Origin of the sequence: Actinomadura sp. 7K507, assembly GCF_004348425.1 — a bacterium.
Taxonomy (GTDB): domain Bacteria; phylum Actinomycetota; class Actinomycetes; order Streptosporangiales; family Streptosporangiaceae; genus Spirillospora.
In genome coordinates, this window is sequence record NZ_SMKK01000032.1 from 1 (window position 1) to 49,067 (window position 49,067).

Annotated in this window: 39 protein-coding genes and 1 pseudogene; 13 read left to right on the plus strand and 27 right to left on the minus strand. The window is 71.7% G+C overall.

Annotated features, from left to right (window positions below):
* The 3 genes and pseudogenes from E1285_RS45465 to E1285_RS10065 all read left to right on the plus strand — a co-directional run.
* Nucleotides 1–879 (plus strand): annotated as a pseudogene (locus tag E1285_RS45465) (hypothetical protein); the annotation flags it as partial.
* A 108-nt stretch (nt 880–987) separates the two neighbouring features.
* Nucleotides 988–2,661, plus strand: coding sequence for a Coagulation factor 5/8 type domain-containing protein (locus E1285_RS10060; RefSeq protein ID WP_132150443.1), 1,674 nt, complete (start codon nt 988–990; stop codon nt 2,659–2,661).
* A gap of 48 nt (nt 2,662–2,709) precedes the next feature.
* Nucleotides 2,710–4,059 (plus strand): hypothetical protein, encoded by a 1,350-nt coding sequence (locus E1285_RS10065; RefSeq protein WP_132150445.1) that lies wholly within the window; start codon nt 2,710–2,712, stop codon nt 4,057–4,059.
* 42 nt (nt 4,060–4,101) lie between these two features.
* Here E1285_RS10065 and E1285_RS10070 read toward each other — a convergent pair whose 3' ends face one another.
* From E1285_RS10070 to E1285_RS10095, 6 genes are all read right to left on the minus strand, one after another.
* Nucleotides 4,102–4,641 (minus strand): hypothetical protein, encoded by a 540-nt coding sequence (locus E1285_RS10070; protein ID WP_132150447.1) that lies wholly within the window; start codon nt 4,639–4,641, stop codon nt 4,102–4,104.
* Between the two features lie 66 nt (nt 4,642–4,707).
* Nucleotides 4,708–6,525 carry a serine/threonine-protein kinase gene (locus E1285_RS10075; RefSeq protein WP_132150449.1) on the minus strand — a complete coding sequence of 606 codons (1,818 nt, stop codon included), beginning with the start codon at nt 6,523–6,525 and terminating at the stop codon, nt 4,708–4,710.
* Nucleotides 6,526–8,505 (minus strand): serine/threonine-protein kinase, encoded by a 1,980-nt coding sequence (locus E1285_RS10080; RefSeq protein WP_132150451.1) that lies wholly within the window; start codon nt 8,503–8,505, stop codon nt 6,526–6,528.
* A gap of 58 nt (nt 8,506–8,563) precedes the next feature.
* A complete protein-coding gene (locus E1285_RS10085; protein ID WP_132150453.1) occupies nt 8,564–9,355 on the minus strand; it encodes an SDR family NAD(P)-dependent oxidoreductase in 792 nt (263 codons plus the stop codon).
* A gap of 60 nt (nt 9,356–9,415) precedes the next feature.
* A complete protein-coding gene (locus tag E1285_RS10090; protein ID WP_132150455.1) occupies nt 9,416–9,916 on the minus strand; it encodes a DoxX family membrane protein in 501 nt (166 codons plus the stop codon).
* Between the two features lie 140 nt (nt 9,917–10,056).
* Nucleotides 10,057–10,686, minus strand: coding sequence for an HNH endonuclease family protein (locus tag E1285_RS10095; RefSeq protein WP_132150457.1), 630 nt, complete (start codon nt 10,684–10,686; stop codon nt 10,057–10,059).
* 348 nt (nt 10,687–11,034) lie between these two features.
* On the opposite strand from E1285_RS10095, the gene E1285_RS10100 reads away from it, so the two are divergent.
* Entirely contained in the window at nt 11,035–14,493 is a 3,459-nt protein-coding gene (locus E1285_RS10100) for a hypothetical protein (protein ID WP_132150459.1), read from the plus strand.
* A 20-nt stretch (nt 14,494–14,513) separates the two neighbouring features.
* On the opposite strand, the gene E1285_RS10105 is transcribed toward E1285_RS10100, so the two are convergent.
* Nucleotides 14,514–16,076 carry an OmpA family protein gene (locus E1285_RS10105; protein WP_165966538.1) on the minus strand — a complete coding sequence of 521 codons (1,563 nt, stop codon included), beginning with the start codon at nt 16,074–16,076 and terminating at the stop codon, nt 14,514–14,516.
* Nucleotides 16,077–16,208: 132 nt separating this feature from the next.
* On the opposite strand from E1285_RS10105, the gene E1285_RS46510 reads away from it, so the two are divergent.
* Both E1285_RS46510 and E1285_RS10115 read left to right on the plus strand, forming a co-directional pair.
* Nucleotides 16,209–16,463 carry a transposase gene (locus E1285_RS46510; RefSeq protein WP_207946515.1) on the plus strand — a complete coding sequence of 85 codons (255 nt, stop codon included), beginning with the start codon at nt 16,209–16,211 and terminating at the stop codon, nt 16,461–16,463.
* A gap of 391 nt (nt 16,464–16,854) precedes the next feature.
* Nucleotides 16,855–17,301 (plus strand): phosphotransferase, encoded by a 447-nt coding sequence (locus E1285_RS10115; protein ID WP_132150463.1) that lies wholly within the window; start codon nt 16,855–16,857, stop codon nt 17,299–17,301.
* A 29-nt stretch (nt 17,302–17,330) separates the two neighbouring features.
* Here the strand turns inward: E1285_RS10115 and E1285_RS10120 are convergent, their stop codons facing one another.
* Nucleotides 17,331–17,519, minus strand: a complete 189-nt coding sequence (locus tag E1285_RS10120; RefSeq protein ID WP_132150465.1) for a DUF397 domain-containing protein — start codon at nt 17,517–17,519, stop codon at nt 17,331–17,333.
* Nucleotides 17,516–18,328: a helix-turn-helix transcriptional regulator gene (locus E1285_RS10125; RefSeq protein ID WP_132150467.1), complete on the minus strand. Its 813-nt coding sequence runs from the start codon at nt 18,326–18,328 to the stop codon at nt 17,516–17,518. Before E1285_RS10125 ends, E1285_RS10120 begins: the two co-directional genes overlap by 4 nt.
* Nucleotides 18,329–18,426: 98 nt before the next feature.
* Here E1285_RS10125 and E1285_RS10130 point away from each other — a divergent pair, with 98 nt between their 5' ends.
* Nucleotides 18,427–18,843: an ATP-binding protein gene (locus tag E1285_RS10130; RefSeq protein WP_132150469.1), complete on the plus strand. Its 417-nt coding sequence runs from the start codon at nt 18,427–18,429 to the stop codon at nt 18,841–18,843.
* A 44-nt stretch (nt 18,844–18,887) separates the two neighbouring features.
* Here E1285_RS10130 and E1285_RS10135 read toward each other — a convergent pair whose 3' ends face one another.
* From E1285_RS10135 to E1285_RS10200, 14 genes are all read right to left on the minus strand, one after another.
* Nucleotides 18,888–19,676 (minus strand): MaoC/PaaZ C-terminal domain-containing protein, encoded by a 789-nt coding sequence (locus tag E1285_RS10135; RefSeq protein ID WP_132150471.1) that lies wholly within the window; start codon nt 19,674–19,676, stop codon nt 18,888–18,890.
* Complete coding sequence (locus E1285_RS10140) at nt 19,673–20,848, minus strand: lipid-transfer protein (protein ID WP_132150473.1); 1,176 nt, start codon at nt 20,846–20,848, stop codon at nt 19,673–19,675. The genes E1285_RS10135 and E1285_RS10140 overlap by 4 nt, the downstream gene beginning before the upstream one ends.
* A complete protein-coding gene (locus E1285_RS10145) occupies nt 20,845–21,258 on the minus strand; it encodes a MaoC family dehydratase (RefSeq protein WP_132150475.1) in 414 nt (137 codons plus the stop codon). Before E1285_RS10145 ends, E1285_RS10140 begins: the two co-directional genes overlap by 4 nt.
* The gene (locus tag E1285_RS10150; RefSeq protein WP_132150477.1) at nt 21,255–22,334 is read right to left on the minus strand and encodes an acyl-CoA dehydrogenase family protein; all 1,080 of its coding nucleotides are present in this window, start codon (nt 22,332–22,334) and stop codon (nt 21,255–21,257) included. Before E1285_RS10150 ends, E1285_RS10145 begins: the two co-directional genes overlap by 4 nt.
* A complete protein-coding gene (locus tag E1285_RS10155; RefSeq protein WP_132150479.1) occupies nt 22,334–23,323 on the minus strand; it encodes a MaoC family dehydratase N-terminal domain-containing protein in 990 nt (329 codons plus the stop codon). Before E1285_RS10155 ends, E1285_RS10150 begins: the two co-directional genes overlap by 1 nt.
* The gene (locus tag E1285_RS10160; protein WP_132150481.1) at nt 23,320–24,483 is read right to left on the minus strand and encodes an acyl-CoA dehydrogenase family protein; all 1,164 of its coding nucleotides are present in this window, start codon (nt 24,481–24,483) and stop codon (nt 23,320–23,322) included. Before E1285_RS10160 ends, E1285_RS10155 begins: the two co-directional genes overlap by 4 nt.
* Nucleotides 24,484–24,514: 31 nt before the next feature.
* Complete coding sequence (locus E1285_RS10165; RefSeq protein WP_243722695.1) at nt 24,515–26,200, minus strand: AMP-binding protein; 1,686 nt, start codon at nt 26,198–26,200, stop codon at nt 24,515–24,517.
* Nucleotides 26,201–26,252: 52 nt separating this feature from the next.
* Nucleotides 26,253–27,452 (minus strand): NADH:flavin oxidoreductase, encoded by a 1,200-nt coding sequence (locus E1285_RS10170; RefSeq protein ID WP_132150483.1) that lies wholly within the window; start codon nt 27,450–27,452, stop codon nt 26,253–26,255.
* Between the two features lie 97 nt (nt 27,453–27,549).
* Nucleotides 27,550–27,903, minus strand: coding sequence for a hypothetical protein (locus E1285_RS10175; protein ID WP_132150485.1), 354 nt, complete (start codon nt 27,901–27,903; stop codon nt 27,550–27,552).
* Nucleotides 27,904–27,909: 6 nt separating this feature from the next.
* Complete coding sequence (locus tag E1285_RS10180) at nt 27,910–28,683, minus strand: ABC transporter ATP-binding protein (protein ID WP_132150487.1); 774 nt, start codon at nt 28,681–28,683, stop codon at nt 27,910–27,912.
* Entirely contained in the window at nt 28,676–29,440 is a 765-nt protein-coding gene (locus E1285_RS10185) for an ABC transporter ATP-binding protein (protein WP_243722696.1), read from the minus strand. Before E1285_RS10185 ends, E1285_RS10180 begins: the two co-directional genes overlap by 8 nt.
* A complete protein-coding gene (locus tag E1285_RS10190) occupies nt 29,433–31,691 on the minus strand; it encodes an ABC transporter permease (RefSeq protein ID WP_132150489.1) in 2,259 nt (752 codons plus the stop codon). Before E1285_RS10190 ends, E1285_RS10185 begins: the two co-directional genes overlap by 8 nt.
* 39 nt (nt 31,692–31,730) lie before the next feature.
* On the minus strand, nt 31,731–33,149 hold the full coding sequence (locus E1285_RS10195; RefSeq protein ID WP_132150491.1) for an ABC transporter substrate-binding protein: 1,419 nt from the start codon (nt 33,147–33,149) through the stop codon (nt 31,731–31,733).
* Between the two features lie 218 nt (nt 33,150–33,367).
* Nucleotides 33,368–34,129 carry an SDR family oxidoreductase gene (locus E1285_RS10200; RefSeq protein ID WP_132150493.1) on the minus strand — a complete coding sequence of 254 codons (762 nt, stop codon included), beginning with the start codon at nt 34,127–34,129 and terminating at the stop codon, nt 33,368–33,370.
* Between the two features lie 264 nt (nt 34,130–34,393).
* Here E1285_RS10200 and E1285_RS10205 point away from each other — a divergent pair, with 264 nt between their 5' ends.
* The gene (locus E1285_RS10205) at nt 34,394–35,995 is read left to right on the plus strand and encodes a class I adenylate-forming enzyme family protein (RefSeq protein ID WP_132150495.1); all 1,602 of its coding nucleotides are present in this window, start codon (nt 34,394–34,396) and stop codon (nt 35,993–35,995) included.
* A gap of 20 nt (nt 35,996–36,015) precedes the next feature.
* On the opposite strand, the gene E1285_RS10210 is transcribed toward E1285_RS10205, so the two are convergent.
* The 3 genes from E1285_RS10210 to E1285_RS10220 all read right to left on the minus strand — a co-directional run bounded on the left by E1285_RS10210 (nt 36,016) and on the right by E1285_RS10220 (nt 39,106).
* On the minus strand, nt 36,016–37,413 hold the full coding sequence (locus E1285_RS10210; RefSeq protein WP_132150497.1) for a hypothetical protein: 1,398 nt from the start codon (nt 37,411–37,413) through the stop codon (nt 36,016–36,018).
* Between the two features lie 156 nt (nt 37,414–37,569).
* Nucleotides 37,570–38,379 (minus strand): NAD(P)H-binding protein, encoded by an 810-nt coding sequence (locus tag E1285_RS10215; RefSeq protein WP_132150499.1) that lies wholly within the window; start codon nt 38,377–38,379, stop codon nt 37,570–37,572.
* A gap of 145 nt (nt 38,380–38,524) precedes the next feature.
* Nucleotides 38,525–39,106: a TetR/AcrR family transcriptional regulator gene (locus E1285_RS10220; RefSeq protein ID WP_132150501.1), complete on the minus strand. Its 582-nt coding sequence runs from the start codon at nt 39,104–39,106 to the stop codon at nt 38,525–38,527.
* Between the two features lie 93 nt (nt 39,107–39,199).
* Between E1285_RS10220 and E1285_RS10225 the strand changes: the two genes are divergently transcribed.
* On the plus strand, nt 39,200–40,060 hold the full coding sequence (locus E1285_RS10225; RefSeq protein WP_132150503.1) for an NAD(P)-binding domain-containing protein: 861 nt from the start codon (nt 39,200–39,202) through the stop codon (nt 40,058–40,060).
* A gap of 92 nt (nt 40,061–40,152) precedes the next feature.
* On the opposite strand, the gene E1285_RS48125 is transcribed toward E1285_RS10225, so the two are convergent.
* Nucleotides 40,153–43,887, minus strand: coding sequence for a PKD domain-containing protein (locus E1285_RS48125; protein ID WP_132150505.1), 3,735 nt, complete (start codon nt 43,885–43,887; stop codon nt 40,153–40,155).
* Nucleotides 43,888–44,328: 441 nt separating this feature from the next.
* Here E1285_RS48125 and E1285_RS10235 point away from each other — a divergent pair, with 441 nt between their 5' ends.
* From E1285_RS10235 to E1285_RS10255, 4 genes are all read left to right on the plus strand, one after another.
* Complete coding sequence (locus E1285_RS10235) at nt 44,329–45,741, plus strand: hypothetical protein (RefSeq protein WP_243722698.1); 1,413 nt, start codon at nt 44,329–44,331, stop codon at nt 45,739–45,741.
* Nucleotides 45,738–47,042: a hypothetical protein gene (locus E1285_RS10245; protein WP_243722700.1), complete on the plus strand. Its 1,305-nt coding sequence runs from the start codon at nt 45,738–45,740 to the stop codon at nt 47,040–47,042. Before E1285_RS10235 ends, E1285_RS10245 begins: the two co-directional genes overlap by 4 nt.
* A complete protein-coding gene (locus E1285_RS10250; RefSeq protein ID WP_132150507.1) occupies nt 47,039–47,932 on the plus strand; it encodes a sulfotransferase domain-containing protein in 894 nt (297 codons plus the stop codon). Before E1285_RS10245 ends, E1285_RS10250 begins: the two co-directional genes overlap by 4 nt.
* Before the next feature lie 24 nt (nt 47,933–47,956).
* Nucleotides 47,957–49,067: hypothetical protein (locus E1285_RS10255; protein WP_132150509.1), on the plus strand; the 1,111-nt coding region annotated here is incomplete at its 3' end.

Here is a 49,067-nt window from a genome sequence, read left to right on the forward strand (position 1 = left end):
GTCCAGCAGGGAGCCGCCGCCGAGCCGGGCCGGGCCGCGGCGCAGCACGGCCGGGGGTTCGTCCGCCGCGCGGGGAAGACGAAGGCGGCCGCCGGTGCGGCCGCCGTGGTCGCCGTCGCCGCGGTCACCGCCGGTGGAATCGCCGTGGCGGAGCGGAGATCGGGCACCCCGACGGAGGTCGGCCCCAGTGCCGGTGCGTCCGGCGGCAGCCCGGCCCCGACGACCGTGGGCGGCCGGGTCACCGGCCAGTTGCGGGTCGGCTTCCGCAATCCAGCGCCGTTCCGCGCCGACAGGGGACCGAGCGTGGCGTACGACCTCACCGTCGAGCCGGCACGGATCAGGCGGGGGACGAAGCTCTCCATCACCGCGAAGATGTCCGCCCTGAACCCGCCCATCAAGCACGCCATCCGCCTGGGCCGCCGATCCGGTCCGGCAGTACGAATCGGCTTCTACCGAATCCCTCCCGCGGCCGCCGGAACCCTGCCTACGGGGATGGGCACGCCCTTCCCCAGCCAGTGGAACGAAACCGGTGAGACGCAGCATGGGAAGTTGCCCGGCGGCTGGCGGTCCACCAAGTCCGCGAGCGTTGTCACGTCCACCATCCCGGCAGACGCGCCCCTGCGGCCCGGCCGGTACCTGGTGTCCCCGGTCTCGCCGCCGGCCGTCGGCGAGGTGCGGATCGAGGACGAGCCGGTCTCCCCCGAGTCGGTGGGCGCCTACACGCAGGGGTCGCTGCCGACGGTCACCGTCCTCCCCGGCACGTCGCCGCGGCCGACACCGCCACCGACGGGCGCCACCTCCCCGCCCCCGCCCTCCAGCAGGCCGGCCGAATGCCCGACGTTCACCCAGGACGACGGGGACAGGATCGTCCGCTGCTGACCGTGTCCAGTTCCCCTGGAACCAATAACGTGAGGGTTGTTCGTTTTCTGTCGAGAACGGGCATATAGCAGGCGCCCCGCTGGACCACCCCCTCGCGCGAGGTGCCGGATGCCCTTCAGCCGCTCCCTCCGACATGCGGCATCGGTGCCGCTCACCCTCGTCCTGCTCGCCTCCTTCCTCTCTCCCGCCGCGCAGGCGACCACCACCGCGCAGCCGATGAGCACCGCGCAGCCGACGGCCGTCCGCACCGCCGCGGCCCCGTTCACCGGGACGACTCCCGCAGGCGAGGTGCGGGGTTACCTCGACGCCCACACCCACCTGATGGCGTACGAGGCGTTCGGCGGGAGCCTGATGTGCGGCAAGCCGTTCGATCCGCGCGGCATCCAGGAGGCGCTGCGGGACTGTCCGGACCACGCGGGGAACGGCGCCTTCGCCTGGTGGGAGAACTTCACCAGGCACGGCACGCCGTTCGGCAACCACGACCCCGCCGGCTGGCCGACGTTCAAGGACTGGCCCGCGTGGGACTCACGCACCCACCAGCAGGCCCACTACACGTGGCTGGAACGCTCTTGGCGCGCCGGGCAGCGGATCCTCGTCAACCACCTGGTCGCCAACCGGCAGCTCTGCGAGATCTACCCGCTGAAGCGCAACGCGTGCGACGAGATGGACGTCGTCCGGCTCCAGGCGCAGCGGATGCGGGAGATGGAGGAAGGGATCGACCGGCGCAGCGGCGGGCCCGGCAAGGGCTGGTTCCGCATCGTGCGCGACTCGGCGGAGGCCCGCGAGGTGATCGAGGACGGGAAGCTCGCCGTCGTCCTCGGCGTCGAAGCCTCCGAACCGTTCGGCTGCCGCAGGATCGGCGACGGGTCGCAGTGCACCCGCCAGGACATCGACCGGGGCCTGGACGAGATGAAGCGTCTAGGCGTGTCCTCCATGTTCGTGTGCCACAAGTTCGACAACGCCCTGTGCGGGGTGCGCTTCGACGGCGGCACCACGGGCGCGTTCATCAACGCGGGGAACTTCCTCGGCACCGGCCGGTTCTGGCAGGTCGAGAAGTGCACGGGCCCGGCACGGGACAACACGCTCCTGCCGGCGGGCGGGATCGGCGACTCGCTCAAGGACCTGCTTCGGCTGCTCGGCCAGGCGGGCGTCACGCTGCCGCTGTATCCGAGCCCTCCGCACTGCAACGTCCGGGGGCTCACCGACCTCGGCGAGCACATGGTGCGGGGCATGATGGAACGCAACATGATCGTCGAGGTCGACCACATGAGCGCCAAGGCCGCCGACGAGACCCTCGGCCTGCTGGAGGACGCGCGGTACTCCGGCGTCATCTCGTCCCACAGCTGGACGGACGAGACCTACCTGCCCCGCATCTACCGGCTCGGCGGCATGGTCACCGGCTACGGCCACGCGGGGAACGGCTTCATCGCGGAATGGAAGCGGAACAAGGAACTCCGCGACCCCGGCCGCGCCTTCGGCTACGGGTACGGCCTCGACGCCAACGGCATGGGCGCCCTGCCCCCGCCGCGCGAGAACAGCGACGCGAACCCGCTGCGCTACCCGTACACCTCGCCGTTCGACGCTTCGGTGAGGCTCGACCGCCAGCGCACCGGGACGCGCACCTGGGACCTCAACACCGAGGGCGTCGCGAACTACGGCCTCGTCCCCGACTGGCTCGCCGACATCGGCAACCTCGGCGGCCAGGAGATCATCGACGACCTGGCCCGCGGCGCCGAGACCTACCTCGGCATGTGGCACCGCACCGAAACCCACGGGACCTAGCGGAAAAGGCATAGCGCTACTTATCCGACGTTGGCGACACTTTTGGTCATGGATGCCGATCGGCAGGATCCTGGCCCGCTCGCGGCATGGGTGCAGGCCAGACGAGTCAGGCACCGGCTCGCCCGCGGCTTCACCGAGGACAGCGCGCTGTCCTCCCGCCCCAGGGCGTTCCGGGCGCTCGCCCGGACCCTCTGGACGGCGCCCGAGGGAAGCCGTGCGTCCTCGATCGCCCTGCGGGCCGCGCGGGAGGCCGCCGCCAATCCGTTCGCCCTGCGGGAGTTGCTGGCCGTCTTCTGCACCGCCACCGTGGGCGAGACCGGCAAGCCGCCCCTCGCCTCGCTCGCCCCTCTCCCCACGCCGTCCCCGGTCACCGCCTTCCTCCTCGACCCGGCCGAGGATCCCGCCCCCCGGATCGTCGCGTTCCTGGACGCCCCCGAGCCGGCCCTTCCGGGGCCGGTCAACGCGTCACACCAGGAACTTGCCTGCTGGCTCGTCCACACCGCGATGGCCGAGGAGGACACGCACCCCACCGGCTTCGGCCCGCTGTCGGACCTGCTGGCCCGGACAGGGCAACCCGACCTGCTGGACGCTCTCCGTTCGGCGTTCTCTTCCGCCGTCCACGACGGGCACCATTTCGCGACGCACTCGGACGCCACCCGCTCGCCCAGGCCCTACCGCCTGTGGAGGCACACGAGCCCGACCCTGCTCACCCGCGTGCTGCTGGCCAACCCGCACCTCCCCAGCCTTCCACCGCCACCCGACGAGGAGCCGCCCTGGCGAACGAAGGTGCCAGAAGTCCTGCTCGCGCTGCTGAAGGGCCGGCCCGACCTCGTCGGGCCTATCACCCGTATCTGGGGACCGCACGGCGTCGTGGCTTCGCTGCGCGAGGGCCTGTCCATCGGGGCCCCGCCCGAGTTCACCCGGGAATGCAGGCAGGCCCTGCGGCACCTGGACCACCCGGTGGGCCGCGACGACGTGTGCCGGAGCGCCCTGTACGGCGACGCGGAAATGCTCGCCGCCGCCGTCGAGGCCGGCTACCTCCCCTCCGGCCTGGACGAGGCGCAGAAGGCGGCGTTCTTCTTCGCCACCGAGCAATGGGAGCGCTACGACGACGCCGACCCGGACGGCTCCCTCCTGACCGCCTTCTGCGTCGTCAAGCGCCACAGGCGGACGAAGTGGCGAGACCCGCTCGACCAGGGCGTCCGCACTGCCGCGTACAACTCCGGCCGCCCCGACCCCCATCCCGCGCCTTCCTACACGCGCACTCCGCATTCCCGCCGTGGCCCCGCCGGTTCCTGGCCCACCAGCCCTTCCGACGTGGGCGGCCACGACGGCGGCGGGTACGACGGCGGGGGCGGGCACAGCGGCGGTTACAGCGGCGGCGGCTTCTCCTTCTGACCGCGGCTGACGATCAGCTCGCCCCCGCCCGGATCCGTGGAGTCACGGACGCCGATGTCCGGTCTCGGCGAGCGCCTCGCCGAGCAGGCGGACGGCCTTCGGACCGACTCCGTGCATCGCCAGCAGCTCGCCGTCCGTCAGCTCCGCGACCTGGGCGAGCGTCGTGATCCCGGCACCGGCGAGGGCCCGCGTGGCGGGCCGCCCGATGGCCCGGGGCAGGTCGCCGACCTCGCCCGGGAGGACGGTGTCCCCCGCCGTGGCCTGGGCGGCGAGCCGTTCCGGCGCACGGGCGAGCCAAGCGCGGCGCACCCAGTGGTTGAGCTGCTGCCCGTCGACGTCTCCGATCGGGACGCGCACGCCGGTCTCCGTCGCGCGGCGGGGCGGCCGTTCGGCGGTCGGGTGCGCCGCCAGCACCTCGTCCGCGTCCGAATCGAGCAGGTGCAGGTGCACCCGGCCTTCCCCGTCCAGCGCGGCGAAGCGTTCGCCGGACACCGTGAACGCGACCGCACCGGGGCCGATGCTCTCCTCCGCGGTCTCGAGCAGGGAGAGCGCCGTCTTGCGAAGCTGCCTCAGGGTCGTCATGGGTTCCGTTTCCGCGTTGAGCGATGACCCGGGCAGCCTAGCTCCGGGCTCCGACACCGCGGTGTGTCACGGGTAGCGCCAGAGGCGGGTGGCGCCGCTGGCGGTGCCGGTGGCCGCGGCGAGCATGCGGCCGTTGGGGGCGAACGCGACTGCGGCGACCTCGGCGGTGTGGCCGCCCAGCGTGGCGATGGGCTTTTTCGTCCGCGTGTCCCACAGGCGGACGGAGCTGTCCTTCGAACCGCTGGCGAGGACGCGTCCGTCCGGACTGAACGCCACGCACGTGACCTCCTCGCGGTGCCCCTCCAAGACCGTGGGCTCCTCGGATACGGCGGACACGTCCCAGAGCAGGACGTCCCGGGACGCGGCTCCGGCGACGAGTGAGCCGTCCGCGGAGAACTCCACACGGCTGCTCTGATGGCGGCCCGTCGATGTACCGATCAGGCGGCCGGACTCCAGGTCCCAGACCTCCAGCTTCCTCCCGCCCGCGCCGCAGCCCCCGAGGAGCCGCCCGTCCGGGCTGAACTTCAGGATGTCGGGGACGCTCGACACGGGGGTGATGTCGCGGACGGAACGGCCCGTGCGGGCGTCGAGGATCTTCACCGTCAGGTCGCGGCCCCGCACGGCCATCCTGCGCCCGTCGGGACTGAGGCCCTTCGCGGAGAACGACCCGGGAAACCGGCGGGTGACGCGGCCGGTCGCGGCGTCCCGCAGTTCGATGACCGCGCCGGTGTTGCCGGCGACGACCCGCCCGTCCCCGCTCAGCACCGGTCTGCCCATGTTCCTGAAGGCTTCGCCAACCTCGCTGGAGTCGCCCTGCCCGGTCGTGAGGTCCCAGCGCCAGACCTCCTCGAATCCGGCTCCCACGAGGGTCAGGCTGTCGGTGGTGAACGCGATCTGGAACATGGCCACCGGACCGCCGGGCAGCAGCTGTGACGCGGCGGGCGCGGTGAGCGGCGTGGGCGGGAAGGTCTTCGCCTTGCTCTCGGCGGAGGGCCACAGCAGTACGGTCGTCGAGGCGGCCACGGCGGCCACCGCGGCTCCGGCCGCCCCGGCGATGACCGCTCGGCGGGGGACGCGGCGCGGCGGTGCGGCGGCCAGGCGGGTGCCGATGTGCGGGAGCGGCGGGCGCGCGGCCGGTTCCTTGGCCAGGCAGGGGCCGATCGCGTTCTGGAGGTCGGTGTCCATGCCGCCCAGGTCGGGCGGGGCGGACGTGACGCGGTGCACGATCGCGGGGATGGAGTCGGCGTCGAACGGGCCGCGGCCGGTGGCGGCGAACGCCAGGACGCAGCCGAGGGCGAAGACGTCCGCGGCCGGGCCCGCCTCGTCCGCGCGGATCTGCTCGGGCGCCATGTAGGCGAAGGTCCCGACGGCGGCGCCGGTGGCGGTGAGGGTGGAGGCGTCGGCGGCGCGGGCGATGCCGAAGTCGATGACGCGGGGGCCGTCCGGCGACATGATCACGTTGCCGGGCTTCAGGTCGCGGTGCACCAGCCCGCACGCGTGGATCGCCGCCAGGCCCTCCACCAGGCCCCGGCCCAGTGAGCGGACCCCGGCCGGGTCGAGCGGCCCGTCCCGGACGACCAGTTCGCGCAGGGACGGGCCGGGGACGAACGCCGTCACCATCCACGGCTCTTCCGCGGAAGGGTCGGCGTCCACCACCTGCGCGGTGTAGAAGCCGCCGACCTTGCGGGCCGCCTCGACCTCCCGCGCGAACCGCGTCCGGAACCTGGGGTCGTCGGCGTACTCGGCGCGGATCAGTTTCACCGCGACCTGCCGTCCACCCGGTGTCGAGCCCAGGAACACCTGGCCCATCCCGCCCTCGCCGAGCCGGCCTTCCAGCCGGTATGAGCCCACCTGCCGGGGGTCACCCGGCCGCAGCGCCTCCATTTACGGCATCCTCCACAGTCGCACCGTCGTATCGCCGCCGCCGCTGCTGCCGGCCGCCACGGTCTTGCCGTCGCCGCTGACCGCCACCGTCGAGACGACGCCGTTGAGGCCGCTCAGGACGGCGGTGGTGCGGCGGGCGGCGGCGTCCCAGACCCGGATCTGCCGGTCCCGGCTGCCGCTGACGAGTCTCTTCCCGTCCGCGCTGAACGCGACCTGGGTGATCCTGTCGGTGTGGCCGGAGAGGGAGGCCGCGATCCTGCGGGACGCCATGTCCCAGAGCGTGACCTCCGCGTTCTCGCAGGCGGTGGCGACCGTCCTCCCGTCAGGGGCGAACGCGAACGACGACATGGAGCCCTCCGGGCTGCGGAGCACGGCGGTGCGGCGGCGGGTCGCCACGTTCCACATCCGCACCTCACCGCGATGCCCGGGGTCGGAACCACCGTCGTACGCCGCGGCGACGATCTTTCCGTCGGGGCTGAACCGCACGCAGTCGATGCCCGCCTTCGCGTTGGCGTCGAATCCCGCGACGACCCGGCCGGTCCGGACGTCCCAGAGCCTGACCTCGGGGTTGCCCCCGGCGAGGGTCCGCCCGTCCGGGCTGAACGCGACCGAGCTGACGTTGAACGCGTCGACCCGGAAATCGCGGAGCCTGCGGCCGGTCGCGACGTCCCACACCGTGGCGCTCGCGTTCATGTTCCCGGTCGCGAGCCGCCGCCCGTCCCGGCTGAACGCCACCCCGGCGGCCCCGGCCTCGATCGGCAGCGTCCGGTGCACGGCGCGGCGCCGCACGTCCCAGATGCGCACCGTGTCGTCGATGAGGGAGGCGCTGGCGGCGAACCGTCCGTCCGGGCTGAGCGCCACCTCCTCGACCCCCGCCTCATGGCCGCTGAGCGTGGCGTAAGGCTCCAGTGGCGCCTTCGGGGTGGGGACGGCGGCGTTCGCGGCGGGCGGTTCCTCGTCGTCCCCGCGCAGCGCGAGGAGGACGGGAACGCCGGTCATGGCGGTGGCGACGGCGCCGGCCGCGCCGATGACCAGTGCGCGGCGCGGCACCTGGCGGCCGGGCGTGCCGGGGGACGTCGCGGCGCCGGCGCCCTCCACCTGGGTCGCGACCATCGTCCCGCGCAGTTGCGTCGGCGCGTCCGGTGAGCTGGGCGGCGGGACCTCGGGAAGCGGGTTCCCGGCGGGGTCGGCGAGGTGCTCCAGGATCGTCGATGTCGTCGGCCTGGCCGCCGGGTCCTTGGCGAGGCACGCCGCGACGAGTGTGCGCAGGTCGCCGTCCACCCCGTCGAGCCCTGGTTCCTCCTGGAGGATGCGGTGCACGATCGCGGGGATCGTCGTCGCGTCGAACGGGCCCTTCCCCGTGGCCGCGAACGTCAGCACGCAGCCCAGCGCGAACACGTCGCACGGCGTCTCCACCCGGTCGCCGAGTACCTGCTCGGGCGACATGAACGCGTACGTGCCGATGACGGCGCCCTCCGACGTCATCGGCGCCGCGTCGGCCGCGCGTGCGATGCCGAAGTCGATGATGCGGGGACCGTCCGGCGACATGATCACGTTGCCGGGCTTCAGGTCGCGGTGCACCAGCCCGCAGGCGTGGATGGCGGCCAGGCCTTCGGCGAGCGCGGCGCCCAGCGCCCGCACCCGGTCCGGTGCGAGAGGGCCGCCGCGGACCACCTCGTCGCGCAGCGAGGCCCCGGGGACGAACGCGGTCGCCATCCAGGGCGTCGCGGCGGCCGGGTCGGCGTCGACGACCTGGGCCGTGTGGAAGCCCCCGACCCTGCGCGCGGCCTCCACCTCCCGCGCGAACCGTTCCCGGAAGCGGGCGTCGCCGGCGTGCTCGGGACGGATCAGCTTCACCGCGACCTGCCGCCCGCCGGGCGACTCGGCCAGGAACACCTGCCCCATGCCGCCCTGGCCGAGGCGTTCGTCGAGCCGGTACGGGCCGATCGTGCGGGGGTCGTCAGGGCGGAGGGGAGCCATGCATCACCTGTTCGTACGGCACGGTCAAGGGCGGAGGGACGTCCCTGTGTCCTTGCGCTCAGGCGACTTCGACGGCTTTCACCGCGTCGTCCCACAGCCTGCGGGCGAGGTCCGCGTCGCGGGCGACGGGCTTGAGCGGCCGTTGCCTCCGCCCGTTGAAGTAGCGGCCGGTGCCTTCGGCGGCCAGCAGGTCCGCCACGGGTTCGGCGGCCGCGTCGGCGGATTTCAGGGATCGCTTGACCGTCTTCAGGAGCAGACCCTGGAAGCCGCCGCGCTCCCCGAGACCGGTCCGCAGGACGCCGGGGTGCACGGCGTCGATGGTGATGCCGCTGTCCTTCCAGCGTTCGGCGAACAGCGGGACCATCATCAGGTTGGCGAGCTTGGTGTTGGCGTAGGTCTTCGTGGCGCTGAAGTCGCCGCCGGCCGGAGTCCGCTCCGGGTCGACCCGCCCCATGACGTACAGGCCGGCGCTGACCTGCACCACCCGCCGTATCCGGTCTTCGAGGAGGTGGTTCAGCAGGAACGGCGCGAGGTGGTTGGTGAAGAACGACTCCTCGAAGCCGTCCTCGTTGAGGACGCGCCGGCTGGGCCAGACCGCGGCGTTGTGGACGAGCACGTCGATCGCCGGGACCGCCGCGGCGATCTCCCCGGCGGCGGCCCGCGCGGTCCGCAGGTTCGACAGGTCGCCGGCGACGAGCTCCGCGCCGATCTCCCGCGCGACCGCGGCCCCCGCCTCCGGCTGCCTCGACGTGATCGTGACCTGGTGCCCGCGCCGGACGGCCTCCGCGGCCACCGCGCGTCCCACTCCGCGGTTACCGCCCGTCACGACCACGCTCAGCGACTCGTCCATGACCCGGGAGCGTAGCGAATACCGACGAATCTCTAGAAAAGGTCTATTGAACTTCCCGGCTCACACCCGCGCTCGCGGGGCCGTCCGCCCGGTGTCCGCGGGCTCCGCCCGGCGGGCCTCCCTCGCGTGGTGCGCGGCCACGGCGAGTGTGGCGGCCAGGAAGATCACCTGCATCCCGGTCCTAGGGACCAGCCGGTCGTCCCACGGGAGGTCCGTTCCATTGAGGGCCAGGTGCACGTTCGCCGGGAACATCCCGACCAGCATCAGGCTGAGCCCGCCCGCGGCCCATGGCGCGGTCCTGCCCCAGAGCAGCCCCGCCGCGCCGGCCAGTTCCAGCACGCCGGTCACGGTCACCAGGAGCGCCGGGGCGGGCAGCGCGGGCGGGACCATGTCGATCAGGTCCTGGCGCATGCCGACGAAGTGCGCGATCCCGGTCACCGTGAACATCAGGGCGAGCCCGCCGCGCAGCGCCACCGGCCACGACCGCAGCCGCCGGACGCCCGCCCGGCCCGCCGCGAGCCCGGCCAGCGTGCCTCCGACCAAGAAGATCAATGGTGCCATCTCGTCCCCCTCTGAACTAGTCACTGTCAAGATACGACGCGGCCGCTCATCTTGTCAATGACTAGATTCGAAGGTGAGTGAGAGGGGGACGGGGCCGGACTCGGACCGGGAGGCGCCCGGCCCCGCCTTCGGCACCCGCCTCAGCAGGTGCCGAGCATCGTGGAGAGGGCGCCCTTCTCGGCGTTGTCGACGGTGAGGTCGTAGTACCACTTCACCTGGATCCAGGCGCGGGCGTAGGTGCAGCGGAACGCGCTGCGCGGCGGCTGCCACTCAGCGGGGTCCTGGTCGCTCTTGGACTGGTTGACGTTGTCGGTGACGGCCCACAGCTCGGGTCCGCCGAGGTCGTTGGCGTAGGCCTCGCGGCGGGACGTCGACCAGGCCCAGGCGCCGGACCGCCACGCCTCGGCGAGCGGAACCATGTGGTCGATGTCCAGATCGGACGCGGCGGTCCAGGTGGCGCCGTCGAAGGGCGAGTACCAGGACCCGGACGTCGGGTAGCAGGAGTCGTCGGTGCCGACGTTCGTCCCGTCCCGCTTGAGAACGGTCTCACGCGTGTTGCACGCCCCGGAGATGGTGATCCAGTGCGGGAACAGGTCGCGGTCGTAGCTGTCGGCGTGCGACTCGGCGGCCACCGTCAGCTCGCCCAGCCGGGCCGTGGCGGTGGCGGCGTCCGGGATGTTGGGCGGGGTGGCGAACGCGGGAGCCGACGGGATGCCGATCAGCGCCGCGGACAGTACGGCGGGCAGCAGGAACAGGAGGGGACGTCGCATCGGGGGGAGCCCTTCCGCAGCCGTTTCCGGCCAGAGGCGGGGGTCCCCGGGCGGGAGCGGAAACGACGGCACTGCGACAGTGACATTTGCGACAAACGCCGTTAAATATCACGCATTGCCCAGCCGCGGCCCGGCGGTTGGTGGAAAGCTGCCGTCTCCGCCCGGCCCGAGCCCTCCGGCCTGCTACGACGTCACCGGCCGTACTGGCGTGGGTCCTTCCATAAGCAGGCAGACGCCGTAAAGTAGGGCGTCGGTGACATCTGGTGATCATTGGTTCCATGCATGCCGTGGCCGTGCGGCAAGGGGGCTTCGGGCCGCACGACACCCGGATAGAGAGGAAGCGCGGCCGTGCCCCGTCCCGAGCGTGCGCTTGACCCGGACGCCGGCCCCCTCCAGCGGTTCGCCCATGAGCTGCGCGAGCTGAGGCGCCAGGCGGGCGAGCCCGGCTACCGGCAACTGGCCGAGACGACCCGGTTCTCCGCCTCGGCGCTGGCCGCGGCGGCGCGGGGGGAACGTCTCCCCAGCCTCCAGGTCACACTCGCCTACGTCGAAGCCTGCGACGGCGACCGGGAGCGATGGCGGCGCGCCTGGCGGGACCTGCGCCGCGAACTCGCCGTGGAGGCGGAGGAGCCGGCTGCCGAGCCGCCGTACCTGGGGCTGTCCCGGTACGAGGCGGCGGACACCGAGAGGTTCTTCGGCCGCGGGGAGCTGGTGGACGAGATCCTGGCCTGCCTCGACAGGAACCGGTTCGTCGCCGTGTTCGGGCCGTCCGGGAGCGGGAAGTCGTCGCTGCTGCGGGCGGGGGTCGTCCCGCGCCTCGGCCCGGGGGCGGAGGTCGTCACGCCCGGCGTGCCCGAGGGGCCTCCGGAGGCCGAGGCACTGATCGTCGACCAGTTCGAGGAGATCTTCACGCTCCACCAGGACGCGTCGGAGCGCCATGCGTTCGTCGACGCCGTGCTCGGCCATCCGGGCCTGCTGATCATCGCGGTGCGGGCCGACTTCTACGGGCACTGCGCCGAGCACCCGGGGTTGACCGCGGCCCTGCGGGGCGCCAGCGTGCTGGTCGGCTCGATGCGCGGCGAGGACCTTCGCGAGGCGATCGTCAAACCCGCCGCGAACGCCGGGCTGATGGTCGAGCCCGCACTGGTGGCACGGGTGATCCAGGACGCCGGCACCGAGCCGGGCGCGCTTCCCCTGATCTCCCACGCCCTGCTGGAGACATGGAAGCGGCGCAAGGGCAAGAACCTGACGCTCGCCGGCTACGACGCCGCGGGCGGCGTCCACGGCGCGATCGCGGACACGGCCGAGAGCGTCTACCGGACGCTGCCGGAGCCGGAACGGCAGGCCGTCCGGCGATTACTGCTCCGGATGGTCAACGTCACCGAGACGGGACCCGGCCACGGCACGCGGCGGCCCGCCCACCGGTCGGAGGGGGACGGCGCCCTCATCGAGCGGCTGGCCCGGGCGCGGCTGGTCGCCATCGACGGGGACACCGTCGAGATCGCGCACGAGGCGCTGATCCGGACCTGGCCGCGGCTGCGCGACTGGATCTCCGCGGACCAGGAAGGACTGCGCCTGCACCGCAGGCTCGGCATGGCCGCCGCCGAGTGGGACGCGATGGATCGCGACGAGGGGGACCTCTATCAGGGGGCGCGGCTGGAGGCGGCGACCGAATGGGCGGACGCTCACCCGGACGACCTCACCGTGCGGGAGCGTGCCTTTCTGGACGCGTCCACCAGCGCGGAGCGGGCCGGGAAGGCCGCCGCCGAACGCCGCACACGCACCCTCCAGGGCCTGGTGGCGGCGCTGTCTGTGCTGCTGCTCGTCGCGGTGTGCACGGGGACGGTGGCGGTCACCGAACGGGTCGAGGCCGACGACCAGCGCCGGCTCGCCCGGTCCCGCCAGCTTGCCGCCGAGGCCATGGCCCGGCTGCCGACGGACGTCCCCGGCGCGGCCGAGCGCGCGGTGTGGGCCCACCGGCTGGCACCCACGCTCGACGCCCGCAGCGCGCTCCTGAGCATCGCGGGACGGCAGCCGTACCAGCACCGGCTGGCCGGGCACGCGGGCATGGTCAAGACGGTGGCGTTCAGTCCGGACGGCCGGGAGTTGGCGACCGGCGGGCAGGACGGCGCCGTGATCACGTGGGACCCCGGACGGGGCGTCCCGCGCGACCGGTTCGCGGTGTCCGGGGGCGCGGTCCGCACCCTCGAGTACAGCCCGGACGGCCGCCTGCTGGCGACAGCGGACCTCGGCGGCGTGATCACGCTGTGGCGGACGTCGGACCACACCCCGGTGCGGCGGATGAGCATGACGGGCGTCCTGGACGGCCTGGCCTTCAGCCCGGACGGCGACCGGCTCGCCGCCGCGGGCGCGGCCCGCACGGCCGCCGTCTGGGACGTCGCCACCGGCCGCGAGGTCGACGAGATCGACGGCCACGGCGGCACGATGACGGAGGTGGCCTTCGCACCGGACGGCCGCACGGTGGCGATCGCGGGCGACGACGGCCGCGTCGCGCTCTGGCGCCCGGGTGAGAGCCGGGCCCGGACGCTGAAGGCCGGTAACGCCATGCTCACCGCCGTCGCCTTCAGCCCGGACGGCCGGTCGCTGGCCGCCGCGGGCGACGACAACGAGGTCCACCTGCTGGACCTGGAGCGCGACGAGGAGCGGGCCCCGGCACGGCGGATGCAGCACACCGACACGGTCACGGCGCTGGCCTTCACCGACGGTGGGCGGACGCTCGTCTCCACGGGATACGACCGGGCCGTCAAGCTCTGGGAGACCGGCTCCCGGACGAACATCGTCACGCTCACCGGGCACACCGGCGGGATCTACGACATCGCCGTGAGCCCCGACGGGACCCGGATCGCCTCGGCCGCGCTCGATCAGACCACCCTCGTCTGGGACCTGCGGCAGACGCCGTACATCGGGCACACCGACTGGGCCAACGACGTCGCCGCCGGCCCCGACGGGAAGGGGTTCGTCTCCGTGGGCCAGGAGGGCCGGCTGCGCTGGTGGGACATGGCGTCACGTCGCCCGGCGGCCACCGTTTCCGCCCACCCGGGCGGTTCGAGCGTGGTGGACCACGGTCCCGGGCTGGTCGTCACGGGCGGCGACGACGCCCTGATCCAGGTCTGGCGGGACCGTCGGCGCGTCGCCACGCTGCGCGGCCACACCGACAAGATCTACGCCCTCGATCTCGCCCCGGACGGGCGGACGCTCGCCGCGGCGGACCAGAGCGGCGCCGTCGTCCTCTGGGACGTGACCGCCCGCCGGCAGATCGCCGTCCTGAAACGGGGGCGCCCGCTGGTGAAGAGCCTCGCGTTCGGTCCGGACGGGCGGATCCTCGCCACTGGAGACGACGACCGCCAGGTGACGATCTGGAACGTGGAGCACCGGCGCCGGACGGCCGTCCTGCCCGGGCATCCCGGCGACGTGGAGAGCATCGCCGTCAGCCCGGACGGGCGGCTCCTCGCCGCGGGCGGGGGCGGCGGCCAGGTCCTGCTGTGGGACCTGCGCCACCGCCGCCGGGCCGGGCGGCTGGCCGGTCACGCGGCCGAGATACGGGCGATCGCGTTCAGCCCGTCCGGCGGCCGGCTCGCCACCGCCGGACTAGACCGTACGGTGATCGTCTGGGACGTTGCCCGCCGATCGAGATGGGCCGTCCTCACCGGCCACTCCGACGTGGTCCTCGGCCTCGACTTCGCCCGGGACGACAGGACCCTGCTGTCCTCCGGCGGAGACCAGACGATCACTGCCTGGGAGCTCGCCCCCCGCCGCGCCGCCGCCACCGTGTCCGCACTCCGCTGAACGCGGACCCCCGGCGCCGCCTAGCCGTCGAAGACGGGGACGTCCGGGATCTTGCCGAAGTTCACGGCGTTGAGCGTGACGGACTTGGTCCCGGCGGGCGGCGCCGTCAGGTAGACGTAGGAGCGGTACGGCGTCTTCGGCCGCCAGTACTGGACGCTCGATCCGACGTACGTCCCCTCCTCATCGCTTCCCTGGGGAGCGGTGAGCACCGGCAGGTAGGTCTTCCCGGAGCCGTCGGTGACGCTGAACCCGTTCACCCCCTGACCACCGAAAATCCCTTCGCCGCCGAACGCGGCCGGCTCGACGTCCTCGGCTTCGCTGGTCACCTCCACCACCCCGACCAGGAAGGCGCCGTCCCTGTAGAAGGGGTGGACGCGCAGCCGGAACGGCACCGGCTCCCCGATGCTGTTGCGGCCGTCGGCCTCGCGCTCGGCGACGACACCGCCCGGCGCCGCCCGGAACTGCGCGGGACGTCCCGTGCCGCCCGCGGCCCCGGTGCCGGGAGATCCCCCGGCGGCTCCGGGGGCCCCGGCCTTGAGGCCGTAGCTGATCTCGACACGGCGGTTGCGGGCGCGGGCCTCCGGAACGTCGGCGCCGTCCTTGGTCTCCTCGGCCAGCGGCTCGTCCGCCCCCTTGCCCGAGACCGCGAACCGCACCTGGCCGAGCCTGGGCGCGATCGCCGCCTGGACCGCCCTTGCGCGGCGCTCCGAGAGGTCCTGGTTGTAGCTCGGGGTTCCCTTGCCGTCGGTGTGGCCCTCGATCGTCACCGGCTTGGAGGTGTCGGCACGCTGGGCCATGTCCTGCGCGATCTTGTCGAGGATGCCCTGGGCCCTGCCTGAGAGCCTGTCCGAGTTGAACGCGAACAGGACGTCGCTGCGCAGGTCCTCGGTCTGCGTCCCGCCGCCGGTCGTGGAGGTCCCGGCCTCCCCGTCGATCTGGTCATAGAGGTCCTTGACGACGGGCTCGGTACCTGGCGCCGGCTGGTCGACGCCGTACACCTTGGTCTGGCCCGGCGTCGGATCGGCGGTCCCGGAGGCGGTGGGGCCCGGCCGCGCGGCTCCCGGCGGCAGGGCGGCCGGGCCGTCGATCACCGTGACGCCGGGCAGCTCCGCGGTACTCCCCGGCGTGGGCACCGAGACCTGCTTGACCGAGGGGGGAAGGGCGGGGAACCAGATGTCCGACTCGTAACGGACGCCCTTGGTGAAGTACTGCTCGTATGTGCCCAGCTCGTAGTGGGCCATCGAGACGTACAACTTGCGGCCCACCGGATCGAGCAGGTGATAGCCGTCGAAGCTGAGATTGGTGCCCTCGTCGCCTTCGTCCAGGTAGTTGACCGCCACCCGCAGTTTCGTGAACTCCCCCCGCCGCTCAAGGCCGAGGAGCTCCAGGCGGTATTTGCTGGCTTGGGTGTCGGTGATGGACAGGCCGCCGAACATCCCCTCGCGGGCGATGACGGTCTCCCTTTGCCCCAAGGTCGCCTGGGACGAGGCGCCGGATCCGCCGCCCCCTTCCTCCTCTCCGTCCCCTCCGGGACAGGCGGTGAGCGCCAACCCGAGCGCCGCGGACAGGACTACGAGACGCATGGACCTCATGGTGGTGGTGCCGATGACGCGCACAGGAGTCCCCGGATGATGGAGGGCGGTAGGTGACCGCAGGGAAGCTACCGCCGCCGAAGTTGTGCACCAAGGGGTCCGCCGAGTACACAATCCCCTCCCTTGCATAGGGGTGAGCGCCCGCATCGAGCGAAAACGGGGGCGGCGAGGCGGCGGCAGGCGAACAAGCTGTGGTCAGGCTCCTACTTCGCTGGATCGGTCGGCGGCGCACCCATCAGCGTCCTGCGGCACTACGTCGAGCAGCACAACCGCCCGGCCTCGACTACGGCACACTGGCAAGAAGGATTGAGGGGCTTCCAGCGTCCAGCCATCCCGCCCACGCACCTCCAGGACATCTGCCGTGTTCTCCGAGCCTGACGACCCCGACGTCCGCGAACGAATGCACGCTGCCTTCGCCGACGCGGCGAACCGGCTCGGCTGTGCGTCCGCGGACGGCGCCACCGAAGCCTGGGGCCACGACGGAAGGACGATCGGCGCTCCCGTCACGACCCCCCACGGAAACGCCTGGCTCCGAGTGCTAGAAGCACCAGTAGGCGGGGAGGGAGGAAAACTCTGGACCGGCACCGAGGAAGCCGCCGCGACTCTGCCGACGGAGATCCCACGGCCCCGACTGTTGGAATCGGCCGACTGGGTCGGAGTGGGCTACGCCTACCGAGCTGAACTCAGCACCTACATTTCGGCACCGGTCTGCTCCCCGACCCCGGACCTCACCGAACACATCCCCCTGCCCGACGCATGGTGGTCACGCTTGCAGCGGGCTACCAACGCGGTTGCGACCACACCGGCCCCGGACAACCGCCAACGCGTCATCACCCAGGACTACATACACCGCACCATCCCGCAGTACCTCGGCGATGTAGGCATCGACACCACGGTCCGCCGCTGGACTCTCGCCCATGGCGACCTGCACTGGGCCAACCTCACCTGGCCGGAATTGAACATCCTCGACTGGGAAGGCTTCGGCCTCGCTCCCTACGGGTTCGACGCCGCCCACCTGTACGCCTACACGCTTCCGGTCGCTGAACTAGCAAAACGCGTCCGGACCACCTTCGCCGGCATCCTGGCAACCCCCGAAGGCCGGCTCGCCGAACTCACGGTCGCGGCCATCCTCCTACAGGCCGCCGACCGCGACCCCGTCCACGCCCGGCTGGCCCCCCGCATCCGAGAGTTCGTGCGGAGGCTGCGCGCCCGATAGCTCGCCACCGGACGGCGAGGTTCCCGCTGTTAGAGGCCGAACTCTCCGCGCTTCACGCGCTCCAGCAACCCGGCGAACGCGTCCCGACCGAACGCCAGCCGCTCCCCGTCCGGATCCTTGGAGTCCCGCACCCACACCTGCTCGTTGACGCCCGCCAGCTCCACACACGCATCGTCGTTGCCGCCGCCACTGCGAGAAGCCTTACGCCAGTCGATCATTCGTACGTCCTCAACATCTGTTCCATCAGGGTCTGCGAATCGGTCCAGGGCAGGGCAAGTGCCCCGATCTGATCAAAACGTACTTCGAGAAGGGCGGACTCGTCACCGGCTTCGATCAACCGACCGGCGACCTGCGCAACGGCGTAGGAGACACCTCGACCATTGATGGTCATCACCTGGAAGTGACCGTCATGCCCTGGGTGCCAGCCCGAAGCACGAGGGACGACACGGACGTAGATCCGATCCGTCGCCGCAAGCTCGATGAGGTAGCGCAACTGCTCCGCCATCACCTCACGACCACCCACAACGTTTTCGAGCACTTCCTGATCAACGAGTATCCAGAGGTAAGGCGGCTCCTCGCGCCGCAATACCTTCTGACGCTTCATGCGTGCCTTGGCCTCCGCTTCAACCTCATCGGTGCGGCCGGCCGCCTTCAGGAGCGCCTCCGCGTACGCCTTCGTTTGCGCCAGCGCTGGCACGGTCTTGCCGTGATACATCTTGAGAACGTCTGCGGCTTCCTCGTACTGGATGTACTGCTTGAACCAGTCCGGGTCGTGCCCACTGCACGCGAACGTGTGCAGCCGCTCGAAGTGACCACCCGTGTCCCATGCCTGGTCGAGCCGCCTCATGTATGTATCGCGCGGCTTGAGACGTCCGGCCTCCCAGTTCGATACGGTCGCTCGCGTCACATGGACGATCATGGCGGTCTGGGCGAGCGAGAGACCTCGCTGCGTACGGTAAAACCACAGGTCAAAGGCCAGCCACGCCCATAGCGAGGACGCCGGGTCGATCGACTCTCGAACACTCACCGCTCCCCCAGCTGTATCGCGTCACCCTGAAATCACTTCAGGTTAAAACATAAATACCCAGAGTGAGGGCACAATCCGTAAACCGAGGATGGCCCTCAATGAATGACCTTGATCTGGTCACACCGGCGCCCGGCTTGCCCGAGGTGCGTTTGACCCTGCTCGCCGTGCCGTCGACCGTCGTACTGGCTCGCGAACTCGTCCGCTATGCCCTGACCAACTGGGGCTTTGACCGCGAAGTGATCAACGACTCGAGCCTCGTCATGAGCGAGATCGTCACCAACGCCGTCGCGGCGGCCCGCGATCAGCAGATCCGCCTCCGCTGCGCCCTGAACGAGGGCGCACCGCTCCTGGAGTGCTGGGACCCGTCCCCCGAACTCCCGACGAGGTGCCCTGAGTACCTCATGGCCGAAAACGGCCGGGGCCTCGCTCTCATCTCCGCCTACGCGAAAGAGGCAGGCACCCGCCCCTCTTCCACCGGCGAAGGCAAAATCGTCTGGGCCCAGATGCCCGCCTGACAGTTCAGACCCGAATCCGCCCCGGCAACAAGTCCTCCGCTGACTCAGGTGAAGCGGGCTCGGGCTGCGGAGATCACCGTCTTGCCGTCCACTGATGCCTCGGCGAGCGTTGCCTCGTCGTCCTTCCAGGTCTCCACGTGCAGGGTGTCGCCGGGGAAGACGGGGGCGGCGAAGCGGCCTTCCAGTTCGAGCAGGTCGGCCGGGTGGGCGCCCTGCGACTCGGCCAGCGGGAGGGTTAGGGCGGCCAGCGTGCACAGGCCGTGCATGATGGGGCGCGGCATTCCGGCCGTCTTCGCCGCTTCCGGGTCTATGTGCAGGTGGTGGCGGTCGCCGAGGAGGCGGTAGAGGGCGGCCTGGTCCGGGGACGTCTGGAGGGGCAGCGTCCCGTCGGGTTCCGCTTCCGGGCGGCGGCGGGCGGACGGGCCTCGGTCGCCGCCGAAGCCGCCGCTTCCCGGGGCGAACAGCGACCAGGTGGCCTCGAAGTACTCGCTTTCCACGGCGACCTCGAAGACGGCCGCGGAACCCTTGTCCCAGACTTCGGCGACGCGGGCGGTCATCTCCACCGAGCCCGAGCGAGGCAGGGGTTCCCGGACGCGGAGGCGTTGCGAGCCGTGGACGGCCGTCGTGATGTCGAAGGCACCCGCGGAGCCCAGCGCGTCCGGTGCCCACTGGGCGAGGGTCAGCGCGAACGTCGGGAGGACGCTGAGTCGCTCCTCGAAGACCAGGTCGAGGTCGGAGGCGCTCGCCCCTACGGCGAGGGCGTAGAGGATGGGTTGCGTGTCGTCGTAGGAGACGGTTCTGGTGCCGAGGTCGCGGCCACGCCATTCGCTCATCCGGACGCTCCCAGGATCAGGCCGCTGGTCGGGACGCCCGTCCCGGCGGTGACGAGGACGTTGTGGATGTCGCCCGGCTGGTTCACCGACGTCCCCCTGACGAGGCGGACCCCTTCCGCGATGCCGTTCATGCCGTGAATGTAGGCCTCGCCGAGCTGGCCGCCGTGGGTGTTGCACGGGAGCCGGCCGCCGAGTTCCAGGTTGCCGTCCGCGACGAAGTCCTTGCCTTCGCCCTTGCCGCAGAAGCCCAGTTCCTCAAGCTGCGGCAACACCAGCGGCGTGAAGTGGTCGTAGAGGATCGCGGCCTGGACGTCGGACGGGGTGAGGCGGGACTGCGCGTAGAGCTGCCGTCCCACCAGGCCCATCTCGGGGATGCCGGTGATCTCGGAGCGGTAGTAGCTCGTCATCATGTGCTGGTCGTTGCCGGACCCCTGAGCGGCGCCCCAGATCAGGGCGGGGCGATGCGGGAGGTCGCGGGCGCGGTCGGCGGAGACGATGACGAGGGCCTGGCCGCCGTCGCTCTCCTGGCAGCAGTCCAGCAGCCGCAGCGGCTCGGCGATCCAGCGGGACGCCTGGTGGTCCGCCAGGGTGATCGGCCGGTCGTAGAACCACGCGGCGGGGTTCTTCGCGGCGTGCGCCCGGTCGACGACGGCGACGCGGCCGAAGTCCTCGCTCGTCGCGCCGTACTCGTACATGTAGCGCTGAGCGAACATCGCGACCCACTGGGCGGGGGTCGACAGGCCGAACGGGTTCATCCACGCGTACGCGGCGCTGTCGGCGCTGACGTCCATCGGGCGGTCCGCCTGGCCGAGGCCGTAGCGGGTACCGGAGCGCTCGTTGAACGCGCGGTAGCAGACGACGACGTCGGCGACGCCGGTCGCGACGGCCATCGCGGCCTGCTGGACGGTGCCGCAGGCCGCGCCGCCCCCGTACCCGACGCGGGAGAAGAACTTCAGCTCGCCGATGCCGAGGTTGCGGGCGATGTGGATCTCGGAGCTGGTGTCGGCGGTGAACGTCACCATGCCGTCCACGTCGGACGGCTGGAGGCCGGCGTCGGTGATGGCGGCGAGCACCGCCTCGCAGGCGAGCCGGAGTTCGCTGCGGCCGGACTCCTTGGAGAACTCGGTGGCGCCGATCCCCGCGATGGCGGCCGCCCCGGGCAGCACGCTCATGAACCACTCCCCTGCAGCTGAACGACGACCGTGCCCGTGACATGCGGGCCGATCGCGTTGATGCCGCGTACCGAGATCTCGACGCGGCGGTCGTCGTGCTTGGCCGTGACGGTGCCCGTCAGGACCATCGTGTCGCCGGGGTAGTTGGGCGCGCCCAGGCGAATCTTGATGGCCTTCACCACGGCGGCGGGCCCCGCCCATCCGGTGACGTACCGGTCGACGAGCCCGTTGGTGGTGAGGATGTTCATGAAGACGTCCTTGGAGCCGCGCTCGACGGCGAGCGACGGGTCGTGGTGGACGTCCTGGTAGTCGCGGCTCGCCAGCGCGGTCGCGACGATCATCGTGCGGGTCAGCGGGATGCCCAGCTCGGGGAGCTCCTCCCCGACCTCGACAGCGTCGTAGCTCTTCACAGGGCAGCTCCGAGGAGGTCGAGGTCGGCGGACGCGCCGCCGAGCGTGCCGGAGATCTGCTTGCCCCACAGGAAGTGGCGGTGCACCGGGTAGTCGACGTCCACGCCGATGCCGCCGTGCAGGTGCTGGACGCGGTGGACGACGTTCAGTCCGCCCTCGTCCGACCACCATTTGGCGACCAGCACGGCCGACTCGGCGTCCTCGCCCGCCTTGATCAGCGAGACCGCGTGCCACAGGCAGACGCGGAGCGCGTCGATCTCGATGTAGCAGTCGGCGAGCTGGTGCTGGACGGCCTGGAACGCGGCGAGCGGGCGGCCGAACTGCTCGCGTCCGGTGAGGTGGTCGGCGGCCTGCCGGAGCGCACCCTCGGTGACCCCGGTCTGGGTGGCGGCGAGCGCGACGCGGGCGAGCCGGAGCGCGGCCGCCAGGGCCCCGTCCGCGAGCGCCTGGGCAGGGGCGCCGTCGAGGGTGAGGTGCCCTGCCCTGTCGTGGGTGGTGGTGTCGGCGCGTTCCCAGGACGTCCCGGCGGCGGACGTGCCGACCAGGTAGAGGCCGGGGCCGTCCTCGGACCGGGCCGCGACCAGGACGTGCGACGCGCCGGACGGGGTCGGGACGGCGGCCTTCGTGCCGGTCAGCAGCCAGCCGTCCCCGTCGCGGACGGCGGTGCAGTGCGGCTCGGCGGGGTCGGCCGCGGGGACGAACTCCTCCAGCGCGACGGTCAGCCGCTCGGAGCCGTCCGCGAGCGCGGGCAGCATCTCGCGCTGCGCGGGGGTGCCGTGCCCGGCGATGGTGAGCGCCGCGACGACCGCGGGCCAGATCGGGACGGGCGCGACGGCACGGCCCTGTTCTTCGAGCAGGACGGCCAGCCCTTCGACGCCGAGGCCGGCGCCGCCCGCGTCCTCGGGCAGCGCGACGCCGAGCAGTCCGGCGTCCGCAAGCGCGGCCCACAGGGTCTCGTCGACGCCGGTCTCGGACCGTTCCGCGGCCCTGATCCGTTCCTGCGTGGCATGGTCACCGAAGATCTGCCGCGCCAGGTCCCGGACGGCTTCCAGCTCTTCGCCCAGCGTGAAGTCCATCACTGCTCCTTCGCGTCGGCCGGGCGGAACACCGGCAGGGACAGGTCGGGGTCGGGGTCGATCCAGTCGAGGACGACGGGCATGCCGATCTCGACGGCGGCGGCGTCCACGCCCGTCATGTTGGCGATCAGCCGGGTGCCCTCGGTCAGCTCGATCACCGCGACGACCAGCGGGTAGTCGAACGCCGGGTGCCGCGGGTGGTGGTTGACCACGTAGCTGTGGACGTGGCCGCCGCCCTGCGCCTCGACGGTGTCCCAGTCGAACGAGCCGCACTGCGGACAGCACGGGCCGGGCGGGTGCCGCAGCGACTTGCAGTCGGCGCAGCGCTGGATGACCAGGCGGTGCTCGCGGGCGGCCTCGAACCAGAACGCGTTGTCGGGGTTGATCGCGGGCCTGGGACGCAGCGCCTTCGGCGGCGTCTCCTCGGCGGGCTCGGGTTTTCCCGGGGGGCGGAAGCGCAGCAGCCGCCACCGCTGCGTCGCGACGATCTCGCCGGACGCGTCCCGGTACGTCTTGACCGTGCTGACGAATCGTCCGGCGCCGAGGCCCGTCTTCTTCTCCGGGGAGATCGACTCGACGGTCTCCTCGATGCTGACGTGGTCGCCGGGCACCAGCTCGCGGTGGAACTCGAACGCCGAGTCGGTGGCGACGACGGAGGTGTACCCGCCCTCGGCGAGCAGCGCGTTCAGCTCGTCGGAGGCGGTGGGGGCCTGGCTCGGGCGGACGGACGCGGCGTATCCGTGCATCACCCACGCCTGGATCATCGACGCGGGCGCCACGATGCCGTCCCGGCCGTTCGCCCTGGCGGCTTCGTCGTCCAGGTAGACCGGGTTGTCGTCGGCCATCGCCTCGACCCAGTGGCGGATCATCGGGACGTTCACCGGGTCGGGCCCGGGGCGGCGCTCGACGAGTTCCCGTCCGGCCCATGCCTGCAGCCTGGCCTCGTACGCGTCGTGGGCGGCGGGGCCGTCGTGTGCGGAGTCGTTCATGAGCGCCTCGACCTCGGCAGTCCGAGTCCCTGGACGGCGACCATGTCGCGCAGCACCTCGTTGACGCCGCCGCCGAAGGTGTTCACGATGCCCTGCCGGGAGAGCTGCTCGATCTGGCCGTGCAGGACGGCACCCGGCGATTCGGGGCGGATCCGCCCGGCCGCGCCGAGGATCCCGGTGAGGGTGCGCTGGACGAAGATGTGCGTCTCCGTCCCGTAGGACTTGGCGGCGCCTGCCTCGGCGCCGGTCAGCGTGCCCGCGTCGACGGCCATGGTCATCTTCCAGTTCATCAGCCGCATCGCCTCCAGCCTGGCGTGCGTGCGGGCGAGGTCGGCGCGCACCCACGGCAGGTCGATGACGCCGTTGCCGCGGGCCCAGTCCCGCACGTCCTCCCACAGCCGGATCATCCGGCCGCCGAGCGCGGCGAGGCCGATGCGCTCGTGGTTGAGCTGGTTGGTGATCAGCCCCCAGCCGCCGTCGACGTCCCCGACGACCGCGGACCCGGGGACCCGGACGGCGTTGTAGTACGTCGACGTCACGACCATCCCGCCGACCGTCGGGAGCGGGCTCCAGGAGAACCCGTCGGCGTCGGTCGGCACGATGAGGATCGAGATGCCCTTGTGCTTGGGCGCGTCCGGGTTCGTGCGGGCGGCGAGCCAGATGTGGTCGGCGGTGTTGGCGCCGCTGGTGAAGACCTTGCTGCCGTCGATGACGAACGCGTCGCCGTCCCGGACGGCCTTGGTCCGCAGGGACGCGAGGTCGGTGCCCGCGTCGGGTTCGGTGTAGCCGATCGCGAACACGATGTCGCCGGACAGGATGCCCGGCAGGAACCGCCTCTTCTGCTCGTCCGTCCCGAAGCGCATCAGCGTCGGGCCGACCGTGTTGACGGTGACGAACGGGAACGGCAGCCCGGCCCGCTGCACCTCGTCGAAGAACACGTACTGCTCGGCGATCGACCTGCCCTGCCCGCCGTACTCCTCCGGCCAGCCGTAGCCGAGCCAGCCGTCGTTGCCGAGCATCTTGACGATCTCGCGGAACCGCTCGCCGCCGACGCCCTGCTCGCCGGCGCGGCGCCGGACGTCCGCGGGCAGCAGGCCCGCGAAGTACGCCCTCAGTTCCGCGCGCAGCTCGCGATGCGCGTCGGACTCACGCAGATCCATACGTGCCCTTTCTCGTCAAGGCAGGTTCGTTTCACGGCAGGAAGCGGGTGCGGCCGGCGGCGGCGAACTCCTCGCGGAGGGCCTCCTTGTCCGCCTCGGTCATCAGTACGTACTCGGGGACGCCCTGCCCTCCGGCCGCGCGGCCCGCCCACCGGTACACGGGGTCGCCGGTCCGCCAGCCTTCGAGCTGCATCTCCTTCTTCTTGAGCTTGCCCGATCCGGTGGTCGGCAGCCCGTGCGAGACGCGCACGAAGCGCGGCGCGCCCTTGGTCCCGAGGTCGTCCTGGGCGGCGAGGAACGCCGGGAGGTCCAGATCCTCGAACCGGACGTCGGAGGGGATCTCGATCGCCGCCATCACCTGGTCGCCGGAGCGCGGGTCGGGGACGCCGAACGCGACCGCGTCCACGATCTTGGGGTGGCGGCGGACGACGTTCTGGGTGAGCAGCGCGGAGATGTTCTCCGAGTCCACCCGGATCCAGTCGCCGGACCGTCCGCCGAAGTACAGGAACCCGTCGCCGTCGACGTAGCCGAGGTCGCCCGTCCAGTACCAGCCGTGCCGGACGCGTTCGGCGTCGGCCTCGGGGTTGTCGTAGTAGCCCTCGAATCTCGCGGCGCCGTGCACGTCGACGATCTCGCCGACGGCGGCTTCGGCGTTGGTGACGCGGCCGTGCCCGTCCAGGACCGCGGGGGCGCACGTCTCGCGCGTCTCGGGGTTGACGATCCGGACGCCGTCGTGGGCGGGCCTGCCGAACGCGGTCGGCGGGGTGCCCGGCACCCGCTTGATCATCCCGGCGCTCTCGCTGGAGCCGTAGCCCTCCACCAGCTTCGCGCCGAAGCGGCGCAGGAACGCGGCCTTGTCCTCGGGGGACGCCTCCGTCCCGAACCCGTGCGTGAGCGTGTTGTCGCCGTCGTCCGGCCGCTCGGGCGTGCCGAGGACGTAGCCGATCGCCTTGCCGACGTAGGTGAAGAACGTCGCGCCGTAGAACCGGACGTCCGGCAGGAACCCGGACGCGGAGAACTTCGGCGCCAGCACGACGGTCGCGCCGGCGGCGAGCGCCGGGGCCCACAGCGCCATCAGCGCGTTGCCGTGGAACAGCGGCATCGGGCAGTAGCAGACGTCCTCGCGCTTGACGTCGTACTTGGCGCTGTTGGCGCGGCCCAGCTCGGCGAGCCTGCCCTGGGAGCAGCGCGCCGCCTTCGACTTGCCGGTCGTCCCGGACGTGAACAGCAGCAGCATCTGCGTCGCCGGGGTGACCGCCGCGGCCGCCGGCGGCTCGCAGGCATGGCCCTCGACCCGCGCCGGGTAGTCGTCATCGTCGATCAGGACGAAACGGTCGCGGGGGACGCCGATGTCGAGGCCGTCCAGCAGTTCCAGCCCGGCCCGGTCGGTGACGAGGAGCTGGAGGTCGGTGTGCCGGACCTCCTGCTCCAGGTAGGAGCCGGTCCGGGTCGGGTTGATGCCGACGATCGTCGCGCCGCTCAGCGCCGCCGCCCCCAGCCACAGCACGTACTCGGGGACGTTCTCCAGCAGCACACCGATGTGGAACGGGCCGTCCCGGCGCAGCTCGCGCGCCAGTGAGGCACGCGCCGCGCTCTCCCGGACGACCTCGTCCCACGTGTAGGTCCGCTCGCGGCTGCGCAGGCCCGGACGGTCGTCGCCAAGCCTCGCGAGCAGCAGACCGGCGATCGTCTCGTCACGTCCGGGCACATCAACCACGGGCTCATCAACCACGGGCTCACCAACCACGGACTCACCAACCACGGGCCCATCAACCACTGGCGCTCCCCCAGGCCGGTTCGGTGGACAGGACGCAGTGGGTGCCGCCGTAGATCGCGGTCATGCACTTGTTGCAATGGATGCACAGCGACTGGGTCTCGGGCTCGTCCTTGATCCGGTTGATCAGGTCGGGCTCGCGCAGCAGCGCGCGGGCCATCGCGACGAACTCGAAGCCCTCCGCCATGGCGGTGTCCATGCCGGTCTTGTCGGTGACGCCGCCGAGCAGGATCATCGGCAGCTTCACCGCGGCGCGGATCTGCCGGGCATCCCTGAGCAGGTAGAGGTCCTCGTAGGGGTAGGACTTCAGGAAGTGCTTGCCGACGAGCTTGATCCCGAGCTTGGTCGGCTGCTTCATGACGGCGGCGAACTCCTGCAGCGGCGCGTCGCCCTTGAACAGGTACATGGGGTTGAGCAGCGAGCTTCCGGCGGTCATCTGGAGGGCGTCGACCGAGCCGTCGGCCTCCAGCCACCGCGCGACCTGGATGGCCTCGTCCAACCAGAAGCCGCCGGGGACGCCGTCGTCCATGTTGAGCTTCGCGGTGATCGCGATGCGGTCGCCGACGGCGTCGCGGACGGCGCGGCCGATGTCGCGCGCCAGCCGGGCGCGGTTCTCCAGCGAGCCGCCGTACTCGTCCTTGCGGTGGTTGACCTTGGGGCTGAGGAACGAGCTCGTCAGGTAGTTGTGCCCCATGTGGATCTCGATCGAGTCGAAACCCGCCTCGATCGCCATCTTCCCGGCCTGACCGTGCGCGTCGACGATGCGCGCCAGGTCCGCGTGCGTGGCGGCCTTGGCGACGGTCTGCGTGGTCATGTGGAAGTGGCGGCTGGGCGCCAGCGCGGGCAGCTTGTTGCTCTTGGGGTTGGCGACCGGCCCGGCGTGCCCGATCTGCGCCTGCGCCGCCGCGCCCTCGGCGTGCACGGCGTCGGTCAGCCTGCGGAGGCCGGGCATCGCCTCGTCCCGCCAGTGGATCTGCCTGCTGTCGGTGCGCCCCTCCGGCGCCACCGCGCAGTACGCCACGGTCGTCATCCCGGCGCCGCCCCGCGCGTGCCGGACGTGGAAGTCGATCAGCGCGTCGGTGACCTGCCCCTTCCTGGTCAGGCCCTCGTAGGTGGCGGCCTTGATGACGCGGTTGCGCAAGGTCACGGGCCCGAGCTTCGCGGGCGCGAACACGTCGGGCTTCGGGTCGTTCATTCGGAGTCCTCCATCGGACAAGACGTTAATCAGCGGGACGCCCGGACATCCCCGGGCATCCCGCTGACCGGGAGCGTCGACGTGCCGCGCCGGCGTGCTACTCCTTGTCGCGCAGCGCCGCGGCGATCCGGTCGGCCTGGGCCTGCTGCTCGACGAGCTGGCGCAGCAGCCACAGCCGCAGGACGCGGGTGACCGCGGCGGCCAGGTACAGGGCCGCGCCGAGGACGGTCACCGCCAGGAACCCGACGGCGAGGGTCTGCAGCGAGCCGACGTCGCGCATGTCGTCCTGCGTGAGCGAGACGTTGTAGGCGATGAAGACGCCGGCGACACCGGCGACCATCGCGATGACACCGGCGACGCGGAGCACGCCGTCGAAGCGGGACTGGTCGGTCTTGAGCTTCTGGCGCGCCACGTCGTCCTTGAACTGCTGGCGCCTTTCCTCAGTGAGCATGTCGGGTCAACCTCCCAGGTAGTCGCTGGACAGCCGGTCTTCGATCTCGGCGGGCGGGCCGGCCGCCGCCACGCGCCCGTGCAGCATCAGCGCGGCGGTGTCGGCGATCGGCAGGACGGCGCGGGCGAACTGCTCCGCGACCAGCACCGACAGGCCGCCCTCGACCAGCTCGGCGACGGTCTCGTACATCCGGCTGACGATCATGGGCGCGAGGCCCATGGACAGCTCGTCGAGCAGCAGCACCGCCGGATCGGTGCCCAGCGCGCGCGAGAGCGCGAGCATCTGCTGCTCGCCGCCGGACAGCGATCCGGCGAGCTGCCTGCGGCGTTCCCCGAGGATCGGGAACCGGGTGTACGCCTTGTCCTCCACGTCCTCCAGCCGGGCGCCGGTCCCGGTCGCGGCCCACAAATTCTCCCGGACCGTCAGGTTGGGGAAGACCCCCCGGCCCTCCGGGATGGAGCACACGCCGAGGCGGGCCGCGTCCTGCGCGGAGATGCCGTTCACCTTGCGCCCGGCGAACCGCAGCTCGCCGGCCGACACTGGGTGCAGGCCGGCGCACACCCGCATGGTGGTCGACTTCCCGCCGCCGTTCGGGCCGAGGAGCGCCAGCAGCGAGCCCGGCCGCAACGCCAGGTCGACGCCGTGCAGTACCTCGATCGCGCCGTAGCCCGCGCGGACGCCTTCCAATTCGATCAGCGGCACGGCCTCCTCGGGAACGACGGTGGCCTCGGAGACGGGGGCGTCCCCCGCCGGGCGCGGCTTCGGAACCGCCTCACTCATGTGCGGCCTCCTCTGTGCCGATGTAGGCGGCGATGACCTCCGGGGACTCCTTGATCTCCGCCGGGGCGCCGGACGCGATGAGGGCCCCGTAGTCGAGGACGTGGATGGTGGAGCACAGCTTCATGACGAGCTGCAGGTCGTGCTCGACCAGGCAGATCGCGAGGCCCTCGCCGGCAAGGCCGGTGAGCATCTCGGCGAACGCCTCTGTCTCGCGGTCGGTCTGGCCGGACGCGGGCTCGTCCAGCAGGAGGACGCGTGGTGAGGTCATCAGCGCGCGCGCCACCTCCACGACCCGGGCCCGTCCGATGGGGATGTCGGACACGTCGCGGTCGGCGATGTCGGTGAGCCCGGTCCGCTCCAGGATCCTGTCGGTCTGCTCGTCCAGGTCGACGCGCTTGCGGGTGTTGCTCCGCAGGATGTCGCCCGCGACGCGGACGTTGTCGCGCACCGACAGGGACAGGAACAGCTCCAGGCGCTGGAACGTCCGCGCCATGCCGCGCCGCGCACGCTTGGCCGGGGACAGTTTGGTGATGTCGTCCCCGTCCAGGAACACCTGGCCGGACGCGGGTTTCTGCAAGCCGGTCATGATGTTGAACATCGTGGTCTTGCCGGCGCCGTTCGGGCCGATCAGCCCGGTGATCCGTCCCTCGTCCATGGTGACGCCCACGTCGTTCACGGCGGTGTTGCCGCCGAACCGGACGGTGACGCCCCGCGTTTCGAGGAGTGTTCTCCCTTCAGTCACCTCGGTTTCAAGCACGGGCCCCTCCCTTCTCCAGGGCGGTGACGGGCAGGCCGAGTTCGCGGTCGAGCCTGGCCCGCAGCTCGTCGGTGTAGGGCTCGTCCACGCCGACGAGTTCCAGCGGCACCGGACGGTCGCGCCGCCCCTCGTCCCCGCTCTTCCGAGCGAGGTACATGCGGCCGAGAAGCGGCAGCAGCATGACGGCGAACAGGGCGACGAGCGCGAACGTCCACGTCCCGATCACGCCGGTCAGCGCGAGGACGTACAGGACCACCCCGAACGCCCCCGCCCCGTAAAGGACGGTCTTGGCTTCGCGCTGCGGTGAACGGGACAGCGCCCGGTAGCCCTCGATGATGTCGTGGACGACACCGCTCGGGTTCCGGCCGACGCCCATCCCGACCAGCGCCGTCCCGACCAGCACGAGGTGGCCGAGCGCGTCGTAGATGGTGGACATGCCCTCGTTCTCCAGCGCGAGGTCGCTGAACGTCGACACCAGGACGGTCGCGCCGACGCCCGCCATCAGACCGCCGAACAGGGCGCCGCTGATGTAGCCGATGCCCGCGACCACGACCAGCATCAGCAGGGACAGGCTGCCGATGAAGGCGAAGTTCTCCTGCGCGACGGTGCCGTGCGCGGCCGACATCAGCACGCCGCCGAGCCCCGCGATCGCCGCGGAGATCATGAAGACGCTCAGCTTCAGCCGGACGAGGTTCTGCCCGAGCATCGCCGTCGCGGCGGGGCTGTCCTTCATCGCCGCGAGCCGCCGCCCGTAGCCGCCGCCGCGCAGCGCGGCGAGCCCGACCGCGATCAGCGCGAACAGCACCGTCGCGGTCATCAGGAACGTCGTCGCGTCCCGCAGGTCGAGCGGTCCGGCCTTCAGCGGCGGGACGACGAGCGAGCCGTCCGGGAACAGCGTGAACTCGAACCCGAACAGTTCGTGCCGGGTGGTGTCGCGCAGCACCATGTTCGCCAGGAACTCCCCGAACGCCAGCGTCGCCAGCGCCAGGTACAGGCCGCGCAGCCGCAGCGCGGGCAGCGCGACGAGCCCGCCGACCAGCGCCGCCGCGGCGACGCCCAGCAGCAGGCCCTGGACGTTCATGTGCGACGCCAGGCCCGTGCCCTCCACGCCGGCGTGGAACGCCACCACGGTCGCGACCGCGCCGAACGCCAGCGGCGCGAGGTTCAGCTCGCCCGCGTAGCCGGTCAGCACGGTCAGCGACAGCGCGATGATCGCGAACGTCATGCCGAGCGCGAACGTGCCGACGGCGCCGTCCGACAGCAGCAGGCTGTACAGGTACACGACCGCGACCAGCACACCGCCCCACACCGCGGCCGCCTTGACGGTCGGCGCCCGGTACCGCTCGCGGGTCCGGATCGCGGCCCCGCGCAGCCGGTCCTGGGGCAGCACCACCAGCACGACGAACAGCAGGATCATCGGCAGCGAGACGCGCAGGTTGCCGGCGAACGTGCCCGCCGACGGCAGGTAGGCGAGCACGTAGTTGGCGGCGAGGCCGAGCACGATCGCGCCGACGAGCGTGCGGGGGATGCTGCGCAGCCGCCCGAACATCGCCGCCGCGAACGCGTCGATCACCAGCAGGGTCAGCATGTTGGCGTCCAGGCCGCCGCCGCTGATCGGCACGATCAGCACCCCGGCCAGGACGGCGAGCGTCGAGCCGATCGCCCACGACAGCATCGCCGCCCGCTCGGGGTCGTGGCCGTTCAGCCGCAGCAGGTCGGGGTCGTCGACCGAGCCGCGCATGACCACGCCGGCCCGGCTGCGGGTGAACAGCACCCGCAGCCCGGCGGCGATCGCGGCGGCGGCGACCAGGCAGACGATCTCGTGGTACCGGATCACCACGCCGCCCACCGTGATCTTCGCGCCCGAACCGAAGAACATGTCCACGGTGTGGGGCTCGTCCGGGTTCCAGATCCACTGCGCCAGGTAGACGGTGCCGAGCAGCACCGCCACCGTCACGATGATCTTCGTGACGTCGGCGGTGCCGCGCAGCCCGCGCATGATGGCCGCGTGCAGCGCGGCGCCCATCGCCGGGCCGGCGAGCCCGACCACGACGATCAGCGCGAACCACACCGGCCAGCCCCACTGCACGGTGAAGTGCCAGTACAGGAACGCGCCGAACATCGCCTGCGCGCCGTGGGCGAAGTTGAAGATGCCCGAGGTGTTGTACGTCAGCACGAGCCCCGAGGCCGCGATGAAGTACACCGAACCCAGGACCAGGCCCAGGATCGTGTAGGTCAGGAACGTCGTCATTCATTCACCGCCATACGGTCACCGCTTCCGGCGGCCGGATCAGGACGTCTGGGGCTTGATGACGTCGTCGGTCAGGAACTTCGTCGAGATCCGGTCGTCGTTGAGCTTCGTCCCCCAGTTCGCCTCGTCGATCTCGACGACGAACTCGGGGCCGCACTGGAACTCGCCGACGTTCTTCGGGTGGATCTGCTCGTACTTCGTCTTGTTGAGCTTGACCATCAGCCCGCACGACGCCGGCTTGTTGTTGCCGGGGTCGGTCGGCGCGTGCAGGCCGCCGCCCGTCCACTCGTGCACCTTCGACAGCTCGTTGACCACGCACTGCCGGGTCAGGTCCGAGCCGCACTTCTGGGCGGACTGCGCCCACAGCAGGAACGACGAGGTGGCCTGCATGCCGAGCAGCGCGACCTTGCCCTTCTTGGCGTTGACGAGGTCCACGTACTGCTTGACCGCGGGGACCTCGCCGGCGTTCTCCAGCGGCTGGAAGATCATGCCGATGTGCAGGCCGTCACCGGCGCCCGAGGCGTTCCACTGGGAGACCGCCGAGCTGTACCAGGTCGCCTCGAAGACGTACTTCGGCTCGGCGCCCGCCCGCTCGATCGACTCCAGCAGGCTGAACTGGCCGGCGTCGGGCGAGTCCGACGACCACAGGTACTTCGCCCCGCAGTCCTTGATCTTCTCGGCGAACGGCATGTAGCTGCTCTCGCCCTTGTCGTTCAGCCGGACGCCGCAGTCCATCGGCTCCATGCCGACGTTCTTCATCGCGCCGGTGATCTTGTTGGTGCCCTGGCTGACGGCCGGGGACGTGGACAGCAGGATGTCCGTCTTCTCCTTGAAGTCGGGGAAGAGCTGCTCCGCGATGCGGAGCCCGCCGATGTTCATCAGGTCCACCGGGTACGGGACGGCCTCGTACTTCATCGGGCCCATCGCGGCGTTCGGGCCGACCGTGAAGCCCGCGACCGTCGGCAGCTTGCACGCCACCCGGTGCTGCTCGGCGGCCTCGTCCATCGCGAAGCCCTGCCCGACGAGGAAGAAGTCCTGCTTGCAGGCCTCCTGCACCACCTTCGCGGACTGCATGTAGGCGGCGTCGTACTGGTTGCCCTTGATCTCGCGCCCGTTGATGCCGCCCTGGTCGTTGCACCACTCGATCATGGCGCTGACGGCGTCGCCCATCTCCTTGGACAGTCCGGGCGCGGACGGGAATCCGCGGTCGTCGCCGAAGCCGACGGTGATCGCGTCGTCGGTGACGCCCTGGTCGGTCGTGCCCTTGGCGTCGCCCGGACCGCACGGGGACGCGAGCGTCCCGAACGTCTTGCTCGCGGAGGCGCCGCCGCCGTCCTGGCCGTTGCCGGCCGACAGGCCGTCGCCGCCGGACCGGTCGCTGGCGCAGGACGCGGTCGCGGTCGCCAGCGCGACCGCCAGGGCACCTGCCGCGAGGCGCCCGATTCTGCCGGTCTTCATCCGGTGTACTCCTTTCACCTGCCGCGTCGCGCGGCCAGTGGGGGGTGGTGGTAGGCGGGGGGCGGGTCTGTTCGCAGGGAGCAGCACCGAGGCGGCGCGCGCCGCCAGAGCGAGTGGCCAGAGTGAGTGGCCAGAGCGGATGGAACGTTCCTTTGCCCGATGTGGTGGGCCAGGTCGTCGGTGATGTCGGGGTATGGGGAGTGGCGCGGGCCGGGCCGTCAGCCGAAGTTGGCCTGGCCGCCGTCGAGCGGGATCGTCGCGCCGGTGAGGTAGCGCATGGCCGGCTGGACGAGCGTCACCACGGCCCTGCCGATGTCCTCTTCGCAGTCGCCGATGTAGCCGAGCGGGATCGTCTTGCGGAACTCCTCGGCCGCCTCGGGATCGTTCTCCGCCCACCACTGCAGCCCCGGTGACAGCGCGTGGGGAGCGATGTTGTTGGCGCGGATCCCGTCCGGTCCCCACTCGGCCGCGGCCGTGCGGGTCAGCGACCGGAGCGCCTGCTTGGCGGCCGCGTAGGCGCCGTAGGTGGACGGGTCCCAGCGGACCATGGCGGAGGTGACGAGGTTGACGATGCTGCCGCCGCCGCGCGCCTTCAGGTGCGGATGGCACGCCTTCATGAACGCGAACGCGGCGAACGGGCCGGTCTTGAAGCCCTTCTGGAACTTCGCGTCGGTCATCGACAGCAGCGGGCCGAAGGAGCCCGAATAGGCGTTGTTGACGAGGATGTCGATGCCGCCGAACGCGCCGGCGACCCGTTCGACCACCCCGGGGATCGCGTCGGTGTCGGCGACGTCGCAGACGAACGCCTCCGCCTTCGCGCCCCGCTCCCCGATCAGCTCGCACGTGGCGTCGAGCTTGGCCTTCGTCCGGCCCAGGACGGCGATGCCGGCGCCCTCGGACGCCAGCGCGAGGGCGATGCCCTGCCCCACGCCCTGCCCGGCCCCGGTCACGATCGCGACCCTGTCGCTGAGGCTTCCCATGTTCACCACTCCCGCTCAGTCCTGCTTGCGCGCCCAGCCGGCCCGTTCCGATCACGCCGTCACAGTCCGGTCTGCTCAGTCCTGGTGTGGGTCATCGTGATGTGACTCGGCGCACGTCATAGCCTCAGTCCCGCTCACCGGGAACGGTTTCGGTACGGGCCGCTCGCGGCGATCCCGCTGAGCGGAACTCCTGGTGAAGCGGGTGGCGCGGGCGCCGACAATGGGCGTCCGGCGTACAGGGCCGGGCGAGGAGGAAGAGGTCCGATGGAGATCATCCGGAAGCTGACCGGCCCCGGCGGCGAGTTCGAACTCCGGGAGGAGAACGTGCTCGGCACCCCGCTGCCGGTGTTCGCGAACCGCGCCCGCGGCCTCGGCGAGGTGCTCGCGCGATCGGCGGCCCACGGCGACCGGGACTACATCGTCACCGCGTCCGGCCGGATGAGCTTCGCCGAGCACGCCGCCGCCGTCGCGTCCATGGCCAGGGCCCTGCGGGACGACCTCGGCGTGCGGCCCGGCGACCGCATCGCGATCAACGCCGCCAACTCCCCCGAATGGATCGTCTCGTTCTGGGCGACGATCGCGGCCGGAGCCGTCGCGGTCGGCTACAACGCCTGGTGGGCGCCGCAGGAGATCGAGTACGCGCTCGGCCACACCGACCCGAAGATCGTCATCGCGGACGAGAAGCGGGCCGCGCTGATCTCCGAGGACGTCCTGACGGTCGAGCGGGACGTGCCCTCGCTGATGGCCCGCTACCCGGACGCCGAACTGGACATCCCCGACGTCGCCGAGGACGACCCGGCCGTCATCCTCTACACGAGCGGCACGTCGGGCCGCCCCAAGGGCGCCGTCCACTCGCACCGCAACCTGACCTCGGTGATCGAGTACCACCGGTACAACGACGCCATCATGAGCGAGTTCGGCATCGACCCGTCGGCCCGCCGCTACCTGCTCGCGCTCCCGCTGTTCCACATCGCGTCCCTGCACAACCTGGCCGTCCCGCGGCTCGCCACCGGCACCGCCGTGGTCATGCACATGGGCGGATTCGACGTGGACGAGGTGCTCGGCCTCGTCGAGAAGGAGCGGGTGACGAGCTGGGGCGCCGTCCCCACGATGGCGCACCGCATGATGGAGCACGGCGACCTGTCGAAGTACGACCTGTCGTCGCTGACCGCGTTCGCGCTGGCCTCCGCGCCGTCCTCACCCGCGTTCAAGGAGCGGCTCCAGTCCGTGTTCCCGCCGGCGCGCGGCGCCCTCGTCGACAGCTACGGCCTGACCGAGTCGTGCACCGCCATCTCCGTCGCCACCCCGATGGACCTCGCCGAGGCGCCCGGGACGCTCGGGGCGCCAAACCTCGGCGTCCAGGTGGAGGTCCGCGACCCGGAGGGCGAACCGGTCCCGGACGGCGTCGAGGGCGAGGTGTGCGCCCGCAGCGCCTACAACATGATCGGCTACTGGCGGGACCCCGAGGCCACCGACGCCGCCATCGGCGCTGACCGCTGGCTGCACACCGGCGACATCGGCGTCATGGAGCAGGGACGGCTGCGGCTCACCAGCCGCCGCTCCGACCTGATCATCCGCGGCGGCGAGAACATCTACCCGATCGAGATCGAGAACGTCCTGGCCGAGTACTCCGGGCTGCGGGAGTGCGCGGTCGTCGGCGTCCCCCACCCGGACCTGGGCCAGGAGGTGGCGGCGGTCGCCGTGTTCGCGGGCGCCGCGCCCTCCGCCGAGGAGCTGGCGGCCTTCGCCGGGGAACGCCTCGCCTACTTCAAGGTCCCGACGCGCTGGCACATCACCACCGACCCCCTCCCCCGCAACGCCACCGGCAAGGTCCTCCGCAAACAGATCGAAACGGAGATCGCCTGACCGTCGCCTGAGGCCGACGGTCACTTGAGGCAGTCGGTGCGGCGGCGCAGGCCGTTAGCGTCCAGCGTCCACGCGTCCGTGAGTTCCATCTCGGTCGTCGTGGTCTCGCTCTTGGCGCCGATGCCGAAGACCGCCTGAACACCGATCTCGGCGCCCTCCTTGTCGACGGTGCCCTGGTAGGTGTGGAGGTCGAGGGTCCCGCTGTCGCCGAGCCGGGAGAGCAGGTCGCCCGGCGCGGCGGGGTTCTTGAGGAAGGCCTCGAACGCCTGCCGGTTCCGCGGATCGGTGAGATCGAGCCCGAGGTTGACCTGCAGCATGCCCCGCGGATCGGTGGTGTTCGTGACGCCGACGCTGGTCGCCGCCGAGTCGAGCAGGTTGCCCAGGCGTCCCATCTCGCCGGTGGGCGCGTGGTCCATCGCCCCGGAGAGGTCGCCGTTCAGGCTGTTGACATTGCCGCTGAAGGCCATCTGGCCGCCGACCTGGAGCTTCTTCGGCCGTCCCTGCGCGTCGGTAGTGATCGCCAGGCTGACCTGGCCGTCGGCCTGGCCGTGCGCCTCCGGGCCGAGCAGGATGCCGAGCTTGCCCAGCGCCTTCGCGTCCACCTGGAAGGTCGTCGTGTCCTCCCCGGTGCGCTTGTTGTGCTCGACGATCGAGGACGCGCCGAGGCCCAGCTCGGCCGCGGCGTCCGCGCCGAACAGCGACGCCGCGATCTTGACAGTCCCTTCCCTGGTGACCTTGGTGTACTGCGACTGGACCATCTGGCTGCGCATGCCCTCAAGCATCGACTTGGCCTCCAGGTACTGGTCCCCCGACATCTGCCCCGACAGGGCCTCCAGGTCGAGCCGGCCGTTGGCCTTGAAGTACTGGAGGTAGAGTTCACGGTCCTGCTGCGTCTTCAGGTGCAGGATCTCCCCCTGTTCGGTGATCTCGGCGGCGGTCAGCTGGACGGAGCCGCCCGCGCCCTTCGGCAGGTCGAACGAGAACCCGATGGACTTGCCCTCGCCGTGGACGGTTCCCTCCTTCACGACCGCGCCGCCGTCGGAGAGGATCTGGACTCCCCGCGTCTCCCCGTTGACCTCGGTGTCGATCCCCAGCAGCGTCTGGCGGATGGTGTTGCGCTCCACCGCCGACACCACGCAGGGGTCCTGCTCGGCCGCGGAGTCGCGCTCGTCGCCGTCCCCTTCCGAACCGTCGCCGTCCCCGCCGCCACCATCGTCCGCGCCTGGCCGGCCGTCGCCGCATTCGCCGCCGAACAACGCGCAGACGGCGTCCTTGATGCCGGGCTCGGCGACGCCGGGGACGGCGGTGAACAGCAGCCCGACCACCATCGCCGCGACGCCGACGAGTGCACCGTATTCGAGCGCGCCGGCGCCCCGGTCGTTCCAACGCGCGCTTGCGTCCCGCGTTCCCCACCGCATGCCAAACCCCGTTCGGCCGCCCCCGGTACGACGCCCTCGCCGGGGCGTCCACGTACCCGGCTTAGATGGCCGGCGTACACACTCGGTTCCAGCGTGCTGCCGTGCCGTTACGCGGAAAGCCCCGGCCGCAGCCGGGGCTTTGAGGGGTTTGGAGCTTCAGCGGTCGCCGTGGGACAGGCTAGGGCTCGGGGCCCGTTCGGGCGTCGCCTGGCCGAGCCGCTCGTCCAGGAAGTCCTCCCAGGTGCGGGTGCCGTGGTCGGCGTCCAGGGTCAGGTTGTCGCCGGCGCGGTAGGCGCGGCCGGTCTTGCCCGGTATGCGGACGGGCATCGCCGGGCGGCGCTTGCCGCGCGCCTCGAGGTATCCGCGGACCAGCTCGTCCAGCCCGTAGACCTTCGGGCCGGCGAGGTCGGGCACCCGCTGGGACGGCTCACCGAGCGCCAGCCCGGCGATCCGTGCGGCGACGTCTCGCACGTCGACCGGCTGGAACCGGAGACCGCCCGGCTTCGGGACGACCGGGAGCTTCGCCATCTTCTGCACGACCTTCAGGACGAGGTCATGGAACTGGGCGGCACGCAGGATGGTCCACGGCACGCCCGAGTCGATCACGGCCCGTTCGGCGTCCAGCTGGCTCTTGAGCCAGGCAACCGGGACCCGGTCGGCACCGATGACCGAGATGAACACCAGGTGCTTCACGTCCGCCCGCGACACGGCCCGCACCAGGTTCCGGGCGGCCTCGTCGTCGCCCTTGGCGCCGCCCGCGAGATGGACGACGATCTCCGCACCTGCGACGGCGGCCTCGATCCCCTCGTTCTTGAGCAGGTCACCGGTCACGTACTCGATGCCGTCCACGGCCTCACGGCTGCGCCGGCTGAGCACCCGCACGTCACGGCCGGACTCGCGCAGAAGCGGAACGACGTGCTGCCCGAGCGTGCCAGTACCACCGGTGACCAGGATGGGTGCCGTCATGATTCCTCCAGACGCTCCCCGGCCCGAAAGCCGGATGAGCTTGTTATGTACAGCCACCGTCATGACTCACCGGACATCCGAAACGTGACATCCGCCGGTCGGGCCGTACCCTCGGTCCGTCTGGAGGGCGGAGCAGGACGGTCGCTCAGCGGTACGAGTCGATGAGCACGGCGAGGTGCCTGCCGGCGATCTCCAGCGGCGCCTCGCTCTGGGACACCTGTGCCGACAGCTCCGCGCCCTCCAAGAGGTTGATCACGGTGTGGGCGAGGTCGTGCGCCACGTCGCCGGCGAAGCCGGAGCCGGCGAGCTTGCCGCGGACCAGCGCGCGCCAGTTCTCGTAGGCGTCCTCCGCGGCCTGCTGGAGCTCCGGCACCAGGCCCGCGCTCTCCAGCGCCGTGATGGTGACGGGGCAGCCGTCCAGCCAGCCGGAGTCGCGCAGGCCCGCCGCCAGGTCGCGGGTGCAGGCGACGATCGCCGCGGCCGGATCGTCCTCCTCGGCGAACGCCGCCCGCAGGAACTCGGCGAACTCCCTGCCGCCGTGGCGGATCGCCTCCACCCCCAGCTCCCGCTTGCCGCCCGGGAAGAAGTGGTAGACCGAGCCCAGCGTCGCCTGGGCGTCCTGGGAGATCTGTTTGAGGCCGGTCGCCTCGTATCCCTGCCGCTGCATCAGGCGGGAGGTCGCCCGGACGATCCGTTCCCGGGTGCCGATCTCGTGCTGGGTCCGCATGAGCCCATCGTACTGAGTAGAGCGTTCGCTCTAATTCTGTGTTAACGTCACGGAACTAAGTAGATCGTTCTTTCTAGTGGTGAGGAGACATCGATGAAGTCCGTGACCGTGATCGGGCTGGGCCCCATGGGGCTGGCCATGGCCGGCGCCTATCTCGACGGCGGCTACGAGGTGACCGTGTGGAACCGCACGCCCGCCAAGGCGGACGCGCTGGTGGCGCGGGGCGCGAGGAGGGCGGAATCCGTCGAGGAGGCGCTCACCGCCAACGAGCTGGTGGTACTGAGCCTGATCGACTACGACGCGATGGACGCCGTCCTGGCGCAGGCCCCGGACACCGCACTGGCCGGGCGCACGCTGGCCAACCTCACCTCCGACACCCCGGACAGGGCACGCCAGGCGGCCGCGTGGCTGGACGAGCGCGGTGCCGTGCAGATCACCGGTGGCGTGCAGGTGCCGCCTCCGGGCATCGGAACACCCGGCGCAACCTCCTACTACAGCGGCCCCGAAGAGGCGATCGAAGCGCACCGGCCCGCCCTTGAGGTGCTCACCGGGATCGAGTACCTCGGCGAGGACCACGGTCTGGCAGCGCTGTACTACCAGATCGGGATGGACATGTTCTGGACGGCGCTGTCCGGCTACCTGCACGGCCAGGCGCTGGCGGAGGCCAACGGAATCTCCGCCGAGGACTTCCTGCCGCATGCCGTGAAGACGATGGACCTCCGCTATTTCCAGGAGTTCTACGCGCCGCGCATCACCGCGGGCGACCACGAGGGGACCGTCGACCGGATCTCCATGGGCGTGGCGAGCCTGGAGCACGTGCTGCACACCGCGCACGCGTCCGGCGTGGACGGCTCACTTCCGGCCGCCGTCCTGAAGGTCTTCCGCGACGGGGCCGCCGCCGGCCACGGCCAGGACAGCCTCACCAGCCTGATCGGCGTGCTGAAGCAGAGCTGACGCAGAAGGACACGACCCCGCCGGGCATCCCGGCGGGGTCGTGGTCGTTGCGGGTCGTGGTCGTTGCGGGTCCCGTTGCCGGGTGGGTCTCGTTACTGGGGGGCCAGGATGATCGTCCACATTGACGCGCGGCTGTTCGCGTTGGTGGTGGCGGTCTTGCCGCCGTAGTCGCCGGTGGCGACGGGGCCGCCGCTGTCGGCGATCAGGCTGGTGATGCGGCCGCCACCGGACCCGATGCCCGTGCCGCGGGTCGTGACACCGGCGGGCGCCGTCCACGACGTGGTGCTGGACGACTTGTCGCCCCAGTACGTCACCGCCCACGAACCGGCCGCGCCGACCTGAGCCTCCGGGCTGGGGTGCCCGGTGACCGGATCGGAGTCGGTGCCCTTGGCCACCGCGGCGATCGGGTCCGAGGTGTTGGTCCCTTCGTAGGCCAGCAGGCGGATGTCGGCCTTGGTGTAGCCGCTCAGCCCGATGTCGACCTGCTGCCCGGCGTCACCGGCCTGCGCGACCCGCTTCCACAGGACCGACGTCGCGTTACCGGCCTCCTGGCTGTCGACCTGCGTCCAGCCCGGCGGCGGCGTCGTCACCTCGTGGTCGCCGCTGTTGAAGGTCAGCACCATGACCAGGCCGTCGCCGGGCTGGACCGACGCCGGGATCTGCGCGTAGGCGGTCGAGACGTTGGCGTTGCCGCCCGAGCCGCCGCGGAACGAGATGCCCGCCTGGTTCGGGGCCACCGTGACCTGCTCGGACGTGGTGCCCGTGCCGCCGCGGTCGTCGGTCACCGTCACCTTCACGTTGTAGGTCCCGGCCTCCTCGTAGCCGTGCTCCGGTGTCGCGCCCGTGCCCGACTCGCCGTCACCGAAGTCCCACGCGTACGTCTCGATCTCGCCGTCGGGGTCCGCCGAGGCGGACGCGTCGAAGGAGCAGTCGAGGGCTGCGCAGGTGCTGCTCAGCGCGGCGGTCGGCTCCTGGTTGGCCGCTCCGCCGCCGGCTCCGCGGGCGAGGACGATCGTCCACATGGCGGCGCGGCTGCCGGCGTCGGTCGTCGCGGTCTTGCCGCCGTAGGTCCCGGCGGCGACGATGCCGCCGCTGTCGGCGATCAGGCTGGTGATGCGGCCGCCACCGGACCCGATGCCCGTGCCGCGGGTCGTGACACCGGCCGGGGCCGTCCACGACGTGGTGCTGGACGACTTGTCGCCCCAGTACGTCACCGCCCACGAACCGGCCGCGCTGACCGGCGCGTTCGGGCTGGTGTGCTGGGTGACGGCACCGGCGTCGGCGCCCTTGCCGACCGCGGCGATCGGGTCGGAGGCGTTGGTGCCGTCGTAGGCCAGAAGGCGGATGTCGGCCTTGGTGTAGCCGCTCAGCCCGATGTCGACCTGCTGCCCGGCGTCACCGGCCTGCGCGACCCGTTTCCACAGGACGGAGGTCGCACTGCCCACCGTCTGGGTGTCGACCTGCGTCCATCCTGGCGGCGGCGTCGTCATCGAGTGGTCGCCGCTGCTGTAGGTCAGGATGAGGACCATGCCGTCGCCGGGCTGGACCGACGCCGGGATCTGCGCGTAGGCGGTGGAGACGTTGGCGTTGCCGCCCGAGCCGCCGCGGAAGGCGATGTCGGTCTGGTTCGGCGAGACCGTGATCTCCTGGGACTTGGTGCCCGTGCCGCCGCGGTCGTCGGTCACCGTGAGCTCCACGGTGTAGGTCCCGGCCTCCTCGTAGGTGTGCTCCGGCGTCGCGCCCGTACCGGTGCCACCGTCGCCGAAGTCCCACGCGTACGACGCGATCGAACCGTCGGGGTCGGCCGAGCCGGACGCGTCGAACGCGCAGTCGAGGGCCTCGCAGTTGCTGGTGAAGGTGGCGTTCGGCGCCTGGTTCGGCGTCCCGGCGAACAGGAACACCGCGCGGCCGCGCCAGTCGTCGGTGCTCACCTCGGTGGAGTCGCCGGACGGCACCCCCGCCTCGGAGAACGCGACCCGGTAGAGCCTGCCGTTGCCGTTGTTGACGTAATAAAGGTGCTCACCGTCGACGAACATCCCGCCGGCGGTGCTCCAGCTCATGCCGGGCAGGTTGCCGACGGCCGTGAACTCCTGGGCGCCGACGACGTTGCTCTCGGGCGTGAACGTCCGGTAGTAGAGCGCGGAGTTCCCGCGCGTGTAGTAGATCCGGCCGTTGGAGAAGAACATGCCGGTGATGTCGTCGACCTGCCCGTGCCAGGTGGACATGTTGACGAGCTGGTCGGCGGTGTCGATCTCGGTGGGGGTGCCCAGCGTGGTGCCGTCGAAGGTGCGGCGGTTGAACGATCCGTCCGCACCGCCGTAGAACAGCTCGCTGTTGATCATGAAGGCGCCGCGGGCGGACCTCCAGTCGACGCCGGCCGTGCCGTCGCTGACCTCGTCCCCGGCCGTGGTGCCGTCGAACGAGCGGTGCTTGAGGTAGTTCTGCGCCCCGGCCCCGACGCCGCCGGCGAGGTAGACGTTGCCGGGCAGCTCACCGGTGTGGTTCGGCGGGATCGCCGTGCCGCCGGCGAGCGGGAACAGCGCGAGCTTCGGATGCCATTCGCCGCCGATGTTGTCGGTGTCGCTGCCGACGTACAGGCCCTCCGAGGTGGCCAGCATGTCGAAGACCCCGACGCCCTTGTCGCGGCCGGGGTTCCAGCTGAACGGCAGGCCGCTGGCGGGGTCGAGCGCGGCGATGCCCTCGCGGGCGACGGCGCCCTGGCCGGGACGGTCGCCGGCGAACGGGTTGTTGGCCCAGCGGAAGTGGCCGCCGACGTAGACGGCGGTGTCGGTGATCTCGACGGCGTAGCTGGTGTCGCCCCCGGTGTAGTTCACCCAGGTGGGCTGCTGGCCGCCGCCGGTCGTGGCGCTCTCGAAGCGGGCGTGGGTGTCGCACAGCTTGGACGAGCCGCCGTACGCGCCGGTGGTCGTCACGACGAAGAAGCCGCCGTCGGGCGAGAAGTCGACGTCGCGCATGTAGGTGTCGAACGACTGGGAGCACTGCTCGCCGTAGCGGGTGGTGTCCCAGTTCGCGAGCTGCGCGCTCCCGCCGGTGAGGTCGACCATGACGATCTGGCGCCGGGTGGCGCCGCCGACCGAGTTGAAGTTGCCGATGCCGACGAGCTTGGAGCCGTCGGGGCTGATGTCCATCTTGTAGATCTGGGTGACGCCGTCACCGGTCTGGGTGCCGGCGAAGTTCAGGTCGACGAAGTCGTCGCGAGCGCCGGTCTGCGGGTCGAGGGTCGCGAGCGCGGGCCGCGACGCGCCGCCGGCGGTGGCGAAGGTGCCGCCGACGTACAGCCGGCCGCCGGCCAGCCGCAGGTCGCGTACCCGGGCGCTGAGCTGCGGGTCGAACGAGGTGATCGGAGCGCCGGTCTGGGCGTTGAGCCGGGCGAGCACGAAGTGGCGGGCGCCGTTGATCTCGCTGAAGTTGCCGCCGACGTAGACGGACTGGCCGTCGGGGGCGGCGAGCAGCGCGCTGGCCTCGCCCTTGTTCAGGTCGGGTGCGAAGTTCGGGTCGATCGCGCCGGTCGCGGCGTCGAAGGCGAACAGCCGGTTGCGGGTCAGCGTGGGCTTGCCGCCACCGGGCTCCTTGACCTGGGTGAAGGAGCCGCCCACGTAGATCTTGCCGCCGATCTTGATGATCGACTTGACCTGGCCGTCCAGGACCTGCGGGGTGTGGTCCGCCGGGTCGGCGCCGACCACGCGCCCGTGGTCGAGTTCCGATCCCCTGCCGTCCGCGTGCGCCGGGGCCGTGACCAGGCCCGTCAGCGTTCCCAGCGCGAGGACCGCGCCCGCCGCGATGGTCCCCCACCTTCGTCTGCCCATCGACCCCTCCGTGCAATGTAGAACCAAAGCCGTCGTATCGTGCGCGTAAAGGTGACCGGCGCCGAGCAAGCGTAACCAGTGACTGGAAGACGCCGACGTTCGGATCCCTAACGTTTAGGTTTCAACCATCGGGCGTCATCGCGGCCGGGTCTCGCGAGGAACGTGCCCGCATGTCTGCGGGCACGTCCATCGCGTCCCCCGAGGTACGCTGCGCACCTCGGAAGGACGCTCATGGGGCCGCGGCGGACGACCGGAAAGCGTGGCCGAAAATGGCCACCACCCGGTGTCGCCCCAGGCAGACGGCCGGACGTCCTCCAACGATGTGCCTCCTTACGATGCGGGGGTGCGTCCGGTGACCGGACGGCGCGGTCCGCGCACCCGACGGTGCGCCGACCCGACGGTGCACCGAAGGAACGGTGCGTCGAGGGAACGGAGCGGTGATTGACCGGGACGCGAGGGATCGCGGGGAGCACGCCCCTCGCGCCACAGCGGCTGCTGCCGTGGCGCACGCAGCCGGGATGGCCGCTCAGCGTCGCGCTGCTCGGTTTCCCGCTGTGGTGGATCCTCGGCCTCGCCAACGTGGTGCTGCTCGTCATGACGGTGCCGATGGCGGTGACGCTGTGGCGGCGGCGCGGCACGCTCGTCGCGCCCGGCGGATTCGGCGTGTGGCTGTTCTTCCTGGTGTGGGTCATGCTGGGCGTGCTCGTGCTGTGGGCGGACGCTCCCCTCGCCGAACCCGGCGGCGGCGCCAGCCGGCTCCTGGTCTACGGATGGCGGCTCGCCTGGTACTTCTCGTTCACAGTCGTCCTGCTGTACATCGGCAACCTCAGCGAACGCGAACTGCCGTCCGGCCGGATCGGCAAGCTGCTCGGCTTCATGTTCGTCGTGACGACCGTCGGCGGCCTGATCGGATCGTTCTTCCCCTCGATCCAGCTCACCTCGCCGGTCGAGATGATGCTGCCGCAGGGGCTGGCGGAGAACTCCTTCGTCCGCGACATCGTCCATCCGAAGGTCGCCGACGTCGAGTCGATCCTCGGGTTCGACCAGGCCCGGCCGATGGCTCCGTTCGCCTACGCCAACACATGGGGCGCCGCCTACGCGTTCTTCCTCCCGTACTTCCTGCTGACGTGGGTCGTGCGGGCCGGGACGAGGCGCCGCGTGATCGCGTTCGCCATCCTGGCCGCGTCGCTGTGGCCGGTGGTGTACTCGCTCAACCGGGGCCTGTGGGCGGCGCTCGGCGTGATGGGACTGTTCGGGGTCGTCAAGCTCCTCCAGGTCGGCGGCCAGCGGGTGATCGCCTGGACGGCGGGGATGGCGGCCGTCGGCGCGATCGTCGTGGCGCTGTCACCGCTGCCCGGTCTCGTCCAGGACCGGCTGGAGAACCCGCACAGCAACAACCGCCGCACGCTGCTCGCCGAGGAGACGACCCGGAGCGCCCTGACCGGGTCCCCCGTGGTCGGATTCGGCTCGACCCGCAACGTGCAGGGCGACCTCGGCCAGGTCGCGGGCGGCGCGAAGGTCGGCTGCAAGGCGTGCGAGTCGCCGCCGCTCGGCACGCAGGGGCACCTGTGGCTGCTGCTGTTCGCCAACGGGCTGGTCGGGACGATCGCGTTCTGCGCGTTCTTCACGCTCCGGTTCTTCCGGCACTGGCGCGACCGCGGCGCGTACTCGCTGGCGGGCTGCGCCGTCCTGATCTCCTGCGGGCTGTTCATGATCACTTACGACATGGTGGAGGTACCGCTGTACACGGTGATGATCGCGGTCGCGCTGATGTGGCGGGCCAGGCGGGACGCCCGCGGCGAGGCCCGGCCCCTCCCGTTCGCCCGCAGCCTCACAGCCGGGACGCCCCGGTGAGCGGCGAGGCGAGCGGCCCGGTGAGCGGCCCGGTGAGCGGCCCGAAGAGCGGCGAGGCGAGCGGGGCCCGGCCGGACGGCGACCAGGTGCGCCGCGCCTGGATCGAGGCCGTCGAGGAGCTGTGGCCGGACGCGCGCGTCGAGAGCGTCGCCCCCGGCGAGTCGGACGGCGCCCGCCGCGAGCTCGCGTTCCTGCCGGACGCCGAACGGCCGCGGCTGCTGGTGCCGGCCGGGCTGCCGGGCGCCGCAGCGGCCGCGCTGCGCCGCTACAGCCACGACCTCGGCCTGAAGCAGCGCGCCTCGCGCGGGCTCACCGCGGCGGCCGTCCGCACCGGCCTGCCCGAGCGGACGCTGAAGGACCGGCTGCGGATCACCGGCGGCGGCGTGTCGGTCGAGGACCACCTGGCCGAGCTGCTCGGCCGCCCGGTCGTGGTCAGCGTCGGCCTCGGCAGCGCCCGCGCCAACCGCAAGCCGATCCTGCACGTGCTGTCGCCGCGCGGAGAACCGGTCGCGTTCGTCAAGGTCGGCGACACCGGCACCGCCCGCGACCTGCTGTCCGGCGAGGCCGCCGCCCTCACGTACCTGAACGAGCGGCTCGACGGGCGGCTGGACGGGGCGGGCTCGCGGGCGCGGCCGCACGTGCCGCGGCTCCTTCACCACGGGACGTGGCGCGGGCTGGACCTGCTCGTCCTGGAGCCGCTGCCCACCAGCGCGCGCGGCTGGCGTCCCCGCGGCCGGGCGCCGCTGGCCGAGATGCGGACGCTGTTCGAGGTCGGCGGTGTCGAGCGGGCCCCGCTGCGCGACAGCGGCTTCTGGGACACGATGACCGCGAGCCCCGCCCGGATCCTGGACGAGCGGCAGCGCGACCGGTTCGGCGACGTCATCGAGACGACCGGGAAGGCGCACGGCGAACTGGTCCTCGACTTCGGCGCCTGGCACGGCGACTGGACGCCGTGGAACATGGCCTGGCACCGCGGCGTGCTGCGCGTGTGGGACTGGGAGCGGTTCGCCCGCGGCGTCCCGAACGGGTTGGACCTGCTGCACTACCGGCTGCAGGAGGCGATGCGCACCGCGTCCGGCCCGCCCTACGCGGCCTGGCCGGACGCCGCGTCCCGGACGCTGGAGCCGCTCGGCCTCACCGGCGCCGCCGCGGACGCCACCGTCCGCCTCTACCTGCTGGAGCTGTGCCGCCGCTACCTGCTGGCGGCCCAGGAGCCGATCGGCGGGCCGCTGCGCGCCGACACGGAACGGCTCCTGGACCTTCTACGCTCCCATCCGCCGCACCCCGGGAGGAATCCGTGATCTCACGCCGCGACGCCCCGCAGTGGGTCAAGGAGGCCGGCCGCGCGGCCACCCGCGCCGGCGGGCGGCTGACCTCCGGCGCCCGGATGCTGCCGGACTTCCTCATGGTCGGGACGCAGCGCGGCGGCACGACGTCGCTGTTCCGGGCGCTGGCGGCGCACCCCGCGGTCGTCCAGCCGAACTTCCACAAGGGCGTGCACTTCTTCGACGTCGACTACCCGCGCGGCCTCGGCTGGTACCGGGGGCACTTCCCGGTCCGCTCGCTCGCCGAGCGCCGCGCAGCGCAGGCGGGCGCCCCGGACGGGACGAGCCCGCGGGCCTTCGAGTCGGCCGGCTACTACATGCACCACCCGCTGGCACCGGAGCGGATCGCACACGACCTGCCCGGCGTGAAGCTGATCGCGCTGCTGCGCGACCCGGTGGTGCGCGCCTACTCCGCGCACAAGCACGAGCTGGCCCGGGGGTTCGAGACCGAGCCGTTCGAGCGGGCGCTGGACCTGGAGCCGGAGCGGCTCGCCGGCGAGGTCGACAAGATCAAGGCCGACCCGTCCTACGTCAGCCACAGCCACCGCCACCACTCCTACGTGGACCGCGGCCAGTACGCCGACCAGATCGAGCGGCTGCTGGAGCTGTTCGGGCCGGAGCGGGTGCTGGTGGTGTACGCGGAGGACTTCTTCTCCGAGCCCGAGCCCTGCTACGACTCGATCCTGGAGTTCCTCGGCCTGCCGCAGTGGCGGCCCGCCTCGTTCGAGCGGCACAACGCCCGGCCGGGGTCCCCGCTGCCGGACCACCTGCACCGCCGCCTCGCCGACCACTACGCCCCCTACGACGACAAGCTCGCCGCGCTCCTCGGCGCCGAACCGGCGTGGCGCCGGACGGAACCCCGGTAGGACGGCGATGACCTTGGAACGGCGATGAGCAAGCGCACCCTCGGCCCCTCCAGCGTGCAGGCGGAACCGCCGCTCGCGCCGGACTCGATCCCCGTCACCCGGTTCGCGGGCGCCATCCGGCGGCACCTGGCGGCGCTGATGATCGCCGTGCTGGCCGGCGGGGCGCTCGGCGTCGCCAAGGTCGCGGTGACCCCCGCGACCTACACCGCGAACATCTCGGTGCTGGCGCCGCCGGTCGCGCTGCATCCGGGCGTCGACATCGGGTCGGCGCTCGAAACCCAGCTGAAGCAGCCGCGCGAGACGACGATGGACACCGAGGCGCAGCTCGTCTGGTCCGACCATGTGCTGGCCCAGCTGGCGAAGCGTCCCGGCTTCGACGCCTCCGACGAGGAGCTGCGCGACCGCATCGGCCTGACGGTGCCGACCAGCACGCACGTCCTGACGATCGGCGTGCGCGCCGGGACGCCGGCGACCGCGCGCGACGGCGCCGAGGTCGTCGCCGACGCGTACCTGAAGCTGCGCACCCAGATCCTCGGCAAGGTCCAGGAAGGCAACCGCCAGGCGCTGGAGCAGAACCTCATCCTGCTCGAAACCCAGCTGAGGGCCCTGCCGGGCGACAAGGACGAGCTGCGCCGGATCACCACCCGCACCCGCCGCCAGGAGATCGTGAAGCAGATCCGCGAGGTGGAGAACCAGCTCTCCGGCCTGAAGACCAAGCAGGAGCAGCCCGGCGAGGTGCTGCGGGCCGCCGGGCTGCCCGAGACGCGCGACGACCCCGAGCGCGACATCGCGGGCGCGACCGGCATCGGCCTCGGGCTGCTGGCCTGGGTGGCGTACGTCCTGCTGCGCGAGACGCGGCCGCGCCGCATCCGGCGGCCCGCCGACCTGCGGCTGCACAGCCGACTGCCCATCATGGTGGAGGCGCCGACGCTGGGCGGCGGGCACCGGGAGGTCTGCCGGCGGCTGCGCAACCTGGTCTTCGACACCGAGGCCACCACCGTCCTCGTCGTCGGCGTCCCCGCCTCCGCGGGCACCGAGCTGGCCTACGAGCTGGCCGAGCTGTGCACCGAGGGCGGCTCGGCGACGACCGTGCTGCGCATCGCCGCGGACGGCGAGGGCCCCGGCGACCCGTCCC

What these genes read in the sequence shown, in the direction of transcription:
- E1285_RS10060 (WP_132150443.1), top strand. Translation starts at nt 988, where the DNA reads ATGCCCTTCAGCCGCTCCCTCCGACATGCGGCATCGGTGCCGCTCACC.
- E1285_RS10065 (WP_132150445.1), top strand. Translation starts at nt 2,710, where the DNA reads ATGGATGCCGATCGGCAGGATCCTGGCCCGCTCGCGGCATGGGTGCAG.
- E1285_RS10070 (WP_132150447.1), bottom strand. Translation starts at nt 4,641, where the DNA reads ATGACGACCCTGAGGCAGCTTCGCAAGACGGCGCTCTCCCTGCTCGAG.
- E1285_RS10075 (WP_132150449.1), bottom strand. Translation starts at nt 6,525, where the DNA reads ATGGAGGCGCTGCGGCCGGGTGACCCCCGGCAGGTGGGCTCATACCGG.
- E1285_RS10080 (WP_132150451.1), bottom strand. Translation starts at nt 8,505, where the DNA reads ATGGCTCCCCTCCGCCCTGACGACCCCCGCACGATCGGCCCGTACCGG.
- E1285_RS10085 (WP_132150453.1), bottom strand. Translation starts at nt 9,355, where the DNA reads ATGGACGAGTCGCTGAGCGTGGTCGTGACGGGCGGTAACCGCGGAGTG.
- E1285_RS10090 (WP_132150455.1), bottom strand. Translation starts at nt 9,916, where the DNA reads ATGGCACCATTGATCTTCTTGGTCGGAGGCACGCTGGCCGGGCTCGCG.
- E1285_RS10095 (WP_132150457.1), bottom strand. Translation starts at nt 10,686, where the DNA reads ATGCGACGTCCCCTCCTGTTCCTGCTGCCCGCCGTACTGTCCGCGGCG.
- E1285_RS10105 (WP_165966538.1), bottom strand. Translation starts at nt 16,076, where the DNA reads ATGCGTCTCGTAGTCCTGTCCGCGGCGCTCGGGTTGGCGCTCACCGCC.
- E1285_RS10120 (WP_132150465.1), bottom strand. Translation starts at nt 17,519, where the DNA reads ATGATCGACTGGCGTAAGGCTTCTCGCAGTGGCGGCGGCAACGACGAT.
- E1285_RS10130 (WP_132150469.1), top strand. Translation starts at nt 18,427, where the DNA reads ATGAATGACCTTGATCTGGTCACACCGGCGCCCGGCTTGCCCGAGGTG.
- E1285_RS10135 (WP_132150471.1), bottom strand. Translation starts at nt 19,676, where the DNA reads ATGAGCGAATGGCGTGGCCGCGACCTCGGCACCAGAACCGTCTCCTAC.
- E1285_RS10140 (WP_132150473.1), bottom strand. Translation starts at nt 20,848, where the DNA reads ATGAGCGTGCTGCCCGGGGCGGCCGCCATCGCGGGGATCGGCGCCACC.
- E1285_RS10150 (WP_132150477.1), bottom strand. Translation starts at nt 22,334, where the DNA reads ATGGACTTCACGCTGGGCGAAGAGCTGGAAGCCGTCCGGGACCTGGCG.
- E1285_RS10155 (WP_132150479.1), bottom strand. Translation starts at nt 23,323, where the DNA reads ATGAACGACTCCGCACACGACGGCCCCGCCGCCCACGACGCGTACGAG.
- E1285_RS10160 (WP_132150481.1), bottom strand. Translation starts at nt 24,483, where the DNA reads ATGGATCTGCGTGAGTCCGACGCGCATCGCGAGCTGCGCGCGGAACTG.
- E1285_RS10170 (WP_132150483.1), bottom strand. Translation starts at nt 27,452, where the DNA reads ATGAACGACCCGAAGCCCGACGTGTTCGCGCCCGCGAAGCTCGGGCCC.
- E1285_RS10175 (WP_132150485.1), bottom strand. Translation starts at nt 27,903, where the DNA reads ATGCTCACTGAGGAAAGGCGCCAGCAGTTCAAGGACGACGTGGCGCGC.
- E1285_RS10180 (WP_132150487.1), bottom strand. Translation starts at nt 28,683, where the DNA reads ATGAGTGAGGCGGTTCCGAAGCCGCGCCCGGCGGGGGACGCCCCCGTC.
- E1285_RS10190 (WP_132150489.1), bottom strand. Translation starts at nt 31,691, where the DNA reads ATGACGACGTTCCTGACCTACACGATCCTGGGCCTGGTCCTGGGTTCG.
- E1285_RS10195 (WP_132150491.1), bottom strand. Translation starts at nt 33,149, where the DNA reads ATGAAGACCGGCAGAATCGGGCGCCTCGCGGCAGGTGCCCTGGCGGTC.
- E1285_RS10200 (WP_132150493.1), bottom strand. Translation starts at nt 34,129, where the DNA reads ATGGGAAGCCTCAGCGACAGGGTCGCGATCGTGACCGGGGCCGGGCAG.
- E1285_RS10205 (WP_132150495.1), top strand. Translation starts at nt 34,394, where the DNA reads ATGGAGATCATCCGGAAGCTGACCGGCCCCGGCGGCGAGTTCGAACTC.
- E1285_RS10210 (WP_132150497.1), bottom strand. Translation starts at nt 37,413, where the DNA reads ATGCGGTGGGGAACGCGGGACGCAAGCGCGCGTTGGAACGACCGGGGC.
- E1285_RS10215 (WP_132150499.1), bottom strand. Translation starts at nt 38,379, where the DNA reads ATGACGGCACCCATCCTGGTCACCGGTGGTACTGGCACGCTCGGGCAG.
- E1285_RS10220 (WP_132150501.1), bottom strand. Translation starts at nt 39,106, where the DNA reads ATGCGGACCCAGCACGAGATCGGCACCCGGGAACGGATCGTCCGGGCG.
- E1285_RS10225 (WP_132150503.1), top strand. Translation starts at nt 39,200, where the DNA reads ATGAAGTCCGTGACCGTGATCGGGCTGGGCCCCATGGGGCTGGCCATG.
- E1285_RS48125 (WP_132150505.1), bottom strand. Translation starts at nt 43,887, where the DNA reads ATGGGCAGACGAAGGTGGGGGACCATCGCGGCGGGCGCGGTCCTCGCG.